Source organism: Rhodococcus sp. KRD175 (assembly GCF_017168275.1).
Taxonomy (GTDB): domain Bacteria; phylum Actinomycetota; class Actinomycetes; order Mycobacteriales; family Mycobacteriaceae; genus Rhodococcoides; species Rhodococcoides fascians.
This window is the reverse complement of sequence record NZ_JABFAQ010000005.1, coordinates 326,538-382,790: the sequence shown is the minus strand read 5'-3', so window position 1 is coordinate 382,790 and position 56,253 is coordinate 326,538. Positions and strand designations below refer to the sequence as shown.

Genomic DNA, 56,253 nt, shown 5'->3' with positions numbered 1-56,253 from the left:
CCCCGTGTATTCGTCGGAGACGTCGTCAAGGCCGCCGGCATCGTTCGACTCGACACCGACACACTTGCCGTCACTCCCTTTGCGAAGGGACTCAGTGCTGCCAATGGACTCGCCGTTGCTGCGGACGGAACCGTCTACGCCACCAACGACTTCGGTGCGCTCATCGGCCGCATCAGCCCCGACGGTTCTGTCGACCCGAGCTGGGCGCGCTTGCCGAGCGCCAACGGCGCGGTGCTCGATGCCGCTGGGAAATATCTCTACGTCTCTCGGACGTTCGTGAACGCGGGCGTCAGTCGAATCCCGATTGCGAATCCGTCGGCACCGGAAGACCTGCTCGATCTGAAGGGGCTCGATTCGTTGGCTGCCCCGGACGGTCTCACTCTCGACGCCGCCGGCCGTCCAGTGGTGCCGCTCAATGCAGGCGGTTCCGTCGTCCGCATCGATGCACCGGGGGTCACCTGCGTGATCGGTACCGGTACTCGGTTGACCAGTGTCGTCTCCTACGGTCGCTCCGAGCAGGGCTTTTCGAGCGGAAGATTGTTCGGCGCAGGCTTCGACGGCGTGGTCCGCGAGATTCCGGGGGCCAAAGCCTAGGGTTGTCGCCGTGACGCTCGATTTGCATGCCGACCCGATAGACCTCACCGCAGCGCTGGTGGACATCCCCAGCGTCAGTGAGGACGAGGCGCGTATCGCCGACGAGGTGGAGCAAGCACTCCGCGAGCAGACCACTGGCTTCGAGATCATTCGCAGCGGCAACGCCGTCCTGGCGAGAACCAACCGCGGGCTGGGTTCACGGGTGATGCTCGCCGGTCATCTCGACACCGTGCCGATTGCCGACAACGTCCCGTCGAGGCGCGAGCACGAGAGCGCCGAGGGAGACATCCTGCACGGCTGCGGGACCGTCGACATGAAGTCGGGCGATGCGGTGTTTCTTCACCTCGCCGCAACGATCGACAACCCGGCACACGACCTGACTCTGGTGTTCTACGACTGCGAGGAGATTGCTGCCTCACGCAACGGTCTCGGTCGCATCGAGCGTGAGCTACCCGAATGGCTGAACGCCGATGTCGCGATTCTGGGCGAACCGTCCGGAGGGTTCATCGAAGCCGGTTGCCAAGGGACACTGCGTGTTCGGCTGACGGCGTCGGGAACCCGAGCGCACAGTGCCCGGTCCTGGCTGGGCGACAACGCTATTCACAAGTTCGGCGCGGTGCTCAATCGCCTGGCGGCCTACCACGCTCGCAGTGTCGATATCGATGGATGTGTGTATCGCGAAGGGCTGCAAGCTGTTCGGATCGCCGGCGGGGTGGCGGGCAACGTCGTCCCCGATGCCGCCGAGCTCGACGTCAATTTCCGCTTCGCGCCGGACCGCAGCGTCGACGAGGCCGTCGAGCATGTTCGTGAGGTGGTCGACGGACTCGATCTCGGGTTCGAGGTGACCGACTCGTCACCGGGTGCGCTGCCCGGGCTGAACCAGCCCGCTGCCGCTGCCCTCATCGAGGCAGCGGGAGGACAGTTCCGGGCCAAGTACGGCTGGACCGACGTCTCCCGGTTCTCCGCCCTCGGCATACCCGCGGTCAACTACGGACCGGGCGATCCCAACCTCGCCCACAAGCGCGACGAGCGCGTCCCGGTCGAACAGATCACCCACGTCACACAGGTTCTACGGAGCTACCTCTCCGCCGGATAGCCTGAACGCCATGAACAGCGTCGAGGGTCCCAGTGGTTTCGAACAGATCGGCAGCGAAAAGCCTGCCAAACACAAGGGATCCGTCGTACTTCGCCGCGGTCGAAACACCGAGACGTCCACGTCGGACCAACGATTGCTCGACGAACGCGGATCCGGCAATTGGATCCACTCGGACACCTGGCGCGTGCTGCGCATTCAGAGCGAATTCGTCGAAGGCTTCGGTGCTCTGGCCGAGGTGCCGCGAGCGGTGACGGTGTTCGGTTCGGCGCGCACACCCGTCGACCATCCCGAATACGAGCGGGCGCGTGAACTCGGAGCTGCTCTGGCACGCGAAGGCTTCGCCGTGATCACCGGCGGCGGTCCCGGTGTGATGGAGGGCGCGAACCGCGGCGCGAGCGAGGCCGACGGGTACTCCATCGGACTGGGCATCGAGCTGCCGTTCGAGCAGGGCCTCAACGACTGGGTCGATCTCGGTGTCAATTTTCGATACTTCTTCGTACGCAAGACCATGTTCGTCAAGTACTCCCAAGCGTTCGTGTGCCTGCCCGGAGGCTTCGGTACTCTCGACGAACTCTTCGAGGCGCTCACACTCGTGCAGACCGCGAAGGTCACACGATTCCCGATCGTGTTGCTGGGCAAGGACTTCTGGTCGGGATTGCTCGACTGGATCAAGACCACTCTCGTGAAAGAAGGCAAGGTGTCCGAGAAGGACCTCGACCTCATCCATTGCACCGACAGCGTCGACGAGGCCGTCCGCATCGTCCGGGAGGCCCAGCAGTGAGCGTGCAGCCGGTCGGCGTTTCGGGGATCAGCGTGTGTGTCTACTGCGCATCGGGACCGGTCGACGCGTCGTTCATCGATCTGGCGCGTGAGGTCGGTACCGAGATCGGTCGACGTGGTTGGCAGCTGGTATCGGGCGGCGGCAACGTCTCGATGATGGGCGCGGTGGCCGCGGCGACACGCGCAGCCGGAGGCAACACCGTCGGTGTCATCCCGAAAGCGCTCGTGCACCGCGAGGTCGCCGACGTCGATGCCGACGAGTTGATCGTCACCGACACGATGCGTGAGCGGAAGAAGATCATGGAGGACCGAGCCGACGCGTTCATCACGTTGCCCGGCGGCATCGGAACGCTCGAAGAACTCTTCGAGACGTGGACGGCCGGCTATCTGGGCATGCACAGCAAGCCGATGGTGATGCTCGATCCGTTCGGGCACTTCGACGGCCTGATGCAGTGGATCGACGGTCTGAGATCCACCGGGTTCGTGCAGCAACGAGCCCTCGACGCGCTCGTGCGCACCACTTCTGTCGACGAGGCCCTGGACGTGTGCGGCGCGTTGTGAAAGTTCACTAACCGAGCCCGCCTGACGAAGTGCTGGAAGTTGTTACTCTCTAGTAGGGTTAGTTATCTCACATCGTCTCAAAGGGGAGCTCATGGCTGTCGATGCCCGTCAGAAAATCGGAGTGACCGACCTCGCGGTCGCGTTGCCGAAAATGGTGACGGAGGTGCCGAGCCTGCTCAAGGGGCTGGCGGGCTTCACCCGCAAGCCCGACCACAAGGTCTCCATCGGACTGATTTTCCAGGACGCGGCAGCCAAGAACAGCACTCGACCGTTCGTCCGTTTCGAGGGTGAGTCGATCTCCTACAAGGACGCGAACGCGCTGGTCAATCAGTACGCCGCAGTGTTCACCGACCGGGGTGTCGTACGCGGCGACGTCGTCGGTGTGCTGAGCAAGAACCGCCCCGAGGCGCTGTTCGCGGCGCTGGCTGCCGTGAAGCTCGGTGCCACCGCAGGCATGCTCAACTACAACCAGCGCGGCGACGTGCTCGAGCACAGCCTCGGAATTCTCGAAGCGAAGGTGCTGGTCCTCGACGAGAACGCGCAGGAAGCGCTGGATTCTCTGGACAGCGAGCCCAAGGTCGGGTCGGTGTTGCCGCTGAAGGAGCTCGGCGAGCTGGCCGCGAAGGCGTCGACGGCCAACCCGTCGGTCACCGCGGAGATCCAGGCCAAGGAGAAGGCGTTCTACATCTTCACCTCGGGAACGACGGGCATGCCCAAGGCCAGCCTGATGAGCCACTTCCGTTGGCTCAAGTCGATGTCGGGCCTGGGCAACATGGGCGTGCGACTGCGCGGCGACGACGTCATCTACTGCTGCCTTCCGCTTTATCACAACAACGCGCTGACGGTGACGCTGTCCTCGGTGCTCGCCGGCGGCGCGACGATGGCCATCGGTAAGCAGTTCTCGGTGAGCAACTTCTGGGAAGACATTCGCGTCAACAAGGCCACGGCGTTCACCTACATCGGTGAGCTCTGCCGGTACCTGCTCACGCAGCCGAAGAAGGATTCCGACCGGGACAACTCGGTCAAGCTGATCGTCGGCAACGGACTGCGACCGGAGATCTGGGAGGAGTTCACCGAGCGTTTCGGTATCTCCCGCGTCGCGGAGTTCTACGGTGCCAGCGAATGCAACATCGCCTTCATCAACGCACTGAACATGAAGAAGACTGCCGGAATCTGCCCGTTGCCGTATGCCGTGGTGCAGTACGACGAAGAGTCGGGCAAGGCCAAGCGCGGCCACGACGGCAAGCTCCGCAAGGTCGGCAACGGTGAAGTGGGCCTGCTGCTGTCCAAGATCACCGACCGGGCTCCGTTCGACGGGTATTCCGACGACAAGGCCACCGAGAAGAAGATGGTGCGCGACGGGTTCAAGGACGGTGACGCGTGGTTCGACACCGGCGACCTCGTTCGCAAGCAGGGCTGGATGCACGTCGCCTTCGTCGACCGGCTCGGAGACACGTTCCGGTGGAAGGGCGAGAACGTCGCCACGACCCAGGTCGAGGGTGCACTCGGTAGCCACCCGGCAGTGGACGGGGCCGTCGTCTACGGCGTCGATATCGAGGGTGCCGACGGCAAGGCCGGTATGGCTGCGGTGACACTGCGCGACGGTGAGTCCTTCGACGGTAAGTCGTTCGCCGAGCACCTCTACGGCAAGCTGCCGACCTACGCGGTGCCGCTGTTCGTACGCATCGTCGACAGCCTCGAGCAAACCTCGACGTTCAAGAGCCAGAAGGTCGCTCTACGCAAGCTGGGGTTCCAGGAAGACGGTGACAGCGAACTCCACGTGCTGCGCGGCAAGTCCGGTGGCTACGAGAAGTTCTACGACGGCTACGTCGACGAGGTTGCCGCCGGCAAGGCCCCTATGGGGTAACCAGCAAGCTCGAGGCGAGGGTGGCCTCGAGCCATCGTGCGTAGCGGTCGGTCGTCCAGCCCGACCGCTCGCACAACATTCGGTGCATTTCGGGGCTGGTCAGGGCCCAGATGGTGGTTCCTGCCGTTTCGAGGTCAACGGCCAGATCTCCACGTGCCCCGATCCACTCGGCGATCTGCATCATCGCCGATCTGCGTTGTCGGTCCTGGATATCGCGTCGTAGTGCTGCGATGTCCTCGTCGACGGCAGCCGCGCTGAGCAAGATGTCGTCGACCGCTCTGATTCGCGCGACCTGTTCGGCGATTCCTGACGCGAACATGCGGAGCTGCGTGCGTTGATCGAGTTCGTCGCGCACGGCCGATGCTGATGAGCGCTGCATGATCGGCGTCGGGTCGGTGTCTCCGCCGATGTCCAGATCCACCATTTCTCTGAGCAGCGTGCGCTTGTTCTTGAAGACGTGGAAGACGGTGTCCGCCGAGACACCTGCCGCGGCGGCGATCGACGGGACCGAGGTTGTGCCGTATCCGTGGGCGAGGAAGAGTCCGCGCGCGGCCTCGATGATGCGGAGTCGGGTGCCTTCGGCCTGCTGTTGCCGCACGGCGGAGTTGTAGGTCCTCTTGACGTTTTCGGTCATCGGGTCGAGTATATGCATATTGATCCGAGTGCCACTTGAACGAATTGGGGCGTCATGGATATCCAACAGGCGAAAGATCGAGTGGGACGGGTCTTCGAGGACGGATTCGGGCGGGGTGATCTCTCGACGGTGGATGCAGCACTCGCGCCGAGCGCTGTCGACCGGCACGCTTTCGGACAGGACGAACCGGATATGGCGGCACACCTCAAAGGCGCGATCGCGATGTTCCGTTCTGCGATGCCGGACCTGCGCGTGACGATCGGTGATCTCTTCGGGGAAGGAGACCGCATCGCCGCGCGGGTCGAGATGGAGGGAACCCACACGGGCTCGCCTCTGTTCGGCGTGCCATCCTCGGGGCTGCCCGTTGCGCTCGAACAGTTCCACGTCATCGAGCTCGACGCCGACGGACGTGGTGCCCGGCACTGGGCGAATGTGGGTGCCGACACCATCGCGCTCGGGCACCTCCGCCGAAATGCCACTATGGATGAATGAGCACTCTGTGCGGTAAGCCGGTCGCCGACGATCGAGCTCTGGTCATGGCGATCGTCAATCGCACCCCCGACTCGTTCTACGACGGGGGCGCGAATTTCTCCGACGATGCAGCGATGGCGTCCGTGCACAGGGCTGTTGCCGAGGGTGCCGACATGGTCGATATCGGCGGCGTCAAAGCAGGCCCCGGTGATCTCGTCGACGCGGCGGAGGAGATCCGCCGCGTCGTGCCGTTCGTCGAAGCGATCCGGGGTGCGTATCCGGATCTGCTGATCAGTGTCGATACCTGGCGTAGCGAGGTTGCTCGCCTGGCCTGCGGTGTGGGAGCCGATCTGATCAACGACACCTGGGCCGGAGCCGATCCCGAGTTGGTGCGCGTCGCCGCTGCCGAGGGAGTCGGGATCGTCTGCTCGCACACCGGCGGTGCCGTTCCGCGGACCCGTCCGCACCGGGTTCGGTACACCGACGTCGTGGCCGATGTGGTCGCGGAAGTCACCGCAGCTGCCGACAATGCCGTCGCGGAGGGGGTGAAGAAAGATTCGATTCTGATCGATCCGACCCACGATTTCGGGAAAAACACCTATCACGGGCTCGAGTTGTTGCGTCGCGTGGACGTTCTTGTAAACACCGGGTGGCCTGTGCTCATGGCGCTGAGCAACAAGGACTTCGTAGGCGAGACTCTAGGGGTAGAGCTCGCCGACCGGTTGGAGGGAACATTGGCAGCGACAGCATTGGCCGCAGCAGGCGGAGCCCGGATGTTCCGGGTGCACGAGGTTGCGTCGACCAGAAGAGTCGTCGACATGGTGGCAGCGATCCAGGGACGACGAACCCCGGCGCGGACGGTCAGGGGGCTGGCATGACACTGGCCGATCGAACGGACGTGACCCGAATGTGGTCCGAGACCAACAGCTGGGACACCCCCGAATGGACCATCGCCGAGCTCGAGGCCGCCAAGGCGGGCCGCACGGTGTCCGTGGTGCTTCCGGCGCTGAACGAGGAACAGACGGTGGCTGCCGTCATCGACACCATCCACCCGTTGCTCGGTGGCCTCGTCGACGAACTGATCGTGCTCGACTCGGGCTCGACCGACGAGACGGCAGTGCGCGCGAAAGCGGCCGGTGCCCGTGTCATCAGTCGAGAGGAGGCAGTACCGGGGCTCGATCCGGTACCGGGCAAGGGCGAGGTGCTGTGGCGATCGGTCGCGGCGTCGACGGGTGATCTCATCGCCTTCGTCGATTCCGATCTGATCAATCCCGACCCCGCGTTCGTGCCGAAACTGCTGGGACCACTGCTGATGGGCGACGGCATTCATCTCGTCAAGGGTTACTACCGACGTCCACTTCGCGTCAGTGGCACCGAGGACGCCAACGGCGGTGGACGCGTCACCGAGTTGGTGGCTCGACCCTTGCTCGCGGCGCTGCGCCCGGAGTTGACCGGCGTGATTCAGCCGCTGGGCGGGGAGTACGCGGGCACTCGTGAGTTGTTGTCGGCGGTGCCCTTCGCGCCCGGTTACGGGGTGGAGATCGGCCTGCTTCTCGACACGTACGACCGGCTCGGTCTGCAGGCCATCGGACAGGTGAACCTGGGAGTGCGAAAGCATCGCAATCGGCCGCTGGTCGAACTCGGGGCGATGAGTCGGCAGATCGTCGGAACGATGCTCAACCGGTGCGGCATGGTCGATTCCGGTGCCGGACTGATGCAGTTCCGCGTGGCAGGGGATTCGTTCGAGCCGTTCTCGACCGAAGTGTCGTTGGCCGATCGACCGGCGATGAACTCGCTGATCTGACCGACCACCAGGTGCGTCCGGCCGACGTGTCGGACAGCCGTGACAAGATCGTGGCATGTTGACGCTGTTGATCTACATCATCGTCATTGCAGTCGTCGCTGCGGCGTTGTTCTTCATCGCCGCAGCGGTGTTCGGTCGCGGTGAAGAGCTGGGGCCGTTGCCCGAGGGAACCACCGCAACAGTGCTGCCGGCCGAAGGAGTCACTGGTGCCGATGTGCGCGCGTTGAAGTTCCAGCAGACGTTGCGGGGTTACAAGCCCAGCGAAGTCGACTGGGCTCTCGAGCGCCTGGGCGGCGAGATAGACATGCTGCGGTCACGGCTGTCCGCGGCGCAGGAGTCAGGTTCTCGATCCCCGCTGTCGGGGCAGCCCGGCAGTGCGGGCTTCACGGATAGTTCTGGCCTCACCGACAGTGCCGGCCTCACGGATAGTTCGGGCGTCACAGGCACGGTCGAGTCGGACGAACGGTGAGCGCAGTCGCGGGGCCGGACGGCAAGCTGCGCTGCCCGTGGGGTGCCACCGACGACGAGCTGTATCGCACCTATCACGACACGGAGTGGGGGCAGCCGCTGCACGGCCGCAATGAGCTCTACGAGCGCCTGTGTCTGGAAGCGTTTCAGTCGGGCCTGGCGTGGATCACGATCCTGCGCAAGCGGGAAAGCTTCCGCACTGCTTTCGCCGGATTCGATCCCGACGCAGTGGCCCGCTTCGACGACGCCGATGTGGAGCGATTGATGAGCGACGCGTCGATCGTGCGGAATCGGCTCAAGATCGAGGCGGCGGTGAGCAACGCTCGCGCGATCGTCGACCTCGACGACACCGATCTCGACACTCTGCTGTGGTCTTTCGCGCCGGAGCCCAGGTCACAGCGGCTCACGGAGTTCACCGACGTGCCCGCGTCGACACCCGAATCGACGGCGTTGGCCAAAGAGCTCAAACGCCGCGGGCTACGGTTCGTCGGTCCGACTACCGCCTACGCATTGATGCAGGCCACCGGAATGGTCGACGATCACCTGTCGAGGTGTTGGGTGCAGGTCACGAATACCGACTCAGGTTCCCCCCATCGACGGCGATAGGGAAGAATGGCACAGGACACTCCGTCGCCCCGCGACGAATTTATCTTTTAGGCCGAGGCGCCGAGCAGGTGGGCGCAGATCTGGAGGGAGCAGAGGATGGCGGCGATGAAGCCCCGGACCGGGGACGGTCCCCTCGAAGCAACCAAAGAGGGACGAGGAATCGTCATGCGTGTCCCGCTCGAGGGGGGCGGCCGTTTGGTCGTCGAATTGACCCCCGACGAGGCCGCGGCACTCGGTGACGAACTGAAGGGCGTCACCGGCTGATCGCCACGTCGATCGATCATCGCTCAGCCCCGCTCGCCGCACCGGCCAGCGGGGCTTTGTGTTGTCATCAGCGGTGTTGTGATCGGCAGGTCGTTTCCGGGGGAGTGCCGGAGAATCTGTCTCGATGTGAAAGAGGTGCTCGATGCTGACCGACGTCGTCGATCTGCTGGTCTGCCCACAGTGCCGCGTCCGTGAGGTCGAGTCGGGCCTGGGTCTCGGTGAGACCGATCGAAGTCTGTGGTGCGATCGTGGTCATTCGTTCGACGTGGCTCGGCAGGGGTACGTCAGCCTGTTGACAGGCGACGGCGGCAAGTTCGCCGGTGATTCGGCCGAGATGGTCACAGCCCGTGAGAAGTTCCTCGGTGGCGGTCATTTCGAGCCCATCGCGGCGGCGGTGTCGGCGGCTGTTCCGCCCGAGTCGGACGTGGTCCTCGATGTCGGGGTCGGCACCGGGTATTACCTCGCAGGTGTCCTGGACGCGCGTCCGGCCGCGCTGGGGGTCGGGGTGGACGTGTCCAAGTTCGCGGCGCGCCGAGCCGCGCGGTCGCATCCGCGGCTCGGGTGCGTCGTCGCGGACATCTGGAGCGGGCTACCGATTCGGGCGGGTGCCGTGTCTGCGGTGACGTGTGTGTTCTCGCCGCGCAACGCCGGTGAACTGCATCGAGTTCTCGGCGACGACGGCACGTTGGTGGTCGTCACGCCGACGTCGCGGCATCAGCGAGAACTGCGCGGGCCGCTGGGGCTGATCGGCGTCGAAGAGGACAAGACCCGTCGGCTCGGTGAGTCGTTGTCGGGTCTCTTCGAGTCGGTGGCCGAGACCCCGCTCGAGTACTCGATGATGCTCTCGCACAACGACATCGAGGAACTCATCGGTATGGGGCCGTCGATTCGGCACGGTGACCCCCACGCGCGGTCCGCGGCGTTGAAGGATTTGCCCGACACCGTCCCGGTCACCGCGTCGGTGACGGTGTCGACCTACCGAAAGATCTCTCAGCCCCGACGCGCCAGCGCGTCGTTGTAGACGGCGAGGGTCTGTTTCGCGATCGACGCCCACGAGAATTCGGCAACGGCCCGCTCGCGGCCGGCCTTCCCCATCGCCGTCGCCAGTGCGGGGTCGAGAGCGACCTCGTTGACGGTGTCGGCGAGGGTTCGCTCGAAGACGTCGGGCTCGTACGAGTTGTAGTGCACCAGCCGTCCGGTGCGGCCGTCGTCGACGACCTCGGGGATGCCGCCGACGTCCGACGCCACGACCGCGGTTTCGCAGGCCATTGCCTCCAGGTTGACGATGCCGAGTGGCTCGTACACCGATGGGCAGACGAATACCGCTGCGGCAGAGAGGATCTGGCGAATCTTGTCGGTGGGGAGCATGTCCTTGACCCAGAAGACCCCGCTGCGTTGCTCGGCCAATAACGCCACTGCGCGTTCGGTTTCTGCGGCGATCTCCGGAGTGTCGGGCGCGCCTGCGCACAGGACGAGCTGAATCGACGGATCGAAATGGTGTGCCGCGGCGATGAGGTGACCCACGCCCTTCTGCCGAGTGATGCGGCCGACGAACGCGACGATCGGCTTGTTGGGATCCACCCCGATCTCGTCGAGAGTCGACGTGCCGTGATCTGCGTACCACCGCTCGGTATCGATCCCGTTGCGCACCACGTGGACTCGACTCGGGTCGAGGCGCGGATAAGCGTCGAGCACGTCCTTGGCCATGCCCTCGCTGACGGCGATGACGGCGTCGGCGTATTCCACCGCGTTCTTCTCCGACCACGACGAGATGCGGTAACCGCCGCCCAGCTGTTCGGCCTTCCACGGCCGCCGGGGCTCGAGCGAGTGCGCGGTGAGGATGTGCGGAACGCCGTACAGCTCGGCGGCGAGGTGACCGGCGAGGCCGGTGTACCAGGTGTGCGAATGCACCACGTCCGCTCCCGCTGCCGCGTTGGCCATCCGCAGTTCCGCCGACAACGTCGTCAGTGCTGCGTTGGCTCCGGCGAGTGCAGGATCGGGATCGTGCACCTGTGCGGTGTCGCGCGGAGCTCCCATGCAGTGGATGTCCACCTCGCACAGCGACTTCAGCTGCGCAGTCAACTCCGTGACATGAACTCCTGCGCCACCGTAGATCTCCGGCGGGTATTCCTTGGTCATCATCGCTACTCGCACGTGAACGAACCTACATTCCCCGACAGTTGTGCGTGTACTGGTAGCAAGGTTCTCTCGGTGCGGATAGGTTGGGTGGGTGAGGACACAACCGCACGTACTAGGGATTGTGCTTGCCGGCGGAGAGGGTAAGCGCCTTTACCCGATGACCGCGGACCGAGCCAAGCCAGCCGTTCCCTTCGGGGGCGCCTACCGACTCATCGACTTCGTGCTGAGCAATCTCGTGAACGCCGGTTACCTCCGGCTCTGCGTGCTGACTCAGTACAAGTCCCATTCCCTGGACCGCCACATCTCGCAGACGTGGCGACTGTCCGGTTTCGCCGGGGAGTACATCACTCCGGTCCCGGCACAGCAGCGTCTCGGCCCCCGGTGGTACACCGGCAGCGCCGACGCCATCTTCCAGTCGCTGAACCTGGTGTACGACGAGGACCCCGAGTACATCGTGGTCTTCGGTGCCGACCACGTGTACCGAATGGATCCGGAGCAGATGGTGCAGCAGCACATCGACTCCGGCGCGGGCGTCACCGTCGCGGGTATCCGGGTTCCGCGCAGCGAGGCATTCGCGTTCGGCTGCATCGACTCGGACGAGAACGGCAAGATCACCCAGTTCCTGGAGAAGCCGGCGCAGCCGCCCGGGACTCCCGACGACCCGGACGTCACATACGCCTCGATGGGCAACTACGTGTTCACCACCAAGGTGCTCGTCGATGCCATCAAGGCGGACTCCGAGAACTCCGACTCCGACCACGACATGGGCGGCGACATCATCCCGGCGCTCGTCGAAGCAGGCGTGGCCTCGGTCTACGACTTCAACGACAACGTCGTTCCCGGTGCCACCGAACGCGATCGCGGCTACTGGCGAGACGTCGGCACCATCGACGCCTTCTACGACGCCCACATGGACCTCGTGTCGGTGCATCCCATCTTCAATCTCTACAACCGCCGCTGGCCCATCCGCGGATCGGCCGAGAATCTGCCGCCCGCCAAGTTCGTCCAGGGCGGCCTCGCTCAGGAATCCGTCGTCGGTGCCGGCTGCATTCTCAGCGCCGCGACCGTCCGTAACTCGGTACTGAGCTCGAACGTCATGATCGACAGCGGCGCAACCGTCGAAGGCAGCGTCCTGATGCCCGGTGTCCGGATCGGCAAGGGTGCCGTCGTTCGGCACGCGATCCTGGACAAGAACGTGGTCGTAGGTGACGGCGAAATCGTCGGAGTCGATCTCGAACGCGATCGCGAACGCTTCAACGTCAGCGCCGGGGGAGTCGTCTCCGTCGGTAAGGGCGTCTGGATTTAGAGCAGAGCCTGCGGCATGTGAGTGGAAATGCGTAGCCTGCTACGAATTTCCACTCACATGGTCACGCCCGCGACGCGCAGATCAACCCGTCGCCCAGAGGGAGCAGCACCGTCGTCAGGCGCTCGTCCTCGGCGATGGCACGCGCGGCCGATCGAACGGCCACCGCAGTCGCGTCGCGCTGAGTCGGGTCGGCAACCCGGCCACCCAGCAATGCGTTGTGCAGCACCAGAACTCCGCCGGGGCGTAGCAACCGCACACTCTCGGCGACGAAGTGCGGATGGTCCGCGGGGCTGGCGTCGATGAACACCAGATCGTAGGTGTCATCGGCCAATCGGGGGAGCACGTCCAACGCCCAGCCGTTGATCAGCCGAGTGCGGGACGGCGCGATTCCCCCTGCCCGGAATGCTTCTCGCGCTGCCCGCTGGTGTTCGGGCTCGGTGTCGATGGTGGTCAGCACACCGTCCGCTCGCATCCCGTCGAGCAACCACAGCCCGCTGATTCCCGCGCCCGTTCCGATTTCGACGACCGTCTTCGCGCCGAGCATCTGAGTGAAGATGCTCAGGATGGCACCGACGGACGGCGGCACCGGAGCCGCACCGAGGTCGACGGCTCGCTCTCTGGCTGCGATCAGAACCTCGTCCTCCTGAGCGGAGTCTTCGGCATAAGCGAGCATCTTCTCGGCGTTGGTCGGCACGTCCCGAGGTTATCGTGCCCGGGGCTCGATCTCACGCTCACATTCTCAGGTGGGCCTCAGGTGATTCATACCGGACCCACACGCGGGTCGGTCAGGCTATGGAGGAATCGCAGGTCCGTCTCGATTGCGAAGTGTGAGCTGGAACATCCGAGGGTAGTCGTCGGTTGCATCAGAAGGACGTACGCAGTCCTGAGCAGGAGGATCCAACTATTTACAAGATCAACGGCGATCGCGACATCGCTCGTCTACCCGAGTCCGTGCCCACCCCCGACGACCTCAGCGGCACCGCAGTGTTCGATGCGACCGGCGAGAACTCCACCATGCCGTCCTGGGACGAGCTCGTTCGCGAACACGGCGACCGCGTCTACCGACTCGCGTACCGCCTCTCCGGCAATGCCCAGGACGCCGAGGACCTGACTCAGGACACCTTCATCCGCGTGTTCCGCTCCCTGTCGAACTACCAGCCGGGAACGTTCGAGGGTTGGCTGCACCGCATCACGACCAACCTGTTCCTCGACATGGTTCGTCGCCGCAGCCGTATCCGCATGGAAGCACTGCCCGAGGACTACGACCGCGTTCCGTCGGACCGGCCCAACCCCGAGCAGATCTACCACGACGCTCGCCTCGACCCGGATCTGCAGTCTGCGCTCGATTCGCTGGCACCCGAGTTTCGCGCCGCAATCGTGTTGTGCGACATCGAAGGACTGTCGTACGAAGAGATCGGTGCGACACTGGGCGTCAAGCTCGGAACGGTTCGTAGTCGCATTCACCGTGGCCGTCACGCGCTACGGGAGTACCTTCGAGTGCACGGGAAGGTCGACTCGGGTCACGCAAGTGTCCACTAGCTACGAGGAGGGTTGGATGACGCAGGCACGCAAGCCTCGGCAATTCAGCTCCACCGAACATCTGGCCAGTGAAGCCGTCGCAGCCTACGTCGATGGTGAACTACGAATGCCCGCTCACCTCCGCGCCGCTCACCACCTCTCCGAATGCCCGGAATGCTCGGCCGAGGTCGAGGCGCAGCAGCAGGCTCGTCGTGCGCTCCGCGGAGCAGGCGAGATGTCGATGCCACATTCGCTCCTCGGTTTGCTGAGCCAGATTCCGTCCTGTGCAGGCGAAGACGGGCCCGCTCGATCCAAGCGGTCGTTCATGGCGTCCGTCGAGGCCGTGCGCCGTCGTCGACGCTGACCGCCGCGTTTTCTGCCCGACGAGTCCTCACCTGCATCGAGCTGCCCCGACCGCTCGAGTGATACTGAACTCTCACACCGACGTATGCGAGGGGTAACCGGACGCGTGACATCGAATTCGACCAGCACCGAGACCACAGGCACAGCAGACGAGGGTCCACGGTTGCCGCCGCGTCCGGTCCATCGACCCACCGTCGATCCGGTGTCGGCCTCGGTATTCGGACGTCCCGATGACGTCGGCGGTTCGTTCTCCCCACGTCGCCCCGACGAACAACTGCCTTCCCGGCTGTCGGTCCGGCCGCCGGACCCCGTCTTGGCCGAGGCCTTCGGACGTCCCGACGACGCCACCGAGTCATTACAGCGCGACCCCGACGCCGCCGACGAGTCCGACGCCGGCCCCCAGGTTCCGGCTGATCCGTGGCGTGATCCCGCGTCCCGAGTGTCGCTGGGCGGCGCGGCCCTCGACACCCCACCACCTCCTGTACTCCCTCCTGGAACCAAGCTCGGCGTGCGCGACGTCTTGTTCGGGCGATCGGTATCCGTGCGGGCGCTCGTCGTACTCGGTGTCCTTGCCCTCGTCATCGGCTTGGTCGGTGGACTGTTCGGCCGCCTGACCGCCGAAGTGACCGGCGCACTGACCAGCCAGAAAGTGACACTGACCCAGTCCAGTGGCGACGACGTCCCACGCGGCCAGATCAGCAAGGTGGCCGACGCGGTCCTGCCGTCGGTCGTCTCCATTCAGGTGACCCTCGGCGAGACCGGAGGCACCGGCTCGGGCGTCGTGATCGACGCCGACGAGGGCTACATCGTCACGAACAACCACGTGATCTCGCTCGCCGCATCCGACGAGGACAAGTCGACCCTCGAAGTCACCTTCTCCGACGGCACCAAAGTGCCCGGACGCATCGTCGGCCGCGACACCAAGACCGACCTCGCCGTACTCAAGACCGACGTCGGCAACCTCACCGAGGCTCAGCTCGGACGCTCCGACGACGTCCGCGTCGGCCAGGACGTCATCGCCGTCGGGTCACCGCTCGGTCTGAACAAGACGGTTACCTCGGGCATCGTCAGTGCTCTCGACCGCCCCGTCGCGCTGTCGGGGGAGGGCACCGACACCAACGCCGTCATCGACGCGGTTCAGACCGACGCAGCCATCAACCCGGGTAACTCCGGTGGCCCCCTCATCGACTTCGAAGGTCGCGTCATCGGCATCAACTCCGCCATCCGAAGCGAGAGCGGGGGATCGGTGGGACTGGGCTTCGCGATACCCGTCGACGAGGTCACCGAGGTGGCGCAGGCCCTGATTCGGGACGGCGTCATGCGGCACCCGGATTTCGGGATCAACGCGCGTTCGGTGATCAACGAAACCTCGGCCGGCGCAGAAGTCGCCAACGTCCGGGCCGGTGGGCCGGCCCAGCAAGCCGGAATCGTCGAAGGGGACGTCATCACCAAGGTCGGCGAACGCTCGGTGGGGGACGCAGACGAGCTCGTCGTCGCGGTGCAGGAAACCACGATCGGTCAGGCGGTGCCGGTGCAACTCGTCCGCTCCGGACGGCTGGTGGACCTGTCCGTCACGCCGGTTTCCGACTGACGACGTAGGCTGGCACCCGTGTTCGGCAACATCGGTTGGGGAGAGCTCGTCATTCTCCTCGTAGCAGCTCTGGTCATCCTCGGCCCGGATCGTCTCCCCGGTGCCATCAGCTGGGTGTCGAAATCCCTCCGCCAGGTCAAGGACTACGCCAACGGCGCGAGCCAACAACTCAAGGACGAGCTCGGCACCGACTTCGAGGACCTGCGTAAGCCCCTCGCCGACCTCAACCAACTCCGCGGTATGACACCCCGAGCCGTGATCACCAAACACCTGCTCGACGGCGACGACTCGGTCTTCAAGAACCCGCTGGACGACACCTTCAAAGGCAAGCCCTTCGACACCAAGCCCAAGAACATGGGCGGACCGACGCCGCAGAACGGCGTGTCCTCGGGCGGTGCGTCCGGGGGTGCCGTGTCGATGAGCAAGAACGAACCGAAACTCGCGGCGGGCGATACCCCGCCCATCGACGCGGACGCCACGTAGGCATAGCCCCAACCGGCCCGACGAACCACCCAGTCTGCAGGCTGCGCCCGCCCGACCGCTGCGCCCCCCGTCGGATGAATGTGGGATTCAGTCGCTCTGAGTGCAACAAAGGCGCATTGATCCGCGGCGGGGCGGGCGGCGGGAGCGGGCGGGCCAGTGGCTAGAGCACCTTGTTCAGGAAGTCCTGGGTACGTGGGTTCTGTGGATTCCCGAACAGCTCGTCGGGTGTTCCCTCTTCGACGATGACGCCCTCGGCCATGAAGATCACTCGATCCGCGACTTCGCGTGCGAAGCCCATTTCGTGGGTGACGACCACCATCGTCATGCCGCCCTTGGCGAGGTCGCGCAGTACCTGCAGAACTTCGCCGACCATTTCGGGGTCCAGGGCGCTGGTGGCTTCGTCGAACAGCATGATCGACGGGTTCATGGCCAGTGCTCGCGCGATGGCGACGCGCTGCTTCTGTCCACCGGATAGGTTGGCGGGCTTGTAGTCGGCCCGCTCGGACAGTCCTACCTGTTCGAGCAGCTGCAGGGCCGCGTCCTTGGCCTGCGACTTCGACATCTTCTTGGTTTCGACGGGTGCGAGCATGACGTTTTCGAGGGCTGTCATGTGTGGGAAGAGGTTGAAGTGTTGGAACACCATGCCGATGTTCTGGCGCACCTTGTCCAGGTCCACGTTCTTCGCCGTCAGGTCGGTGCCGTCGACGACGACCGATCCGGCGGTGATGTCCTCGAGCTTGTTCAGGCAGCGCAGGAACGTGCTCTTGCCGGATCCGGACGGCCCGATCACGCAGACCACTTCACCGTTGGCGATCTCGGCGTCGATGCCTTTGAGAACCGTGTTGTCGCCGAACGCCTTCTGGAGGGCCTTGATCGAGATCTTCGTTCCCGGACCCTTGTCGACCGGCAGGTCCTTGGTCAGTTCGGTGCTCATTTGTTGATCCTCTTCTCGAGCCGGTTCGACAGCTTGGTGAGAGCCATGATGATGATGAAGTACAGGACACCGACGATGAGCCACATGTTGAAGGACTCGAAGTTGCGCGCGATGATCAGTCGGCCGGTCTGGGTCAGTTCTGCCAGGCCGATGACCGAGAGCAGCGACGTGTCCTTGAGCGTGATGACGAACTGATTGATGTACGACGGGATCATCGTGCGAATTGCCTGTGGCATCACCACTTTTCGCATCGACTTGAGGTAGCTGATGCCGAGGCTGCGCGACGCCTCCATCTGGCCCTTGTCGACGGCGAGGATGCCGCCGCGGACGATCTCGGCCATGTACGCACCGGCGTTGAGCGACAGTGTGATGATGCCTGCGGTGAATGCCGACATCTGAAAGTTCAGTGCCGCGGGTACGCCGAAGTAGATGAAGAATGCCTGCACCAGAAGCGGTGTGCCGCGGAAGATGTCGACGTACGTGGTACCGATGCCGCGGAGCACGATGTTGGTCGAGACGCGGAACAGGCCGAAGATGCCGCCGAGTACCAACGCGATCGCGATGGAGATGACGGTCAGCACGATCGTCAGCCACAGACCCTTGAGCAGCAACTGCCAGCTGCTGGCGATCAGGCCGGGGATCGAGGTGTCGGCGGTGGACGCGTCGGCGTTGAGGTAGGTGTCGAGAATTTCGTCGTACTGGCCGTTGGCGCGCAGGTTTTCGAGGCCGGTGTTGAACTGGTCGAGCAACTGGGCGTTGGTGCCCTTGGCGACGGCGAATCCGTAACTGGCACCGGCTTCTTTCTCGGTGACCGTCTTGAAGCCGTTGCCCTGGGTGATGCCGTAGGCGAGCACCGGGTAGTCCTCGAAGGCTGCTGCGGAGTTTCCGGTACGCACTTCCTCGAACATGGTCGCGGAGTCGTCGAAGCTGCGGATGGTGAAGCCGTACTGATCGGCGATCGACGTCGCGAACGTCGCACCCTCGGTGCCGTTCTTGACCGCGACCGACTTACCGCGCAGGTCTTCGTAGCCCTTGATCTCGTCGTTCGAATCCAGAATTGCCATCTGGACGCCGGAATCGAAGTACGGATCGGAGAAGTCGAAGGTGGCCTTGCGCTCGTCGGTGATCGACATGCCGGCGATCATTCCGTTGAACTGGCCGCTGGTGACGCCCTGGAGTGCGGTGTCGAATCCGACCTGCTCGACGGTGTAGTCGAAGCCCTGGTCGACGGCGATGGCCGCGAGCAGGTCCATGTCGATTCCGACGAGTTTGCCTGTCTCGTCCTGGAATTCGAAGGGCGCGAACGTGGTGTCTGTCGCGATCGAGTAATTCTGGGCTGGCGGGGCAGGTTGTGCCGACGCCAGCGCGGGACCGAGTACGGATCCCAGCAGGGTCATCAGCAGTGCGATCAGTACCGGAACGACGACCGGCCTGACCCGATGCGGCTTCTTCATGAAGGCCACTCTCTATCGACAGTAGGATTGAAGGCAAATCATAAGGCTCCAACCCTGTTCCCCGCGTCGTTTGTCGGGTATAAGCGCCTGCCTTACAGTTTCCGAGTTGTGTCGATTCCCAGCGACATTCCCACCAGTCCGCGCTCGCGCACGGCAAGTTTTCCGGCGACCGCCTCGAGTGCTTGTGCCGCAGGCGAATTCGGGTGGCCCAATACGATCGGAGTGCCGGCGTCGCCGCCTTCACGGACGGCGGTGTCGAGCGGAATCTGGCCCAGCAGAGGCACCTTGGCACCCACGGCCTTGGTGAGGCGATCCGATACGTCCTGTCCGCCACCGGATCCGAAGATATCCATCCGGGTACCGTCGGGCAGCTCGAGCCATGACATGTTCTCCACGACGCCTGCAACGCGCTGACGCGTCTGCAGTGCGATCGCTCCGGCGCGCTCGGCGACCTCGGCAGCGGCTTGCTGCGGGGTGGTGACCACGAGGATCTCTGCGTTCGGAATCAGTTGTGCGACAGAGATTGCCACGTCGCCGGTGCCGGGCGGAAGGTCGAGGAGCAGCACGTCCAGGTCGCCCCAGAACACGTCGGCGAGGAATTGTTGCAAGGCCCGGTGCAGCATGGGTCCGCGCCAGACGACCGGGGTGTTGCCCTCGGTGAACTGAGCGATCGAGATGAACTTCACGCCGTGCGCCTGCGGCGGCATGATCATCTTCTCCACCTGCGTGGGTCGCGCGTCGTTGCCGAGCATGCGGGGAACGGAATGGCCGTAGATGTCGGCGTCGAGCACACCCACCGACAGGCCGCGGGCGGAAAGGGACGCGGCAAGGTTGACCGTCACGCTGGACTTGCCCACGCCGCCCTTGCCCGACGCCACCGCGTACACACGCGTCAGCGATCCGGGTTGCGCGAAGGGAATGACGGGCTCGGCGGAATCGCCGCGCAGGGACTTGCGCAGTGCGGTGCGTTGCTCGTCGTTCATCACGTCGAGTTCGACCGTCACGGTGCCGACTCCGGCGACGTCGGCGACGGCGTTCTTCACGCGATCGCTGATCTCGGTCTTCATCGGGCAACCGGAGGTCGTCAAGTAGATGCCGACGCCGACGGCTCCGTCGGCGGCGATGTCGATGCTCTTGACCATCCCGAGGTCGGTGATGGGTTTACGGATCTCGGGGTCGATGACCTTCGTCAGCGCGGTCCGAACGTCGGATTCGGTCAGTACAGCCATTGCTTCATGCTATGCGGTGCACCGAGTCCCGATGAACAGCAGGGCGGCTCGATCTAGTGCTGCGTTGAATTCAGTGAATCCGCGGGAGCTGGTCCGAGGACGGCACGATGCCGGTGGCGTAACCGGCCGACCATGCGAGCACGTTCGCCACGTAGGCCATCGAATTGTTGTAGCGCAGGATTGCTCGGGTGGTCGAGGCCAGGTCGCGGGCGTTGGTGCCGTCGTCGCACAGGTACATGCCGGTGGCCAGGGCCGCGTCGTACAGGTTCTGTGGGTCGGAGACTCCGTCGCCGTTGCCGTCGGCGTGGTAGAGGTTCCACGTAGAGGGCAGGAACTGCATCGGGCCGACTGCGCGGTCGTACTGGGTGTCGCCGTCGAGTGCGCCGCCGTCGGTGTCGCGAATCACCTGATTTCCGGCGAGGGTGCCGTTGAGAACCGGTCCGAGAATGGGCTCGTGCAGTTCGCCCGAGTCGTCGACCTTGCCGTTGTTGGCGTGGGTGGATTCGACGCGGCCGATGCCGGCGATGACGGTCCAGCTGATGCCGCAGCCGGGCTGCTGCTGGGCCAGGATGCGTTCGGCGTTCTTGTATGCAGAGACGTTGACGACCGGGATCGCGATGGGGCTGACCGCAAGGTCTGTCTGTTTTTTACTTTTAACGATCCCGGCGGAACGGCGCGCGGGGACCGGGGCGGGTGTCGGCAGCTCTGCCTGGGCCACCGGCTGCGCCTGCTGGTCCTGGGCGATCGGCTGCGGGGTCTCGACCACGGAGTTCGATTCCTGTGCGGCCGGGGCCGTCTTGGCGGTGACGAACGGGATGTATTCGGTGGCTCCGGCGCTGGTCGCGGCCGTGACGAGTCCTGCGGGGACGAGGCCTGCCAGAGCAATCACCGAGTTCCGTCGAACCTTGGAATTCGATGCTTTTCTGTGACGACCCACGCGCGCTGTACCTCCTGATTTCCCCGGATGATCTCCGGGGCCCGACCTGATGACCGGGATCGAGGGTACCTGATTCGAGACTGTTCCGTTATCGGGCCGTTACCAGGCGCGGAGGGGTGCGCGGTCTATTGCGGGTCGGTCTCGCCCGACGCGTCGTCGGCCAGGCGTGCGGCCGCTTTCTTGCGCGCCTTCTTCGGTGCGTTGGCGGGTTGACCCGTCGCTTGTTCCAGCAACGCCCTGATGTCGTCGAGTTCGCGGCGCAGATAGTCACGGGTGGCGACTTCACCGACGGCGATACGCAGAGCTGCGAGCTCCCGCGCGAGGAACTCGGTGTCGGCTTTGGTCTGCTGAGCCCGCGACCGATCCTCTTCGAGAGAGACGCGGTCGCGATCGTCCTGCCGATTCTGGGCGAGCAGGATCAACGGCGCGGCGTACGCGGCCTGCGTCGAGAAGGCGAGGTTGAGCAGGATGAAGGGATACGGGTCCCACTGCAGATTGACGGCCACGACGTTGAGGAAGATCCAGACGATGACGATGCCGGTCTGAATCGCCAGATAGCGTCCGGTGCCCAGGAACCTGGCGGCTTTCTCACCCGACTTGCCGAGATCGAAGTCGAAGTTGACGTTGAACAGCCGCGAACCGCGCGGCGTGTCCATTCTTTGGCGTGCTGTTTCTTTCACTGTCCGGCCACTTCCTGATCTCGCCAGTCCTCGGGCAGCAGGTGATCGAGGACGTCGTCCACGGTCACGGCCCCGACCAGGTGGTCCTCGTCGTCGACCACCGGGCCGCAGACGAGGTTGTACGTCGCGAAGTACCGCGTCACCGCGGTCAGGCTGTCCTCGGGGGACAGTCGCGGGAGTGCGCTGTCCACGACTCCGCCCACCAGGCTCGCCGGGGGTTCTCGCAACAGTTGCTGCAGGTGAACACAGCCCAGATATGGGCCGGTCGGTGTTGCGGTCGGCGGCCGCACCACGAACACCAGTGAGGCCAGCGCAGGCGTCAGGTCGGGGTTGCGTACCCGAGCGAGGGCCTCGGCCACCGTCGTCGACGCGGTGAGGATCACGGGCTCGGGCGTCATCAGACCGCCGGCGGTGTCGGGGGAGTGTTCGAGCAGGCGGCGGACCGGCGCGGAGTCCTCCGGATCCATCAGTCGCAGAAGCGATTCCGCTTCGGTCTCGGGTAGCTCGCCGAGGAGGTCGGCGGCGTCGTCGGGGTCCATGGCCTCGAGCACGTCGGCACCGCGGTCGACTCCGAGGTAGTGCATCAGCTCCACCTGATCGTCGTCGGGCAATTCCTGGACGACGTCGGCGAGGCGCTCGTCGTCGAGGGCCCGCGCCACCTCCATGCGGCGCTTGACGGGGAGCTCGCGCATCGCATTCGCCACGTCGGCGGCGCGCAGGTCCTCGAACTGCATCAGCAGCTGCGCCACACCCTGGTCGGGCATCGACAGTTCGTTCTGCGTGAGCCCCTGCACGTGCTGCCAGTCGACGACGTGGATGGCACCGCGTCGCGCAAGGCGTTGGCGCTGCTTACGCACCGCCACGCGTGCGACCTTCCAGTCTCGAGTTCGGGTGAGCTCGATGCCGAGATCGACGACGACGGAATCGGTGTCGTGCAATTCGTCGAGCTCGGGATCGTCGACGCGTACCTTGGAGTCGAGGATCTGCGCGAACACCAGAATCTCGTTCGCGCGCTGAGTGAATCGGCGCAGACTGACGTTTCCGGTGGTGAGCTGAACGGAGTTGGGCTCGATGCTGGTCACTCGCAGCATCGGGACGAAAATTCTTCGGCGCGTTGCCAATTCGACCACGAGTCCGAGGACTCGCGGCTGTGCCCTGCCTACGCGCATGGAGACCACCACGTCGCGCACTCGCCCGATCGATTCGCCGTCGGGGCCCAGGACGCCGAGGCCGGCGAGCCTGGCCGCGAATACCTTGCTCAGTGCTGCCATGATGGCAAGGTTAGAGGCTGGGCAATACAGCGGGTGAATCAGACAGGGGTAGTGCTTTCGATGGGTGCTTCGGGATTGCGTCGATCGGTACTGGCCGTTCCGGGCAGTTCGGACAAGATGATCGCCAAGGCCAAGGGCCTGCCTGCGGACGCGATCTTCCTCGATCTCGAGGATGCCGTCGCGCCGATCGCCAAGGTCGAGGCCCGCGCGCGCATCGTCGACGCGTTGAACTCCGATGGGTGGGGCGATCAGCTCAAGGTCGTGCGCGTGAACGACTGGACGACGCAGTGGACGTACGGCGACGTCATCGACGTCGTCTCCGGGGCGGGTGGCAATCTCGACGCCATCCTGTTGCCGAAGGTCGAGTGCGCGGCGCACGTGCAGGCATTGGATCTTCTTCTCACTCAACTCGAGAAGGAGCACGGTCTCGACGTCGGGGCCATCGGCATCGAGCCGCAGATCGAGAGCGCGCGCAGCCTGCGCAACATCGACGAGATCGCGACCGCGAGCCCCCGGGTGCAGACGTTGGTGTTCGGGCCGGCCGACCTGATGGCGAGCGTCAACATGCGCACCCTCGTCGTCGGGGAACAGCCGGTGGGATACGACACCGGCGACGCCTATCACCACATTCTGATGACGATCCTGCTGGCGGCTCGGACGCACGGATTGCAGGCGATCGACGGCCCGTACCTGCAGATTCGTGATCTCGACGCGTTTCGCCGGGCCGCGGGACGGACGGCCGGCCTCGGGTTCGACGGCAAGTGGGTGCTGCACCCGACGCAGATCGAGGCGGCCAACGAGATCTTCGCGCCACGACAGGACGATTACGACAAGGCCGAGATGATTCTCGACGCCTACGAGTTCCATACCTCGGCGGCGGGTGGCGCTCGCGGTGCGGTGATGCTCGGCGACGAGATGATCGACGAGGCGAGCCGCAAGATGGCGCTGGTCGTCTCGGCGAAGGGTCGCGCAGCCGGTCTGACGCGCACGACGACGTTCGAGCCGCCGATCTCCTGATCGAGGCGGTTGTCCGAGGGCCGAACAATGGGTGTGACGGTGCCGGAGCGGAGCCTGCAGAAGCGACCAGAAAAGTCCGTTTCGGGGCACAATGGAGTCATGACCAATCCCCTCTCACAGCCGGGCCGCCCAGGGCAGCGACTGCCGACGCCGCCGTCCGGTTGGCCCATCGGTTCCTACCCCACCTATGCCGAGGCGCAGCGCGCCGTCGATTTCCTCTCCGACGAGGAATTCTCGGTACAGGACGTCACCATCGTCGGCGTCGATCTGATGCAGGTCGAACGCGTCCTCGGCCGCCTCACCTGGCCCAAAGTTATTGGTGGAGGCATTGTTTCGGGAGCGTGGCTCGGGGTTTTCCTCGGCCTGGTCCTCGGCATCTTCAGCGAGAACATCTTCGGAGCTCTGCTCATCGGCGTCGGCGGCGGCATCATCTTCGGTTTGATCTCGGCGTCCATTCCGTACGCGGCCACCAAGGGACAGCGTGATTTCGCGTCGAGCATGCAGTTGGTCGCCGGACGCTACGACGTCATCTGCGAGCCCCGGACGGCAGAGAAAGCACGCGACCTGCTCGCCAAACTGTCGATTTGATCACAGCGGGTGGACGACCAGGCAACCGACAGGTAACGGAATAGCCCCAAATCGCCCTCGAGGCCAGTGAGTTCGGTTACGTTTCTCTCGTGCACGGCAGTGCCGACACAAGGGCTGCGCGAGTAACCGAACGTACGGAGGCGGGACAGTGCCGAGACATCGTGGTCGTAGGCGTGGAAAAGCAACGAGGATAGGGGTGTTGGCGGCAGCGGCTCTGGTGACGAGTCCGTTGCTCGCAGCGTGTGGTTCGTCGGACAGTTCGGTTCCGGTTCTGAGTTTCTACACTGCCGCAGACGGCGCAGAGCAGTACGCCGCTGCGGCACAGGTGTGTTCGGACGCCTCCAACGGCCGGTATCGAGTGGAGCAGCGGACACTGCCCAAAAGTGCCAACGATCAGCGCCTGCAGCTCGCGAGGCGTCTCGCCGGAAACGACAAGACGTTGGATCTGATGACGCTCGACGTGGTCTGGACCGCCGAATTCGCCGAGGCCGGATGGGCATTGCCCGTCCCCGACGACCTCTCGGCGAAGCTGCGCGACGGGTCCACCCTGGAAGGCCCGCTCGCCACCGCGGAATGGCAGGACCAGCTCTACGCCGTTCCGCTCAACTCCAACACCCAGTTGCTCTGGTACCGACCCGACGAGGTGCCGGGCGGCACCCCGCCGCAGACGTGGGATCAGCTGATCGACGTGGCCGAGGCCAACGCGGCCGCCGGTAAGCCCGCTCAGATCGGTGTGCAGGCCAAGCAGTACGAGGGCTTCATGGTCTGGTTCAATTCGCTGCTCGAGAGCGCGGGTGGGTCGGTGGTCGCCGAAGACGGAACGACGGTGACACTCAACGACACTCCCGAGCATCGCGCCGCCACCGAGAAGGCCCTCGAGATCATCAAGCGGGTGGCCACGGCCGACGGCCGCGATCCATCGGTCTCGCAGAGCGACGAGGCGACAGCTCGACTCGGCATGGAGTCGGGACGGATGGCCTTCCAGGTCAACTACCCGTTCGTGCTTCCCGGCCTGAAGGAGAACGCCGTCGCCGGGGCAGTGTCGTTCCTCGATCTGGCGAATGTGCCTGCCGATCAGCAGGATGCACGCATCGCCGAGGTCTTCCGCAGTGCTCCGTACCCCGAGGTGAACGCGGGGGAGCCCGCCAAGGTCACCATCGGCGGCTTCAACATCGGCGTCGCGAAGACCACTCAGCACGAGGACCTCGCCTGGGAAGCCGTCGAGTGCCTCACCAACCAGGAGAATCAGCGCAACAACGCCGTCAACGGCGGCGTGCCCCCGGTGCTGAAGTCGCTGTACTCCGATCCGGAGTTCCAGGCCGTCTATCCCGCATGGGAAGGGGTGCTCGGTTCCATCGAGTCCGCGGCAGTGCGGCCCGTTTCGCCTGCCTACCAGAGCATTTCGATTCTGTTGACCGATGCCCTCAACCCGCCGCAGAACATCGATCCGGTTGCCGACGTGGACAAGCTCGCAGAACTGGTCAGCAAGGCCGTCAATTCCGAAGGGTTGATTCCATGAGCGATCCCACCGAATCGCAGCCGCAGCCCGCCGATCGGCAGGCGGCTCTGAAGAACATCTCCGACGGTAAGAAAGCCGAACGACGCCTGGGATTGCTCCTCGTCGCACCCGCGGCGATCCTGATGCTCGCGGTCACCGGCTACCCGATCGTCTACGCCTTCTGGCTCAGTCTGCAGAAGTACAACCTCGCGTTCCCCGAGGATCGCCAATTCGTCGGCATCTCCAACTACGTGACCGTGCTGTCCGACGGCTACTGGTGGACGGCCTTCGGCGTCACCGCCGGCATCACGATCATCTCGGTGATCATCGAGTTCATCCTCGGTCTGGCAGTGGCTCTGGTCATGCACCGCACCATCTTCGGCCGCGGACTCGTCCGCACCGTGGTGCTCATTCCGTACGGCATCGTGACCGTCGCCGCCGCGTACAGCTGGTACTACGCCTGGACCCCGGGCACCGGTTATCTCGCCAACCTGTTGCCCGACGGCAGCGCGCCGCTCACCGAGCAGTTCCCGTCGCTCGCGATCGTGGTTCTGGCCGAGGTGTGGAAGACGACCCCGTTCATGGCTCTGCTGCTGCTGGCAGGCCTGGCTCTGGTGCCCGACGATCTGCTCAAGGCCGCCGAGGTGGACGGAGCGGGTGGCTGGACGCGGCTGATGCGGATCACCATTCCGTTGATGAAGCCGGCAATTCTCGTCGCGGTGCTCTTCCGCACGCTCGACGCGTTCCGCATCTTCGACAACATCTACGTCCTCACCCGAGGGAGCAACGAGACAGGATCGGTGTCGATTCTCGGTTACAACAACCTGTTCGGCGCGTTCAACCTCGGACTCGGGTCGGCGATCAGCATCCTGATCTTCTTCTGCGTCGCGATCATCGCGTTCGTGTTCATCAAGTTGTTCGGTGCCTCGGCACCGGGATCCGACGACGGAGGCCGCAAGTAATGACCACTGTTACGCCTCGCAAGAAGGTCGGTTGGACGGTCGTCAACGTCCTCGTCCTCCTCTACGCGCTCGTTCCGTTGGCGTGGATCATCAGCCTGTCGTTCAAATCGACGGCCACGATCGCCGACGGAAAGTTCATCCCGCAGTCGTTCACTCTGGAGAACTACAAGGGCATCTTCTCCACCAACCAGTTCACCTCGGCGCTGGTGAACTCCATCGGAATCGGGTTGATCACCACGGTGATCGCCGTCGTGATCGGCACCATGGCCGCGTATGCCGTTGCCCGGCTGGACTTTCCGGGCAAGAAGCTCCTGGTCGGTGCGGCTCTGCTGATCGCGATGTTCCCCCAGATCTCGCTGGTGACACCGCTGTTCGACATCTCGCGCTCGCTCGGTCTGTTCGACACCTGGCCGGGTCTGATCATCCCGTACATCACCTTCGCGTTGCCGTTGGCGATCTACACCCTCTCCGCGTTCTTCCGCGAGATCCCGTGGGAGCTGGAGAAGGCGGCGAAGATGGACGGAGCAACGCCTGCACAGGCTTTCCGCAAGGTCATCGCCCCGCTGGCAGCACCCGGCATCGTCACCGCGTCGATCCTGGTGTTCATCTTCGCCTGGAACGACCTCCTGCTCGCCATCTCGCTGACGGCGACGGAACGTTCGGTCACCGTCCCGGCGGCCATCTCGCAGTTCACCGGTAGCTCTCAGTTCGAGGAGCCCACGGGATCGATCGCGGCAGCCGCCGTCGTCATCACCATCCCGATCATCATTTTCGTGCTCTTCTTCCAACGACGTATCGTGGCGGGCTTGACGTCCGGCGCAGTGAAGGGATAACCGTCATGGCCGAAATCGTTCTCGACAAAGTCACCAAGCTCTACCCGGACGGCGCCGCTGCCGTCAGCGACGTCGACATCACCATCGCCGACGGCGAATTCATCATCCTCGTCGGACCGTCCGGCTGCGGAAAGTCCACCACGCTCAACATGATCGCCGGGCTGGAGGACATCTCGTCGGGTGAGCTGCGGATCGCGGGGGAGCGCGTCAACGAGAAGGCACCGAAGGATCGCGACATCGCGATGGTGTTCCAGTCCTACGCGCTGTACCCGCACATGACGGTCCGGCAGAACATCGCCTTCCCGCTGACGCTCGCCAAGCTCTCGAAGACCGAGATCAACGACAAGGTCGAAGAGGCTGCCAAGATCCTCGATCTCAGTCAGCACCTCGACCGGAAGCCCGCCAACCTCTCCGGTGGTCAGCGACAGCGAGTTGCGATGGGCCGCGCCATCGTTCGCACCCCCAAGGCCTTCCTGATGGACGAGCCGCTGTCCAACCTCGACGCCAAGCTGCGAGTCCAGACGCGCGCCGAGATCTCGCGGCTGCAGAAGCGTCTGGGCACCACCACCGTCTACGTCACGCACGATCAGACCGAGGCCATGACCCTCGGTGACCGCGTCGTGGTGTTGCGCGGTGGGCTCGTGCAGCAGATCGGTTCTCCGCAGGAGCTCTACGACAAGCCGCGAAACCTGTTCGTGGGCGGCTTCATAGGATCGCCCTCGATGAATTTCGTTCCGGGACAGCTCACCTCGAACGGAGTGTCCACGGCCCTCGGCGACATCGAGATCCCGCTCGAGCGAATGGACGCGATCAAGGCCAAGAACCCGGGCCGCGAGGTGGTCGTCGGTATCCGTCCCGAGCACTTCGAGGACGCGGCACTGATCGACGGCTACCAGAAGATGAGCGGTGCCACCTTCACCGCAACCGTCGACGTGCTCGAGTCCATGGGCAGCGACAAGTACGTCTACTTCACGCTGAAGGGTGCCAAGGTCGAGTCCAGCGAACTCCAGGAGCTGGCCGCCGATGCCGGCATCGCCGATCTCGGTGGCGCACAGGTGGTTGCGCGTCTGGCAGCCGAATCCAAGGCCGCCGAGGGTGGTCAGGTGGAACTGTGGTTCGACCCGGGCAAGATCTCGGTGTTCGACCAGGCGTCGGGTGCGAACCTGACGTTGTAGAGCGCTAAGCCCATGTGAGCGGAACTTCGTAGCCCACTACGAAGTTCCACTCACATGCCGCGGGCTCTACAGTGGCACGTTCGACGTGGTGTTCGGTTCGGACTCGGCGACCCGCACCGATTGCCGCGCTGCCGGGGTGCTTCTGATGGCCAGGGCTGCCGCAGCGACGACGGCGCAGGCCACGGCACCGGCGACGAAGGCTGCGGTGTACGCGCTCTCGCGGGCCACGTTTGTGCCGTCGATGGTGAACATCGCCAGCACGGTGGACAATGACGCACTCGCGATCGACGTGCCGACGGTGCGCACGATCGAGTTGACGCTGTTGGCCACGCCGGTGTCCGCTGCGCTGACCTCGGCCATGAGCAGGTTGGGCAGGGCCGCGAACGCGAGGCTGACGAACGTGTTGATGACGATGCCCGCGGTGATGAGCTGCCAGGTGTGATCGTGGGCCACCGCGACGAACGCAAATCCGAGAACGCCGATCACTGCGCCGCCGACGAGAACTCGGCGCGGCCCGAACGATCCGATGAGGCGACCGCTGATCACCGCGGCCACCACTCCTACCGCTGCACCGGGTAGCAGGTACACGACACTCGCTTCGAGAACGTTGGCGGTGAATCCGTAGCCGGCGACGGCACGTGGGGTCTGTACGAAGTAGGAGCAGGCCAGGAAGTTGGCGAACATTCCGACGCCGACGAACAGGGTGGCGACGTTGGTGGCAAGCAGTGGCCCGTGAGTGAGCATGCGGGGTGCGACGAGCGGGGCATCGATGCGTTTCTCGAAGATCCACCAGACGGTTCCCAGCAGCACGCCCGCGACAGCGCATCCGATGGTGGCCACCGAACCCCAGCCCCACGTGCGGCCCTGGGTGAGGGCCAGGAACAACAGCAGGAGTGTGCCCGCCAGCAGCACGGCACCCCACCAGTCGACCGACCCGCTGCCGCTACGCGGTCGGGCCGGGACACCGAACCACGCGATGCCGAGTGCAACCACGACGATGGCGACGGTGAGCCAGAAGACGCGGTGGTAGTCGGCGCCGTTGGCCGTGAGCAGCCCCGTCAGCACCAATCCGAATCCGCCGCCCACGCCGAGAGTGCCGGACAGGATCGACATCGAGCCGACGAGTGCGCGCGGTGGCATCTCGTCGCGCAACACCGCCAGGGCGATGGGGAACAGGGCGTACGAGACGCCCTGCAGAATGCGGCCGACCAGCAGCCAGGTCAGTGAATCGGTCAACGCTGCCAGCAGCGACCCGGCCAGCACGACGGTCAGGACGCCGATGAGCACGGGGCGTTTGCCGTGCAGGTCGGCGAGTCGGCCGATGACGGGGGTGGCGATGACCGCGGCCAACAGGTTCGCCGTCAGCACCCACCCGGCAGCGGTGGTGCTGACGCCCAGTTGGGTGCCGATGGTGCCCACGATGGGAACGACCATCGTCTGCAGGACGGCGAGGGTCATGACGATGAAACAGAGTCCTGGCAGCAGTGTGCGGCGGGTGGACATGGAAGAGCTACCTCGTTACCTATGACAACCGAAAATACGAACCGATCGAACTAAAATGTTGAACGCATCTAATTAATTATCGGGTACCGGTTTCCCCGGTGTGAGCCGAGGTGCCTCGGATGAGCTACTGGGCCCGGTTGGGCTTCCCCAGGGCCTTCTGCCGGAGTTCACTGACGATCTCGTCGTTCCAGACGTGCTCGCGCACCAACCGATAGCGCTCACGGCTCATCCACAGATAGGCCTCGGCATCGGTGCGGTCTTCGAGAATCTCGGCCGCCCGGACCATGCGGACCACCGGCAGGTACTCCTCACCGAACCAACGTCGCGCGACCGTTCCGCGGTCGACGAACTCCCCGAGTTCCTGCATCAGCCGAAATCCCCAGGCCTCCACCGACTCGCTCAGTTGCGCGTAATCGAACGGGTCGGTGACCTGTACCGCCTCGCGCGCGCGTCCCACCAGGGGCACCCGACTCAGGAAGATGCGGCGATGATCCTTGATCAACAGATCGCCGCGCCGGGTGATGCCCTCGGGAGAGATACGCGTGATGATCTCGGTGACGACGGCGTCGATCGTCGTGCGATGCATCGCGAACGCAATCGACACCCGATGATGCCCGTCGACGACGAAGTGCATGCCGCCGATGCGATACACCTGGATCGGCGGCATCGCTTCACCGCGGCGCTGCGCCGCCGCCAACCGCTGCCAGCGTTCCCTGATCCGCGCCGAGGTCGGCCTGAAGAATCTGTCGAAGTCCCGGGTGCGGTCGACGCTGCCGACGATGGTCTCGACGCGAATGACCTGCAGACCCAGGTGCCGTTCCCCGACCTTGCCGAGGGCAGCGACCACCTCGTCGAACGGCAGGATGGTGTTGACGTCGTCGGGTTGACGCCGCAGCCACCCGACGAGTCTCGCCACGTCGGCGCGTCGACGCTGGCGGGTGAAGTCGTTCTCCGCGTCGGCGGCCGGAAATCCGGTGTCACGTGCCATGTCTGCGCCTCACGATCCTCGGTGCTTCGACGTGCTGTCGCTGCCCACCCGGTTCGACGTCGAGCAGGGTGTATCCGACGGTGTTGATCACCGCCGCCCCGTGCAGGGCCAGATCGTCCGGGGTGTGGCCGTGTGGATGAATGTGGCCGTGCAACAACAACTGTGGGGAGAGTCGACGCGTCACCTCGTCCAGGCAGTCGAAGCCGACGTGTGCCGGGTCGGTGTCGTCGCCGACTCCGAGGGGTGGGCTGTGAGTGAGCAGAATGTCCACCGGCCGTACGTCCTTGCGGACGTTGCGATTCCACGCGAACGTTCGAGTGAGGGTGCGTGAGCGTCTGCGCTGCTGACGTTGCGTCCATTGATTGGGGCCGCCGTTGTAGCGGATCGACCCGCCGAGACCGGCGATACGCAGACCGGCAGCGGACACGATCCGCCGGTCGACGTTGATCGCACCCACCGGCCCCGGCCAGGTGGCAGGCAGCCCGGCGCGCATCCAGCCGGCCTTCCCGGCCGAATAACCCGTCAGGTCCGCGTCGTGATTGCCGGGCACGAACACGCACGGAGCGTTCAACGCATCGGTCAGGTACTCGAGGTAATCGAACGGAAGGTCACCCGCGCCGAGAATCAGATCGACGCCGAGCGACTTCACCTGCGGACTCCACAGAGATTCGATCGTTTCGTCGGACACAGCGAGAACGGATACCACGGGTACGACGGTACCCACCTCGTCCGCGGTGGCACCTCCGAACGGACTTCTCGGGCACCGGTGGTGTTGGATGGGTCTCGTGAGCGAGAGTGTCATTACCGCGGTACGCGCACATCTGCTGACCGAGATCGGCGACGACAACCCGTCGTCCGCGTCCGTGACGTTCCTCGGCCTGGAGTCACTGGACGTGCTGCGATTCGGAGCGGACTCCGAGGTGGTGCGGTACGTCAGCCTCGGCTGCTCGCGTCATCCCATGGCAGACCCGAACGACATGGTCGCCGATCCGTCCCGTGGCCCTCGCGCCGAACTGGTACTGACCCTTCGCGGTGGCGCAGGCGTGGCGTCGGGCGTCCACAAGAGCTTGGCCGTGCTCGCGGCCTCGCCCGCGGTGGAGGGCGTCGTGCTGGTGGAGGACGCCCTGCTCGATCTCGGTGAGCCGCTGTGGACAAATGCCCCGTTCACGGCCGTGCTGCTCGGGCCGAGCGACATCGCGGACCTGCCGCTGCCGGAGCCTTTCGATCCGGTTCATTTCTTCGCCGCGGTGCCGTTGACCGGAACCGAGGCCGCCTGGGTGCGGTTACGCGGGGCGGATGCGTTGCGCGAGGCCTGGAAGGAAGCGGGGATCGACGTTCGAGACCCCAACCGGTCCGCAGCCAGCCTCTGATCGGACTCCTACGCACAGGGTGTCGACTTCCGGTTGCTACCCGTTTCTGTCCCATTTCGTCCCTGGCTGTAGATCTCCGGCGCAGGATCTACAGCCAGTTGTTCTTGTGGAACGTTCGCCACAGACCGACGCACACGCAGGCGACGATCGCGACGATCGTGTGATACCCATAGGTCCAGTGCAGCTCGGGCATGTTGTCGAAGTTCATGCCGTAGATGCCGGCCACCATGGTCGGCACCGCCGCGATCGCCACCCAGGACGAGATCTTGCGCATGTCGAGGTTCTGCTGCATCGTCACCCGAGCCAGGGCGGCGTCGACGAGCGAGCTGAGTACCTCGTCGTATTCGGAGATACGTTCGGCGACAGTGGTGTGATGGTCCTGCACGTCGCGCAGGTACCGCCGGACGGACTTCGGAACACTGGGCTCCTGGACCAGCCGTGCGAGAGGCGTCGACAGCGGAGTCACCGACCGGCGTAGTTCCACGACCTCTCGCTTGAGCAGATAGATGTTCTCGATCGGCACGTGGTGATGCGGAGAGAACACCTCCTCCTCCATGCCGTCGACGTCCCTCTCGATCGAGTCGGTGACGGCCAGGTACTCGTCGACGACGTGGTCGGCCACCGCATGCAGCACCGCCGACGGGCCGAGCGCGAGCTGCTCCGGATTGTCCTCGAGGCGCTGGCGCACGCCGGCCAATCCGGAGTGTTCGCCGTGTCGGACGGTGATGACGAAATCTCGACCGACCATCACCATGATCTCGCCGCTCTCGACGATCTCGTTCGCCGTCGTCACCGATTCGTGTTCGACGTACTTGACCGTGCGTAGGACGAGGAATGCGACGTCGTCGTATCGCTCGAGCTTGGGCCGCTGATGCGCGTGCACGGTGTCCTCGACCATCAACTCGTGCAGGTCGTAACACTGAGCGATCGCGTTCATCTGACGGTCGTCCGGCGCATGCAGGCCCACCCAGACGAACCCCTCGCCGCGGGCTCGTACTTCGGCGATCGCGGACGTGTGAGTGAACCGGCCGGGTAGCCGGGAGCCGTCGACGTACACAGCGCAGTCGACGATGGCACGCGCCGTTGGCACCGGTATTCGTGGACTCGAATCGGGAACGGCCTTGTTTCCTCGTCGGTGCAGCGAGGGCAGTGAGGGACGCGGTGGAAGGGACGGCATGGCGGGCAATCGTACGCCAGGAAAACGACAGAACAGTGGGCCCGGAACATCACGGCGGTACGCCTGGGACACTGTTCTGGTGCTCATCGATCTCCACACCCACTCGACAGCGTCCGACGGTACCGACAGCCCGGCCGAGCTGGTTCGCGCTGCGTCGGCAGCGGGCCTGTCGGTGGTGGCGCTCACCGATCACGACACCACGGCCGGATGGGACGAGGCCGCTGCCGCATCGCCTGCCGGCCTGACGCTCGTGCGCGGCATGGAACTGTCGTGCACCGGTCGTGGGGAGGACGGCACGCCCGTCCCGGTGCACCTGCTGGCGTACCTGTTCGACCCCGAGAACGAGGCATTCGCCGCCGAGCGTGCACGACTGCGCGGTGAGCGGGTGACCCGGCTGCGGGCCATCGCTGAGAAAATGGCCGCGGACGGCCTGCCCATCGATCCCGACGCGGTTCTCGCCTCGGCCGGGGAGGCCGCCGGTCGTCCCCATCTGGGCCAGGCTCTGATCGAGGCCGGCTACGTCTCGGACATGGACGCGGCGTTCGCCGGTCCGCTGGCAACGGGTGGCAAGTATTACGTGGGCAAGGTCGACACTCCACTCGACGTCGCCGTCGAGATGATCGCCGCCGCAGGCGGCGTCAGCGTGCTCGCGCATGCCCGGGCCCGCAAGCGCGGACGCATCCTGGATCTGGACCACATCCGAGAACTCACCCCGCTCGGGCTCGGCGGTGTGGAAGTCCACCACATGGACCACTCGCCGGAGGACACCGTGGTGATGGCCGAGTTGGCCGCGGAGTTGGACCTCATCGTCACCGGGTCCTCGGATTATCACGGCACCAACAAGACCGTGAAGCTGGGCGAGTACACCACTGACCCGGAGCAGTACGACCGACTGATCGCGGCGGCCCGGTCATGAACTTCGACGTGACGCTGTACCTGACGGTTCTGATCACGCTGTTTGTGATCATGGATCCACCGGGCGCGATTCCGGTGTTCCTGTCCCTGGTGGGACGCAAGAGCAAGGAAGTGCGCAACAAGGCCGCATGGCAGGCACCCGCGGTCTCGCTCACCGTCATCTCGGTGTTCGCGATCGGCGGCCAGGCCATTCTGAGCTACCTGCACATCGGCATTCCGGCACTGCAGGGCGCGGGTGGACTTCTGCTCCTGCTCATCGCGCTGTCGTTGCTCACCGGTAAGGGCGCGGGCGGCGACGCGGCGGCCGAGGACGTCAACGTCGCACTCGTGCCGCTGGGAACGCCGTTGATGGCGGGCCCCGGAGCCATCGCCGCGGTGATCGTCTACGTCAGTCAGGCCGACGGCAACGCGAGCTCGTTGCTCGCAATCGCCTTGGGCATCATCACGATTCACGTCCTGTTCTTCGTGATTCTGCGCTTCTCCACCGTCCTTATCCGGCTGCTCGGCGAGGGCGGCATCTCGCTGCTGGCACGCATCGCAGGCCTGTTGCTCGCCGCCATCGCGGTGCAGTTGATCGCGGACTCCGTCCGCGGATTCGTGGCCGGAGCATGAGCGGGGCCGGAGCGGGTGCAGGGCTGCGCTTCCTGCGCGGTCTCAGCGGCATCGTCACCGCCGGACTGGTGGTGCTGGCGATCGGCGTCGGCGTCACCCAATATCTCGGTCAGTCCCGCGGCTACCCGGGACCGGGCGCGCTGTCGGTCACCGTGCACATCGTTGCCGCTGTCGTCGCCATCGTCGCGCAGCGCATTGCCGATCATCGACGCGGATTCGCCGCCTTCCTCGGAGCGATCGTGGTCTTCGTGGTCACCGGTCTCGTCCTGTGGACCCAATGGTGGCAGTAGTTCACGCTGGTTTCTGACTCTATGGTCAGTTCGGTGGGCGGTATGGCACACTTGGGCCGTTGCAGCGATGCGGCTACAGCCCATCGTTGACTGTGCAGGCACACCCGCCGCACGTGCGAGACACGCTTTTCGGCAGTCGGCAGCCAGTACTGGCGCCCTCCGGTAGTCCGCGACCCTTTCGAGCATCAATCACTTCGTAGACACGTGTTGCCTCGTCGAGGCCGACAGTGCGAGGAGCTTTCACCGTGACGGCAGTCGAAGACACCACAGGAACACCATCGGCAGTTGCGGCCGCGATCACCGACGACGAGATCTTCGCCGGGCATCTCGGCGGCAAGCTTTCGGTCCAGTTGGCCGCGCCGCTCGAGACCCAGCGCGATCTCTCGATCGCCTACACCCCGGGGGTCGCCCAGGTCAGCCGTGCCATCGCCGCCGACCCGGCACTGGCCAAGCGCTACACCTGGACCGACCGACTGGTCGCCGTCATCTCCGACGGTTCCGCGGTGCTCGGCCTGGGCGATATCGGTCCGCGCGCGTCGTTGCCGGTGATGGAGGGCAAGGCGGCGCTGTTCAAGAAGTTCGCCGGCCTCGATTCCATCCCGATCGTGCTCGATACCCACGATGTCGACGAGATCGTCGAGACGATCGTGCGGATGCGACACAGTTTCGGAGCCGTCAACCTCGAAGACATCTCCGCCCCGCGGTGTTTCGAGGTGGAACGACGCGTCGTCGAGGCACTGGACTGCCCCGTGATGCACGACGACCAACACGGCACGGCCATCGTCGTCCTTGCGGCGCTGACGGGTGCTGCACGGGTACAGGGCCGGGACCTGGCCGGGCTCCGAGTGGTCGTCTCGGGCGCAGGCGCTGCAGGCGTTGCGTGCGCGAACATGCTGCTCGCCGCCGGCATCTCCGACGTCGTGGTCCTCGACTCCAAGGGCGTCGTCTCGGCCGATCGCGGTGACCTCACCGGCGTCAAGGCCGACCTCGCTGCGCGAACCAACCCTCGTGGACTGAGCGGGGGACCGGGCGATGCGCTGGCCGGAGCCGACGTGTTCCTCGGACTGTCCGCAGGCAAGGTGGACGAGAACGTCATCGCCTCGATGGCCCCCGAGTCCATCGTGTTCGCGCTCTCGAACCCGGATCCGGAGATCCACCCCGAGGTGGCCAGGAAGTACGCGGCCATCGTCGCGACCGGACGCAGCGATTTCCCCAATCAGATCAACAACGTTCTGGCCTTCCCCGGTGTGTTCAAGGGCGCGCTCGACGCCGGCGCACGCCGCATCACCGAAGGCATGAAGCTCGCCGCTGCCGAGGCAATCCTCTCGGTTCTCGGCGACGAGTTGGCCGCGGACAGAATCGTCCCGAGCCCGCTCGATCCTCGCGTCGCCCCGGCCGTTGCGGACGCAGTTGCGGCAGCAGCGCGAGCCGAGGGCGTCGCGTAGGAAAACAGAAAAAGCACCCCGAACCCCGCCCTATCCGGGCCGGTGGTTCGGGGTGCTTTTAGTTTGCGTGAGTCGTCGTCAGACTTTTGCCAGTCCGGTCGGCATGCGCCGGAGGCGACCGGTTCCCGGCACCGACGTCCACACCGCTAGGGCGAGAAGGCCGTCGACGACGAGTGTGAGCAGCGCGACGAGGATCGCCCCGACCAGAACCCGGCCGTAGTCGTAGAGCGCGAGACCGTCGAAGATGTAGCGACCCAGCCCGCCCAGGTTGACGTACGCCGCAACGGTCGCGGTCGCGATGATCTGCAGGGTGGTGTTCCGTAGTCCGCCGAGGATCAGTGGCAGTGCATTGGGGATCTCTACCCGCAGCAGCACCTGTGATTCGGTCATTCCCATTGCCCGGGCGGCGTCGACCACGTGAGCATCGACGTTGGCTATTCCCGAGTAGGTGCCCGCCAGCAGCGGTGGTATCCCGAGCAGGACCAGCGCGATGATCGGCGGGATCAGACCCAACCCGATCACCAGGACCAGGAACACCAACACACCCAGAGTCGGCAGTGAGCGCAGAGCGTTGACCAGTCCGACGACCACCGCTTCGCCGCGGCGCAGGTGACCGATGATCAGTCCGATGGGAATCGCGACAGCGGCCGAAAGCACAACGGCCAACAGCGAATACCACATGTGCTCGAGCAGTCGAGCACCGATTCCCGTCGGCCCGGCCCAGTTGGCACCGTCGAGGATGTACGAGAACGCTTCGGAGAACAGATTCATGCGCGCGCCTTCCTCGTCGACGAGCTGCCCTGCCGGGTCCAGGGCGTGAGTCGACGGCCCACCAGGTACAGGGCGGCGTCGAAGATCAACGCCAAGAACACGATCGAGATGATGCCGGCGAAGATCTGATCGGGATAGTCACGTTGGTAGCCCTGGGTGAACAGCTGGCCGAGACCACCGATACCGATCACCGAACCCACCGAGACCAACGAGATGTTGGTGACCGTGACAACTCGAATATTGGCGATGAGCACCGGCAAGGACAGGGGTAGCTCGACGGTCACCGCCCGGCGTAACGACGAAAAGCCCATGGCCTGAGCCGAATCGACGACGGCGAACGGAACCGAATCGAGTGCCTCCGGAACCGCGCGAACGAGCAGGGCCGTGGAGTACACCGTCAGTGCGATCACCACGTTCAGCGGATCGAGCACGGGCAGTCCCACGACCGCAGGAATGGTGACGAACAGTGCCAGGGACGGCAACGTGAACGCAATGCTGGCCACCGTCAACGTGATTCGGCGGACCCACCGCGTGTTGCGAATCAGAGTGCCGACCGGAACGGCGATGAGCAGGCCGATGAGTAGAGGCACGAGCGAAAGATACAGATGTGTCTTCGTGTACCCCAGTACGACGCCGAAGTTGTCGAACAGCCAGGTCACTGTGCGTCGTTCCCGGCCGCGCCGAAGTGGTGGCGATTGCGCTCCTCGTCCTCCGACTTGCGCTGTACGGCCAGGTTTTCGAGAATCTCCGCACCGTCGACGCTGCCCACGGCGGCACCGGTCGAATCGACGGCGACGCCGATTCCCGACGGAGACGAGATCGCCGAGTCGAGCGCCTGCCGTAGATCGCCGCCCTCAAGGAACAGCGACCCACCGGCCGCGGTGCTCTCGTCCAGGCTGCCGCCGCCGCGTACCTTCTCGACGCCGGTGGCGTCGATCCAGCCGAGGGGACGACGCTGGGAGTCCACGACCAGAACCCACTGCCCTTGGTCGAGTCGCAGGGTGCTCATCTCGTCCTCGGTCGCGGTATGGATCGGATGCATCGTCACCGACTGCGCCGAGCGGAAAGACAGGCCTCGGTAGCCGCGGTCGCGGCCGACGAACGACGCCACGAACGACGTCGCCGGTGCCGCGAGCACGGTCTCGGGCTTGTCGTATTGCTGCAGACGACCCTGCGGTCCGAAGACCGCGATGTGGTCGCCCAGCCGCACGGCCTCGTCGATGTCGTGCGTGACGAACACGATCGTCTTCTTCAGATCGGCCTGCAGCCTCAGCATCTCGGTCTGCAGATCCTCACGCACCACCGGATCGACGGCGCTGAAGGGTTCGTCCATCAACAGAATCGGTGGGTCCGCGGCGAGCGCGCGGGCCACCCCGACGCGCTGTTGCTGCCCGCCGGACAGCTGTGCCGGGTAGCGGGACGCGAGAGCCGGATCCAGGCCCACTCGTTCCAGTACCTCGAGCGCCGCCTTGCGGGCCGCGCGCCGGGACTGACCGTTGAGGACCGGAACCGTCGCGACATTGTCGACGACGGAACGATGGGGCAGCAGCCCGGCACTCTGGATGACGTAGCCGATTCCCCGGCGCAGCTTCACCGCGTCGGTGTCGGCGATGTTGCGGCCGTCGACCGTGATGACGCCCGAGGTGGGAGCGATCATCCGGTTGATCATGCGCATCGACGTCGTCTTGCCGCAGCCGGACGGCCCCACGAACACGGTGAACGAGTGTGGCTGGATCACCAGGTCCAACGAGTCGACTGCCGTGGTGCCGTCCGGGTACGTCTTGGTGATGTTCTCGAAGGTGATCATCAGCTGACCGGCTGGTCCAGACCCTTGTCCTTGACCCACGCCGTTGCCGCCGCAGCCGGTTCGACCTTCTGGTCTCCGGACACCGAGGTGTTCAGTGCGATGAGCTCTTCGGTGGTGATCTGCGCCGAGACGGCGTCGAGAACCTGAGTGAGCTTGTCGGACTGCTTGGACGTCCGCAGCACCGGGATGACGTTCTGAGCGGCGAAATTGTTCTCCGGGTCTTCGAGAACCACGAGATCGTTCTGCGCGATGGCCGGCGAGGTGGTGAAGATGTCCGCCGCGACGACCTGGCCCGACACGAGTGCCTCGACCGTGGCCGGTCCGCCGCCGTCGGAGATGGGCACGTAGTTACCGGGGGAGATGTCCAGGCCGTACTTCGCTTTCAGGCCCGGCAGTCCGCCGACGCGCTCCTGGAATTCCGGCGTGCCTGCGAACGTCACCTCCGAGGAGAACGGTGCGAGATCCCCGACGGTCTTCAGATTGCGCTCGGTTGCGGTCGCGCGGGTGACGACGACGGCATCCTTGTCCTCGCCGGGTGCCTGGGCCGTCACCGCGAGGTCGTCGCCGAGTGCAGCGGGCAGTGCCGCCAGCACGTCCTCGGACGAGGTGGCCGTGGCAGATTCGTCCAAGTACTGGAGCAGGTTGCCCGTGTAATCGGGGATCAGGTCGATCGAGCCGTCGCGGACGGCGGGAATGTACGCCTCGCGGCTACCGATGTTCAGCTTGGTGCTCACCTCGAAACCGTTGGCGCGCAATGCTTCTGCGTAAATGTTCGCGACGGTCTCGGACTCCGGGAAGTTGGCCGAGCCGACGATGATCGAGTTCGTGTCGTCGTTGCTCTCGCCGCCTCCGCTCGAGAGCGGATCCGAATTTCCGCCGCAGGCGGTCAGTGCGGTGACCGACAGGGCGAGCGCGGCAACGGCCGCCACTGCCTTCGGGGCGGAGAACGCGCGCGTGATTCGGGAGGTGGTCATGGTGTCCTTCCATCGGTTCGGGCACAGACGAAGCCCCAACTCCGACAGGTGCCGCCCGATCACCGGGGACACCGCCGAACCAGGACTCGGGCTGCTCGGGATGGTAGTCGACGTCGCCGTGCCCATAAGGTTGGTTCGAACTACCCTCTCGTTCGCATCTGTGCCCCGCGGTCGGGATCGGTAAACCCCACGGGCAGTGAACAGGAGAAAATGAGAGTGCGTTCGTCGATTCTGGCAGCGGCCCTCGCGGTCACTATTGCAGGTTCCGTCGGTGGGTGCAGTGCGGCCGACCGGGCCGAACCCGGGCACGTGCCCGTCGTCGTCGGAGCCGGGAATTCCGACCTCTCCCGGTTGCTCGCACAGATCTACGCAGGAGGACTCCGGTCGACGGGAGCCGAGGTCTCCGTCGCCGAGAACCTGGGGGATCGGACGGCGTACCTCGCGGCGCTGGACCGCGGCGAGGTATCGATGATTCCCGACCTGACCGGGGACCTGTTGCGCACCTTCGACACCCTGGCCGGGGCAACCGAAGCAGAGGACGTGTTCACCGAACTGAACCGATCGCTGCCCGCCGGACTGTCGGTGGGAGACTACGCAACTGCCGAGGATCGATTGGCTCTTGCTCTCGCTCCAGACGCGATCTTGGACGAGGGCGCGACGGTGACCGAATTTCTTCGTCGGGACGACGTGACAGTCGGAACGGTCGAGGGGGAGGTCGATCCGATGGACGTGAGGATGGAGGGTGTGGGCAGTCCCAGCTTCACCGGGGCCCGTTTCTCCGAGTTCATGGTGTACCCGGATGCGCAGTTCGCCGTCGACGACCTGAATTCCGGTGCGGTGGATGCTCTCGCGATTCGGACGGCGTCGTTCGGTCCGCTGGCCAAGGATCTGACGACTCTGCCCGACGACGATCATGTGTATCCGGCGCAGAACGTCGTTCCGCTGTACCGCACCGGTGTGCTGGACGAGAGTGCGGTGAAGTCGTTCTCGGTGGTGGCGGGGGAGCTGACGACAGCGGACCTCGCCGACATGATCGGCGAGGTCCGCGGCGGTGCTGCGTCAGGCGATGTCGCCGGCCGCTGGCTCGGCGAGCACAGCCTCTGACACGTCGGACTTCTGCTCTGCTCTGAGCTTGCGGCCCAGATAGGAACCCATGTGCTGGACGGCTTCGGCTGCTTCCCGCAGGATCGACGCCTGCAGATGCGCCACGTGCCAGAGTTTCTTGTACTCGATGTACTCGAGTTCGACGCCGGACAGGCGCAGCTTGTCCGCGAACGCGGTGATCTGTGGATAGAGCACCTCGTCCGTCCCGACGTGCATGACGACCGGAGGCAGCTCGTCGAGGTTGCCCTGGAGCGGCGCGAAGCCTTGATCCAGCGGGTCGCCCGCCCCGAGATACGCGTCGGCCGAGGAGTTCGACCACCCGGTGTTGACGACCAGGTCGCGCGGTTTGACCGCGTCGCGTGCGCCCGGATCGACCCACGGTGAGATCAATCCGAGTGCTGCCGGCCTCGCGCCGTCGTCCACCAGCCGTCTCGTCGTCGCGACGGTCAGTCCGCCGCCGGCCGAATCACCGGCGATGGCGATGCGATCCGGGGTGAAGCCGTGCGAACGCACGAGTTCACGGAACGCCGCCACGGCGTCGTCGAGCGCGGCCGGGTACGGGTTCTCCGGGGCGAGGCGGTAGTCGAGTACGTACACGGCGCTGGCCGACTCTCGGGCCAGATGGGCGGCGAGCGATCGGTGGGTGTTGATCGAACCGATCGTGAACGCGCCCCCGTGGAGGTACAGGATCGCGGTGTCGCGTTCGGTGGCTCCGACGGTGATGCGCTCGGCCCGCCTGCCCGCAAGCGTCAGTTTCTGCGCGACGGTCCCGTGCGGGAGCGTCTGCACGGGAGCCGCGGCCTCGAGGACCGCCCGCTGCGCCCGGAAGGACAGACGCGGATTCAGCGCGAGGCGGTAGAAGGGCTTGAGCGCCGCCGCAACGATCGGCAGAGGAACGTAGAAGGCTTTCACGACGCGACCCGCCTACTTCTTCGACCGTGGCATGGCACGCTTGGACACCGCAGCGATCAGACCCTGGTACCGCGAGCCGGTGATGCGTTGCAGCAGATCGAGCGCGATGGCGTCGGAACCGATGAGCACGCGACCCCGGCCTTTCTCGACGCCCTTGAGAATGGTCTTGGCCGCGTCGATCGGGGTGGTCTTCGCCAACTTGCTGTCGAAGAATTTCGCCACGTCGGCCTGGTCGAAATTCTCGGCGACGGTGGCATTGCGGGCGATGGCAGTCTTGATGCCGCCGGGGTGCACCACGGTCACCTTCACCGGAGCCTTCGCGATCAACATCTCCATGCGCAGCGACTCGCTGAATCCGCGGACGGCGAACTTCGCAGCGTTGTACGCGGACTGGGACGGCATCGCCAACAGGCCGAACAGGCTGGAGATGTTGACGATGTGGCCGTCACCGGAGGCCTTGATGTGCGGCAGAAATGCCTTGGTGCCGTTGACGACGCCCCAGAAATCGACGTCGACGATGCGCTCGATGTCCTTGAACGAGGACTTCTCCACGTCACCGTGGTAGGCGATGCCCGCGTTGTTGTAGATCTGGTTGACCTTGCCGAAATGCGCGACGACGGCCTCGGCATAGTCCAGCACGGTCTCGCGCTGCGAGACGTCGAGGAAATCGGACTTCACCTCGGCACCGAGTGCTTCGACGCGGCGCACCGTCTCGTCGAGTCCGGCAGTGTCGACGTCGGACAGTGCGAGCTTGGCTCCGCGTCCGGCCAGCTCGAGGGCCAGGGCCCGGCCGATTCCCGAACCCGCGCCGGTGACGACGGCCACCTTGCCTGTGAATGTGCTCATCGTGCGGACACCTTGTCTGTGTTGTTGCCGGCGGCCGTGCTCGCCGACGCGGAGGTCAGATCTGCGGTTGCGACGCTACGGTACGCATCGAGATCGAAATGCTTGGTCTGACGACGGAACTCGAACGTGAACCCGGGCCACAGGGTGGTGTTGTTTCCGTGCTTGTCCAGATACCAGCTGGCGCAGCCACCGTTCATCCAGACGCTCTTGGCGAGCTGGTCCTGCAGAGTCACGTTGTACTCGTCCTGCACGTCCTTGCGCACTTCGATGGTCCCGATGTCGTGCTTGTCGATGGTGTTCAAGGCGTCGACCAGGTAGTTGATCTGCGACTCGATCATGAAGACCATCGAGGTGTGCCCGAGGCCGGTGTTGGGGCCGACGAGGAAGAACATGTTCGGGAAGTTCGCCACCGCGGCGCCCTTGTAGCCCTGCTGTCCGCCGTCGTCGAACGTCTGCGCCAGCGTCCGGCCGTCCTTGCCGACGATGGCCTGGTAGGCAGGCGAATCGGTGACGTGGAAGCCGGTGGCGACGACGAGTGCGTCGATCGGGCGCTCGGTGCCGTCTTTGGTGACGATCGATCCCGTGCGGATCTCGGCGATGCCGTCGGTCACGAGGTCGACGTTGCTCTGCGCGAGAGCCGGGTAGTACGCGTTGGAGATCAACATGCGCTTGCATCCGATGCGGAAGTTCGGGGTCACCTTCGCGCGCAGTGCCTTGTCCTTGATCTGCGTGCGCAGATGATTCTCGGACGCCCACTGCAGCGGCTTCATGAACGCGGGGTTCTTCGCCAGTCCGACGACCTGGGTCTCACGCATCGCGTAGATGCCGGCGCGGGCGAGGCGCTGGAAGCCGGGCACGTGCTTGAAAGCGAAGCGCTCGAGCTTGGTGTACGGGCGATCGGCGCGAGGGAGGATCCACGGCGCGGTGCGCTGGTAGACGTCGAGGTGCTCGACCTGGCCTGCGATGGCGGGAACGATCTGGATCGCCGACGCGCCGGTCCCGATGACGGCGACGCGCTTACCGGCGAGCGAGACGTCGTGGTTCCACTGAGCGGAGTGGAAGACGTCGCCCTCGAAGTCGTGAATTCCCTTGATGTCGGGCAGGTTCGGCTCACACAGTGCGCCGACGGCCGAGACGACGATCTTGGCGGTGTAGTTGCCGGTGGTCGTCTCGACGTCCCAGCGGCTGGTGGAGGCGTTCCATCGCGCCGACGTCACGTCCGTGCCGAAGACGTGCTTGTCCATGACGCCGTACTTGCGCGCAACTCCGGCGATGTACTTCTGGATCTCGGGCTGGGTGGAGAACGAACGAGTCCACTCCGGGTTCAGCGCGAACGAGTACGAGTACAGGTGCGAGGGCACGTCGCAGGCTGCACCGGGGTAGGTGTTGTCGCGCCAGGTACCGCCCACATCGTGGCCGCGTTCGACGACGACGAAGTTCTTCTTGCCTGCCTTGGTCAGCTTGATCGCCGCTCCGAGCCCGGCGAAACCACTGCCGATGATCAGCGTATCGACGTGACGCGGCGACGTTGCGCGGTCCGAAGTATCTGTTACGGGAAGACTCATGTAGAGCAGACTAGAAGCTTACTGAGTGTGAGTCAATAGTTATTGACTACTATTCAATAGGATGATTGCATGGCGGATGTGAACCGCGCTGGAGTATCGACGACGAAAAGGACCAGACTCAGTCCGCAGCAACGACGAGCGCAGCTGATCGAGCTCGGCACCGAGATGCTCGCCGATCGGCCACTCGAACAGATCTCCGTCGAGGACATCGCCGATCAGGCCGGAGTCTCCCGAGGTCTACTGTTCCACTACTTCGCGTCCAAGCAGGACTTTCACCTCGAAATAGTCCGCGAGGCGTCGCGGTCGATGATCGAACGGACTGCACCCGACCCCGACCTCGAACCCTTCGAGATTCTGCGCGACTCCATCGCCAACTACGTCGATTACGTCAGCGAGAAACGCGACACCTTCATCTCCCTGCTCCGCGGCACGGCAAGCGGAGACCCCCAGATGCGCGAGGTGTTCGAGCAGACCCGCACCACCATGGCCGATCGCACTCTCGTCCAACTCGCTCAACTCGACGTCGATGTCACCCCCACCATCGACCTCGCCGTCCGCGGGTGGATCGCCTTCGTCGAAGAAGCCACCATCACCTGGCTCAGAAATCCACAGATCACCCGCGACGAGTTGATCGACCTGAACGTCAACGCCCTACCTGCTGTCGCCCTGGCCCCGGGCATGATCTCCGCGCTGCTGGGAGCCGACGCCGGCGCCTGAGCCCCGCCCTAGTGTGCGTCCCCCCGGTTCGGGGTCCTCCCCGGTTGGACGTCCTCCCCGGTTGCAGGTCCTCCCCAGTTGGGATCAATGTCCCTTTGTTGCAGTCTGACCGACTGAATCCCGCATTCATCCGAAGTGCGGCCGAGGCCACAGCCGAATGAATGCGGCTTTGTTGCAGTCTGACCGACTGAATCCCACATTGATCCCAACCCGGGTGCGCCCAGAAACGACGAAAGCGGCCCACCCCCGAAGGAGTGGGCCGCTTGTCGCTGTCGGAGATCTAGTCTTCGCCGACCTTGTCGAAGGCCTCGTCGATGATTTCGAGTTGCTCGACGGCGTGCACCTTGCTCGATCCCGAGGACGGTGCGGACATGGCGCGACGGGAAATGCGCTTGATGCCGACCAGCTTTTCGGGCATGAGTTCGGGCAGTGCGAGACCGAAGAACGGCCAGGCACCCTGGTTCGCAGGCTCTTCCTGAACCCAGCGGAATTCCGTTGCGTTCGGGTAGCTCTCGAGTGCTTCCCGGATTCGACGCGTCGGCACGGGGTAGAGCTGCTCGATTCGGACGATGGCGACGTCGTCGCGGTTGTCCTTCTGCTTGCGAGCGAGGAGCTCGTAGTAGAGCTTGCCGCTGACCATCAGCACGCGCTTGACCTTGCTGCGGTCGCCGGTGCCGGTGTCGTAGGTGGGCTCGTCGAACACCGAGTGGAACTTGCCGTCGGTGAAGTCCTCGATGTTGCTCACTGCTGCCTTGTTGCGCAGCATCGACTTCGGGGTGAAGACGATCAGCGGGCGACGGATTCCGTCACGCGCATGCCTACGCAGCAGGTGGAAGTAGTTCGCGGGGGTCGAGGGGAGTGCGACGGTCATCGATCCTTCGGCGCACAGCGTCAGGAAGCGTTCGATGCGTCCGGACGTGTGGTCCGGGCCCTGACCCTCGTGGCCGTGCGGGAGCAGCAGCACGACGTCGGAGAGCTGTCCCCACTTGGCTTCACCGGACGAGATGAACTCGTCGATGATGGACTGGGCACCGTTGACGAAGTCGCCGAACTGCGCTTCCCACATCACCAGTGCGTCCGGGTTGCCCACGGAGTAGCCGTACTCGAAGCCGACGGCCGCGAACTCGCTCAGCGCGGAGTCGTAGACCATGAACTTGCCGGGGTTGTCGCTGCCGATGTTCTGCAGCGGCGTGTACTCGGAACCGGTCTTGCGGTCGATGATCACCGAGTGCCGCTGCGTGAACGTGCCGCGGCGGGTGTCCTGGCCCGAGAAACGAATGTTGCGTCCCTCGTCCACGAGCGAGCCGAGTGCGAGCAGTTCGCCGAAGGCCCAGTCGACCTTGCCCTCGTACGCCATTTCCCGACGCTTCTCGAGCACCGGCTTGACGCGGGGGTGCACATTGAATCCCTCGGGGATGTCGAGGTGCGCATCACCGATGCGGTGCAGGACGGCCTTGTCGACGGCGGTGGTGAGCTTGGTCGGCAACTGCTGGTCGAGTTCGACCGATTCGCTGGGCTCCGGGGTGTACTTCTCGAGTTCGCGTACCTCGTTGAAGACGCGTTCGAGCTGCCCCTGGTAGTCGCGGAGCGCGTCCTCGGCTTCCTTGAGCGAGATGTCGCCACGGCCGATGAGCGATTCGGTGTAGCTCTTGCGGACGCTGCGCTTGGTGTCGATCACGTCGTACATCGCCGGCTGGGTCATCGATGGGTCGTCGCCCTCGTTGTGTCCGCGACGGCGGTAGCAGATCATGTCGATGACGACGTCCTTGTGGAACTTCTGACGGAAGTCCACTGCCAGCTGAGCCACCCAGGCACATGCCTCGGGGTCGTCGCCGTTGACGTGGAAGATCGGCGCGGCGATCATCTTGGCCACGTCGGTGCAGTACTCGGACGAGCGCGAGAACTCCGGCGAGGTGGTGAAGCCGACCTGGTTGTTGACGACGATGTGCACGGTTCCGCCGGTGCGGTAGCCACGCAGATCGGACAGGTTCAGCGTTTCCGCGACGACGCCTTGGCCTGCGAAGGCCGCGTCGCCGTGCAGCATCAGCGGCAGCACGGAGTAACCGCCCTGGCCGGTGCCCTTGTCCAGCAGGTCCTGCTTGGCCCGGACGAGGCCTTCGAGAACGGGGTCGACGGCTTCGAGGTGCGAGGGGTTCGCCGTGAGCGAGACCTTGATGTCGTTGTCGCCGAACATCTGGATGTACGTGCCCTCGGCACCGAGGTGGTACTTCACGTCACCGGAGCCGTGTGCGGCAGCCGGGTTCATGTTGCCCTCGAACTCGGTGAAGATCTTCGAGTACGGCTTGCCGACGATGTTGGCTAGCACGTTCAGGCGACCGCGGTGCGGCATGCCGATGACGACCTCGTCGAGGGCGTACTCGGCGCTCTGGTCGATGACGGAGTCCATCATCGGGATGACCGACTCGGCACCTTCGAGCGAGAAGCGCTTCTGTCCGACGTACTTGGTCTGCAGGAACGTCTCGAAGGCCTCGGCTGCGTTGAGCTTGCTGAGGATGTACTTCTGTTGCGCCACAGTCGGTTTGACGTGCTTGGCTTCGACGCGTTCCTGCAGCCACGAGACCTGCTCGGTCTCGAGGATGTGGGTGTACTCGACGCCGACGTGGCGGCAGTACGAGTCGCGCAGGACGCTGAGCACGTCGCGCAGCTTCATCTTGTCCTTGCCGTGGAATCCGCCGACCTTGAACTCGCGGTCGAGATCCCACAGCGTCAGGTCGTGGCTGATCACGTCGAGGTCCGGATGCATCCGGAACTTGTCCTTGGTGAACTGCAACGGGTCGGTGTCGGCCATCAGGTGACCGCGGTTGCGGTACGCCGCGATGAGCTCGAGCACGCGGGTGTTCTTGTCGACGGTGCCCTCGGGCAGATCCTTGCGCCAGCGGATCGGCTCGTACGGGATCTTGAGCGAATGGAACAGCTCGTCGTAGAACTCATCGCTGATCAGCAGATTGTGGATCGTCTTGAGGAAGTCGCCCGACTCCGCACCCTGAATGATGCGGTGGTCGTACGTCGAGGTCAGCGTCATGAGCTTGCCGACGCCGAACTCGGCGAGACGCTCGTCGCTGGCACCCTGGAACTCCGCCGGGTACTCCATGGCACCGGCACCGATGATGGCACCCTGGCCGTTCATCAGGCGCGGGACGGAGTGGACGGTGCCGATTCCGCCGGGGTTGGTCAGCGAGATCGTGACGCCCTGGAAGTCCTCGCCGGTGAGCTTGCCGTCGCGGGCGCGCCGGACGATGTCCTCGTACGCGTTGTAGAACTGCGTGAACGTGAAGTCCTGCGTGTTCTTGATGGCCGCGACGACGAGGGAACGATTGCCGTCCTTGCCGGGAAGATCGATCGCCAGACCGAGGTTGATCGACGCCGGAGTGACGGCATTGGGCTTGCCGTCGACCTCGGCGAAGTGGCGGTTCATGTTCGGGAACGCCTTGACGGCCTGCACGATGGCGTAGCCGAGCAGGTGCGTGAACGAGATCTTGCCGCCGCGGGTACGCGCGAGGTGGTTGTTGATGACGAGGCGATTGTCGACCATGAGCTTGGCCGGGATGGCTCGCACGCTGGTAGCTGTCGGAATCTGCAGCGAAGCGGACATGTTCTTGGCAACCGCTGCAGCTGCGCCGCGCAGAATCTTGCTCGACTCTTCACCGAATTCGGCAGCGGCGGGCTTGGCCGGGGCTGCCTTCTTCTCGGCCGGCTTGGCCGGGGCCGACTTCGCCGGAGCAGGCTTGGTTTCAGCAGCCTTGGGAGCTGCGGCCTTCGCGGGGGCTTCGGTCTTCTTGGGAGCTTCGGTCTTCTTGGGAGCTTCGTTCTTCGGGGCTTCGGTCTTCGCGGCCGAGGCGGCGGGCTTCGCAGGAGGCGCGGGTGCTGCGGGAGGAGCGGACTTGGCCGAGCTGCCGTTCGAGGCCGAGCCGTTGGAACCGGACTTACCGTTGGAGATGGGGTTCTCGTCGATCACGGCTTCGGGGTCGTAATCGGTGAGGAACTCGTGCCAGCTCGCGTCGACGGAGGACGGGTCCTGCTTGAACCGCTGGTACATCTCGTCGACCAGCCATTGATTTTGTCCGAATTGGGTAGTAGAGCTGCTGCTCACGGCAGTAGTTCGCCTCGTTTCTGTCTTCGTTCCCGATCAGCGCGCGTACGACTCCAGGCTAGACCTCCGGTCGAGATCGCGTGCGTCCGGGACGTAGCTGTGATATGTACTCACCGGTAACCATCGGCCTCGTTGTCGATGACCCCGTTGACTATCGAATTATTCCCCCGGTTCGTTTCGGCTGCAGCCCACAATGTGGCGTAGAAGCCGTCCCGTTTGCGAAGTTCGGAATGTCGTCCGACTTCCACGATACGACCACCGTCGACGACCACGATCAAATCCGCTCGTGCGGCGGTGGCCAATCGGTGCGCGACGACCACTGCGGTGCGGGTTCGCGCAACGGCGTTGCTGGCTTCGAGGACCTTGCGTTCGGTGGCCGGATCGAGGGTCGCGGTCGCTTCGTCGAGCAGGAGTAGATCGGGATCCACCAGTTCGGCGCGGGCCAGCGCGATCAGCTGTCGCTGGCCGGCCGACAACCCTTGGCCGCGTTCTCCGACAGGTTGCTGCATACCGCCGCGAAGTGCAGCGATGGTGTCGAGGGCTCCGACCGAGCGTGCCGCGTTCTCGATGTCGGCCCTGCTGGCGTCGGGCCTGCCGTACGCGATGTTCGACGCGATGGTTCCGGTGAACAGGTGGGCTTCCTGCGGTACGACGCCCAGCCGGTGGCGGTAGTCCGACAACCGGTAGTCGCGAAGGTCGTGGCCACCCACGCGTACCGATCCCGAGGTCGGGTCGTAGAACCGAGCGAGCAGCTTCACGACGGTGGATTTGCCTGCTCCGGTGCGACCGACCAATGCGACGGTGGTGCCGGCCGGGATGCTGAGAGATACCTCACTGAGCGCGTCGGAGTGAGCTCCGGCATACCGAAAGCTGACGTCGACGAGGTCGATGTCGGCGTGCAGGCGATCGCCGACGACTGCACCGGACCCGGTCGCTGTCGCTGTTTCGATCGAACTCGTCGTGCGTAGGAGGTCTCCGATTCGGCCGACGCCGACGCGGGCCTGCTGGTAGCCGTCGAATACTTGCGAGAGTTGCTGGATCGGGCCGAAGAGGAGTCCGAGGTACAACACGAACGCCACCAGGGTGCCCGCGGTGGCGGTGCCCGTGGCGATCTGATGCGCACCGACGAAGACGACGACGGCCAGCGCGACATCCGAGAGCAGCGTGATGAACGGGAAGAACACCGAGATCGCGGTCTGCGATCGCATGCGGCTCGCTCGGTAGCGGTTGCTGCGTTCGGCGAAGCGGGAGGCTGCGTACTCCTCACGTCGGTATGCCTGCGCTGCGCGCAGTCCGGTGACGTTCTCCTGGAAATCGGCGTTGACGATGGAGATGCGTTCGCGCGAGGTCGAGTACGCAGCCGAGGAGATGCGTCGGAAGACGACGGTTGCGACGGCGAGCGGCGGCACGACCGCCAGGGCGACCAGCCCGAGTGTCGTATCCGTGACGAGCAGCGCGATCGCGATGCCGACGACGGTCAGCACGCTGACCACGGCCGTGGACGCGCCGGTCTGGATGAACGACGACAGCGCATCGACGTCGGTGGTCATTCGCGTCATGATGCGCCCGGACAGCTCGCGCTCGTAGTAGTCCAGCCCGAGTCTCTGAATGTGCGCGTAGCTGCGTACTCGCAATCCGAACAGCACCCGCTCGCCGGCTCGTGCGGTGAGCACGGTCGTCGCGCAGACCACGAACCAGCTGGCAGCAGCCAGGGCGACGCCTATCGACGTTGCGATCCATAGGGTGTCGGAGTCCCCGCGGGCCACGCCGCTGTCCACCGCGTACCGGACGAGTGAAGGGAAGGCGATGGAGGCGATCGAGTCGAGCGCCAGCAGCACCACGACACCTGCCAGCAGCAGCCGGACAGGACTCAGCAGTCGTGAGAGCCGGAATTCCGGGTCGGGTCGACGCAACTGTTGTCCCGATCCGCCTGGTTCCTCCGTTGCCGGTGGCAGGGCTGCCACCGCGTCGGAGATGGCCTGCGTCGGTGCCAACGAGCCGAATGCGCCGGCCATCGCTGCGCCGTGGGTGCCTCCGCCTCCGGCACCTGCGGGCGGCATCGCGCCACCGGGGTTCGATGCGGCTTCCAGAGCATCGTCCGGCCAGAGCATCGCCGCCGACGGTTCCGTGCGCGGTTCCGGTGCGGCGTCGCTGTGTTCGTTCTCGTCTCCGCCGGCGAGGAGAGCGCGGAACAGTGGGCAGCGCTCGTCGAGTTCGTCGACTGTGCCGGTGTCGATGATGCGTCCACCGTCGAGGACGGCTACTCGGTCGGCCAACGTCAGTGTCGATCGGCGGTGTGCGAGGACGAGGGTCGCCCGGGTACGCACGCCGCGCAGTGCGTCGAAGATGGCGGCCTCGGTCTCGGCGTCGACGGCGGAGGTGGCGTCGTCGAGGACGAGAATCCGCGGCTCGACCAACAGGGCGCGAACCAGGGCGATGCGTTGGCGTTGCCCGCCCGAGAGGGTGAGGCCGCGTTCGCCGACGAGACTGTCGTAGCCATCGGGCAGAGCGTCGATGAAGGTCGAGGCCTGAGCCAGCCGAGCCGCGTGTTCGATCTCCTCCGCGCTTGCCTCGGGCCTGCCGAGCGCGATGTTGGCGGCGATGGTGTCGGAGAACAGAAACGGCTCGTCGAAGACCAACGACACCGCTTCGCGCAGTGACGCGGAATCCAGGTCGTCGATGTCGATGGACGTGTCCCCGGAGGTCACCGCGATCCGGCCGCGAGTAGGGCGATAGAAGCGGGGGAGCAGCAGGGAGAGCGCGGTCTTTCCCGAGCCCGCGTGTCCCACGACGGCCACCGTCTCCCCGGGGGCGATGCTCAGGTCGAGGTCGCTGAGAACGTTGCGCTCTGCCTCGAATCCGAACGTGACGCCGGTGAGGTGGAGGCCGAGGGGGCCGTCGGGCAGTGCGATGGGGTGCGCCGGTTCCGGTGCGGTCGGCTCGGTGTCGACCACTTCGTAGACGCGCTCGACGGCCGCGCGGGAGAGCTGCGCCATGATCACCACCGACGACACGGTTCGGGTGACGGCCGACAGCGTGGCCACGTAGGTGGCGAAGGCGAGGAAGGTGCCGATGGTGATGTGGCCGTGCAGTGCCAACCAGCCGCCGAGAGCGATGACGCCGACCAGTCCGAGCTGAGGAATGGTTGCCATGGTCGGTGCGAACCGTGAATTGATGCGGGCCGAGCGCATACGTTCGGCGAACAGCCTGCGCCCGAGAGCTTCGATGCGATCCACCGCACGCGCTTCCTGCCCGAAGCCCTTGACCACCCGGACTCCGGTGACGGTCTCCTCCACGTGCTGGGCCAGATCGGCGGCGCGCTGTTGTGCTGACCAGGTGGCAGCGAAGAGGGTGGGTCGCATCCGGTAGACGACGACGCTGACCGCGGGAACGATGACGACCGCGACAAGGGTGAGCAGCGGTGAGAGGTAGGCCATCACGACCAGGGCCAGGACGAACTGCAGAATTGCCCCGGCCGACAGCGGCACCATGGCGAGCAGACCCTGCACCAACTGCAGGTCGGTGATCGATCTCGACACGACCTGGCCGGTTCGGATTTCGTCCTGCTTGCGACCGTCGAGTCGCTGCAGCGACGCCAGCAGGTCCATCCGCAGATCGTGTTGGACATCGATCGACAGGCGCCCGGCGAGCATGCGCCGACCGAACTGGCAGGCGAACCGGAGAGCACCCAGCAGTGCGATGGCTATCGCGACTCCGGCGATCACGTCGTTCTTGCCTGCGCTGGCGTCGTCGATCGCGAGGCGCGTCAGCAGCGGAAACGAGATGTCGATGAGCGCGGCGATCATCGTCACGCCCAGTGCGCCGAGTGCCGTCCGCCGGTGCAACATGCACTGCGCGAGCAGACGTCTGATCCAGCCACGCCGTGTGATCGACGACGCGGTGATCGACGACGCGGTGGTCGGCCGGGAGTCGGTGGGTACGCCGGACGAGCCGGGGGCGGTTTCCAGCAGACGGGTACTGCCCGTATTGCTGCCCGACGCTGCTCGATCCTTCACGTATTCGCTGTGTGCCATCGATTCACACGGTAGACCCGGCTACCGACAGCAGGATCGGGCGAACATCCCCACCGATGCGGTGGTCAGTCGATGTCCCGGGTACGGGCGAGGAACCAACCGCCACCGGTGAGGATCACGGCCCACAGGGCAAGTCCGAGCGGAGCCCACGGCCACGACGCGAGGTCGCCCGCATCGTCCAATTGTGTCGCGGCCATCGTCGGCAATGTCAGGTTCGACGGCAGCGCGGTTGCCACCGGTCCGAAACCGACTCCGAACAGAATCAGGGACAGCAGTCCTTCACCGAACGGCAGCCAGGCGACGAGCACGATGGCGGCCCAGGTCGGGGATTTGAGCAGCAACCCCAGCCCGGCTCCGATGAGCGACCACAGCACCACGGCGAGCAAGCACGACGCGACGACGCCGATGAAAGCGCCGTCGAGGACGATTGTTCGTTGGCTGAAGATCAGCAGACACACCAGGCTCGCCAGGAGCACGACGAGGCCGTACCCCAGGCCGAACAGGGCGGTGACGATGAGTTTGGCGGCAACGACGCCGTCCCTGCCGCGGGCCGTCAGGAAGCTGGTGGTGATGGTCTTGTGTCGAAACTCGGTTCCGGCGTTGACCGCGCCGAAGATGCCGGCGAACAGGATGGCGGCACCCGCGGCGACGTACAGGCCGATGGAGGCGACACCGCCGGCGATCTGAAGATCTTCCTCGAACTCGCCCAGCTGGTTCGCGATCACCGAGGTGATGACGGACGCGAACACGCCGACAACGATCGGTGCGATCGCCAGCGCCCACCAGAACTTCAGTGTGGTGACCTTGCGGATCTCGGATGTCAACAGCGCGTTCATCGCGAACCCCCGTTCCAGTTCTGCGGTGGTCCGTAGTTCTGTGGCGGCGGTGAGTACCCCTGGTTGTATCCAGGCGGCGGCCCGTATCCCGGAGGCGGTCCGTATGCAGTGGGTTGGACGGGTGCTGCGGTGTACTGACCGGCGGTCATGGAGAGGAACACCTGCTCGAGGTCGACGTGTTCGCTGGTGGTGCCGAAGACCGTGACCCCACCGTCGGCCGCGATGCGCGTGACGGTGGCAGCGTCGGCACCTGCGACGCCGATGCGTCCGTCGGGCAGCAGTTGGGTGTCGGTGAGTCCGGTGGACGCCAATGCCAGGGCTAGTTTCGCCGGGTCGGACGCGGCGACGAGCACGCGGCTCGGGCGGGTGGATCGCAGCTGAGCGATGGATCCCTGGTACATCAGGGTGCCGGCGCTGACGATGACGAGAGTGTCGACGGTCTGCTCGATCTCGCGCAGAATGTGGCTCGATACCAGGACGGTTCTCCCCGATGCCGCGAACGCTTTGAGGAAGTCTCGAAGCCAGGCGATCCCCTCGGGATCGAGGCCGTTCGCGGGTTCGTCGAGTACGAGGATCTCGGGATCGCCGAGTAGAGCTGTTGCCAACGTCAATCGCTGACGCATGCCGAGAGAGAACCCGCCTGCTGCGCGGTGCGCGGCGTCGCCCAGACCGACGAGGTTCAGGACGTCGAGGGCGCGGCTGTCGGGTACCCCGATCGCCGCGGTGTAGATCTTCAGGTGGTGCTCGGCGCTGCGTTTGGGGTGCAGACTCAGCGAGTCGAGAACGGCCCCGACGGTACGGGCCGGATGGGTCGCCGTACGAAACGGAACGCCGTTGACGAGGCCGACGCCCGAGGTCGGGGCGACGAGGCCGAGCAGCATCCGCAGTGTCGTGGACTTGCCGGAGCCGTTCGGCCCGAGAAATCCGGTGACGGTTCCGCGTGGAACGACGAAGCTCAGGTCCGAGACCGCGCGAACGGTACCGAATTGTTTCGTCAGAGCCTGCGCTTCCAGCGCCGGAGCCGAGTAGCTGGTCATCGTGCGGTGTCCCCCTGGCCGTCGGTGCACCTCGTGTGCCGGTTGCTTTGCGGCAACCGGTACACGAGGTTACGGGGTGGGACCGACGGGCGGGATGACCCGGTTTCAGCGATGCA

General features: G+C 65.0%; 54 protein-coding genes (1 of these 54 cut by a window edge). 30 read left to right on the top strand and 24 right to left on the bottom strand.

All coding sequences use genetic code 11. From position 1 onward, the window contains the following. The 5 genes from J1M81_RS09945 to J1M81_RS09925 all read left to right on the top strand — a co-directional run. Positions 1 to 594, top strand: partial view of an SMP-30/gluconolactonase/LRE family protein gene (locus J1M81_RS09945; protein ID WP_366237711.1) — the 3' portion only. 327 nt of this gene lie to the left of the window's left edge; only the last 594 of its 921 coding nucleotides appear in the window; its start codon lies off the left edge, out of view; the stop codon is at positions 592 to 594. A 10-nt stretch (positions 595 to 604) separates the two neighbouring features. Then, a complete protein-coding gene (gene dapE, locus J1M81_RS09940; RefSeq protein WP_032365377.1) occupies positions 605 to 1,690 on the top strand; it encodes a succinyl-diaminopimelate desuccinylase in 1,086 nt (361 codons plus the stop codon). A 10-nt stretch (positions 1,691 to 1,700) separates the two neighbouring features. Beyond that, on the top strand, positions 1,701 to 2,471 hold the full coding sequence (locus tag J1M81_RS09935; RefSeq protein ID WP_051365252.1) for a TIGR00730 family Rossman fold protein: 771 nt from the start codon (positions 1,701 to 1,703) through the stop codon (positions 2,469 to 2,471). After that, positions 2,468 to 3,031 carry a TIGR00730 family Rossman fold protein gene (locus J1M81_RS09930; RefSeq protein ID WP_283348153.1) on the top strand — a complete coding sequence of 188 codons (564 nt, stop codon included), beginning with the start codon at positions 2,468 to 2,470 and terminating at the stop codon, positions 3,029 to 3,031. Before J1M81_RS09935 ends, J1M81_RS09930 begins: the two co-directional genes overlap by 4 nt. A 91-nt stretch (positions 3,032 to 3,122) precedes the next feature. Beyond that, on the top strand, positions 3,123 to 4,898 hold the full coding sequence (locus tag J1M81_RS09925) for a long-chain-acyl-CoA synthetase (protein ID WP_032400861.1): 1,776 nt from the start codon (positions 3,123 to 3,125) through the stop codon (positions 4,896 to 4,898). Here the strand turns inward: J1M81_RS09925 and J1M81_RS09920 are convergent. Further along, on the bottom strand, positions 4,888 to 5,532 hold the full coding sequence (locus J1M81_RS09920; protein WP_051365251.1) for a TetR/AcrR family transcriptional regulator: 645 nt from the start codon (positions 5,530 to 5,532) through the stop codon (positions 4,888 to 4,890). The two genes, J1M81_RS09925 and J1M81_RS09920, sit on opposite strands and share 11 nt — an antisense overlap. Before the next feature lie 54 nt (positions 5,533 to 5,586). On the opposite strand from J1M81_RS09920, the gene J1M81_RS09915 reads away from it, so the two are divergent. The 7 genes from J1M81_RS09915 to J1M81_RS09885 all read left to right on the top strand — a co-directional run bounded on the left by J1M81_RS09915 (position 5,587) and on the right by J1M81_RS09885 (position 10,166). Further along, on the top strand, positions 5,587 to 6,024 hold the full coding sequence (locus tag J1M81_RS09915) for an ester cyclase (protein ID WP_032375485.1): 438 nt from the start codon (positions 5,587 to 5,589) through the stop codon (positions 6,022 to 6,024). Continuing rightward, a complete protein-coding gene (folP, locus tag J1M81_RS09910; RefSeq protein ID WP_032375486.1) occupies positions 6,021 to 6,881 on the top strand; it encodes a dihydropteroate synthase in 861 nt (286 codons plus the stop codon). Before J1M81_RS09915 ends, folP begins: the two co-directional genes overlap by 4 nt. Beyond that, positions 6,878 to 7,807, top strand: coding sequence for a glucosyl-3-phosphoglycerate synthase (locus tag J1M81_RS09905; RefSeq protein ID WP_032386312.1), 930 nt, complete (start codon positions 6,878 to 6,880; stop codon positions 7,805 to 7,807). The genes folP and J1M81_RS09905 overlap by 4 nt, the downstream gene beginning before the upstream one ends. 55 nt (positions 7,808 to 7,862) lie before the next feature. Continuing rightward, a complete protein-coding gene (locus J1M81_RS09900; RefSeq protein ID WP_052055088.1) occupies positions 7,863 to 8,276 on the top strand; it encodes a DivIVA domain-containing protein in 414 nt (137 codons plus the stop codon). Next, complete coding sequence (locus tag J1M81_RS09895; RefSeq protein ID WP_032383847.1) at positions 8,273 to 8,881, top strand: DNA-3-methyladenine glycosylase I; 609 nt, start codon at positions 8,273 to 8,275, stop codon at positions 8,879 to 8,881. The genes J1M81_RS09900 and J1M81_RS09895 overlap by 4 nt, the downstream gene beginning before the upstream one ends. Before the next feature lie 96 nt (positions 8,882 to 8,977). After that, positions 8,978 to 9,145, top strand: coding sequence for a DUF3117 domain-containing protein (locus J1M81_RS09890; protein WP_008714277.1), 168 nt, complete (start codon positions 8,978 to 8,980; stop codon positions 9,143 to 9,145). Between the two features lie 142 nt (positions 9,146 to 9,287). Next, entirely contained in the window at positions 9,288 to 10,166 is an 879-nt protein-coding gene (locus J1M81_RS09885; protein ID WP_032400860.1) for a putative RNA methyltransferase, read from the top strand. Here the strand turns inward: J1M81_RS09885 and glgA are convergent. Then, a complete protein-coding gene (gene glgA, locus J1M81_RS09880; RefSeq protein WP_206497984.1) occupies positions 10,136 to 11,299 on the bottom strand; it encodes a glycogen synthase in 1,164 nt (387 codons plus the stop codon). The genes J1M81_RS09885 and glgA overlap by 31 nt on opposite strands. A gap of 76 nt (positions 11,300 to 11,375) precedes the next feature. On the opposite strand from glgA, the gene glgC reads away from it, so the two are divergent. Further along, a complete protein-coding gene (glgC, locus tag J1M81_RS09875) occupies positions 11,376 to 12,590 on the top strand; it encodes a glucose-1-phosphate adenylyltransferase (RefSeq protein ID WP_027498053.1) in 1,215 nt (404 codons plus the stop codon). Positions 12,591 to 12,651: 61 nt separating this feature from the next. Here glgC and J1M81_RS09870 read toward each other — a convergent pair whose 3' ends face one another. Continuing rightward, positions 12,652 to 13,263 (bottom strand): O-methyltransferase, encoded by a 612-nt coding sequence (locus tag J1M81_RS09870; protein WP_032365496.1) that lies wholly within the window; start codon positions 13,261 to 13,263, stop codon positions 12,652 to 12,654. 239 nt (positions 13,264 to 13,502) lie between these two features. Between J1M81_RS09870 and sigE the strand changes: the two genes are divergently transcribed. From sigE to tatB, 4 genes are all read left to right on the top strand, one after another. Then, on the top strand, positions 13,503 to 14,129 hold the full coding sequence (gene sigE, locus J1M81_RS09865; RefSeq protein ID WP_045840779.1) for an RNA polymerase sigma factor SigE: 627 nt from the start codon (positions 13,503 to 13,505) through the stop codon (positions 14,127 to 14,129). Between the two features lie 16 nt (positions 14,130 to 14,145). Continuing rightward, positions 14,146 to 14,472 (top strand): hypothetical protein, encoded by a 327-nt coding sequence (locus J1M81_RS09860; RefSeq protein WP_032365497.1) that lies wholly within the window; start codon positions 14,146 to 14,148, stop codon positions 14,470 to 14,472. 84 nt (positions 14,473 to 14,556) lie between these two features. Continuing rightward, positions 14,557 to 16,062, top strand: a complete 1,506-nt coding sequence (locus J1M81_RS09855; protein ID WP_032401310.1) for a S1C family serine protease — start codon at positions 14,557 to 14,559, stop codon at positions 16,060 to 16,062. Positions 16,063 to 16,080: 18 nt separating this feature from the next. Then, positions 16,081 to 16,545 (top strand): Sec-independent protein translocase protein TatB, encoded by a 465-nt coding sequence (tatB, locus tag J1M81_RS09850; protein ID WP_032390319.1) that lies wholly within the window; start codon positions 16,081 to 16,083, stop codon positions 16,543 to 16,545. 160 nt (positions 16,546 to 16,705) lie between these two features. Here the strand turns inward: tatB and J1M81_RS09845 are convergent, their stop codons facing one another. The 6 genes from J1M81_RS09845 to J1M81_RS09820 form a co-directional block, all read right to left on the bottom strand. Beyond that, complete coding sequence (locus tag J1M81_RS09845) at positions 16,706 to 17,479, bottom strand: amino acid ABC transporter ATP-binding protein (RefSeq protein WP_045840754.1); 774 nt, start codon at positions 17,477 to 17,479, stop codon at positions 16,706 to 16,708. Further along, complete coding sequence (locus J1M81_RS09840) at positions 17,476 to 18,933, bottom strand: amino acid ABC transporter substrate-binding protein/permease (RefSeq protein ID WP_027498046.1); 1,458 nt, start codon at positions 18,931 to 18,933, stop codon at positions 17,476 to 17,478. Before J1M81_RS09840 ends, J1M81_RS09845 begins: the two co-directional genes overlap by 4 nt. Positions 18,934 to 19,025: 92 nt before the next feature. Next, the gene (locus J1M81_RS09835; protein WP_032375491.1) at positions 19,026 to 20,162 is read right to left on the bottom strand and encodes an Mrp/NBP35 family ATP-binding protein; all 1,137 of its coding nucleotides are present in this window, start codon (positions 20,160 to 20,162) and stop codon (positions 19,026 to 19,028) included. A 70-nt stretch (positions 20,163 to 20,232) separates the two neighbouring features. Beyond that, on the bottom strand, positions 20,233 to 21,099 hold the full coding sequence (locus J1M81_RS09830) for a murein transglycosylase (protein WP_206497983.1): 867 nt from the start codon (positions 21,097 to 21,099) through the stop codon (positions 20,233 to 20,235). 125 nt (positions 21,100 to 21,224) lie between these two features. Next, positions 21,225 to 21,755 (bottom strand): DUF1003 domain-containing protein, encoded by a 531-nt coding sequence (locus J1M81_RS09825; RefSeq protein WP_045840756.1) that lies wholly within the window; start codon positions 21,753 to 21,755, stop codon positions 21,225 to 21,227. 20 nt (positions 21,756 to 21,775) lie between these two features. Next, positions 21,776 to 23,050 (bottom strand): magnesium transporter MgtE N-terminal domain-containing protein, encoded by a 1,275-nt coding sequence (locus tag J1M81_RS09820; RefSeq protein ID WP_027498042.1) that lies wholly within the window; start codon positions 23,048 to 23,050, stop codon positions 21,776 to 21,778. 60 nt (positions 23,051 to 23,110) lie between these two features. Here J1M81_RS09820 and J1M81_RS09815 point away from each other — a divergent pair, with 60 nt between their 5' ends. The 6 genes from J1M81_RS09815 (at position 23,111) to J1M81_RS09790 (ending at position 29,123) form a co-directional block, all read left to right on the top strand. Beyond that, a complete protein-coding gene (locus J1M81_RS09815) occupies positions 23,111 to 24,067 on the top strand; it encodes a CoA ester lyase (protein ID WP_032375492.1) in 957 nt (318 codons plus the stop codon). 99 nt (positions 24,068 to 24,166) lie between these two features. Then, entirely contained in the window at positions 24,167 to 24,655 is a 489-nt protein-coding gene (locus tag J1M81_RS09810; RefSeq protein ID WP_206497982.1) for a general stress protein, read from the top strand. A gap of 196 nt (positions 24,656 to 24,851) precedes the next feature. Continuing rightward, entirely contained in the window at positions 24,852 to 26,174 is a 1,323-nt protein-coding gene (locus J1M81_RS09805) for an ABC transporter substrate-binding protein (RefSeq protein ID WP_027498039.1), read from the top strand. Continuing rightward, positions 26,171 to 27,115: a carbohydrate ABC transporter permease gene (locus J1M81_RS09800; protein ID WP_027498038.1), complete on the top strand. Its 945-nt coding sequence runs from the start codon at positions 26,171 to 26,173 to the stop codon at positions 27,113 to 27,115. The genes J1M81_RS09805 and J1M81_RS09800 overlap by 4 nt, the downstream gene beginning before the upstream one ends. After that, positions 27,115 to 27,948, top strand: a complete 834-nt coding sequence (locus tag J1M81_RS09795; protein WP_027498037.1) for a carbohydrate ABC transporter permease — start codon at positions 27,115 to 27,117, stop codon at positions 27,946 to 27,948. Before J1M81_RS09800 ends, J1M81_RS09795 begins: the two co-directional genes overlap by 1 nt. Positions 27,949 to 27,953: 5 nt before the next feature. After that, positions 27,954 to 29,123, top strand: coding sequence for an ABC transporter ATP-binding protein (locus J1M81_RS09790; protein ID WP_032375493.1), 1,170 nt, complete (start codon positions 27,954 to 27,956; stop codon positions 29,121 to 29,123). A gap of 66 nt (positions 29,124 to 29,189) precedes the next feature. Here J1M81_RS09790 and J1M81_RS09785 read toward each other — a convergent pair whose 3' ends face one another. The 3 genes from J1M81_RS09785 to J1M81_RS09775 all read right to left on the bottom strand — a co-directional run bounded on the left by J1M81_RS09785 (position 29,190) and on the right by J1M81_RS09775 (position 32,320). Then, entirely contained in the window at positions 29,190 to 30,626 is a 1,437-nt protein-coding gene (locus J1M81_RS09785; RefSeq protein WP_051365247.1) for an MFS transporter, read from the bottom strand. 124 nt (positions 30,627 to 30,750) lie between these two features. After that, on the bottom strand, positions 30,751 to 31,614 hold the full coding sequence (locus J1M81_RS09780) for a hypothetical protein (protein ID WP_032371672.1): 864 nt from the start codon (positions 31,612 to 31,614) through the stop codon (positions 30,751 to 30,753). Beyond that, positions 31,604 to 32,320 (bottom strand): metallophosphoesterase, encoded by a 717-nt coding sequence (locus J1M81_RS09775; protein WP_027498034.1) that lies wholly within the window; start codon positions 32,318 to 32,320, stop codon positions 31,604 to 31,606. The genes J1M81_RS09780 and J1M81_RS09775 overlap by 11 nt, the downstream gene beginning before the upstream one ends. 70 nt (positions 32,321 to 32,390) lie before the next feature. Here J1M81_RS09775 and J1M81_RS09770 point away from each other — a divergent pair, with 70 nt between their 5' ends. Then, entirely contained in the window at positions 32,391 to 32,984 is a 594-nt protein-coding gene (locus J1M81_RS09770) for a suppressor of fused domain protein (protein ID WP_176458017.1), read from the top strand. A gap of 88 nt (positions 32,985 to 33,072) precedes the next feature. Here J1M81_RS09770 and J1M81_RS09765 read toward each other — a convergent pair whose 3' ends face one another. Then, positions 33,073 to 34,161 (bottom strand): magnesium and cobalt transport protein CorA, encoded by a 1,089-nt coding sequence (locus J1M81_RS09765; RefSeq protein WP_027498032.1) that lies wholly within the window; start codon positions 34,159 to 34,161, stop codon positions 33,073 to 33,075. A gap of 79 nt (positions 34,162 to 34,240) precedes the next feature. Here J1M81_RS09765 and J1M81_RS09760 point away from each other — a divergent pair, with 79 nt between their 5' ends. From J1M81_RS09760 to J1M81_RS09745, 4 genes are all read left to right on the top strand, one after another. Further along, positions 34,241 to 35,077 (top strand): PHP domain-containing protein, encoded by an 837-nt coding sequence (locus J1M81_RS09760; RefSeq protein ID WP_032375495.1) that lies wholly within the window; start codon positions 34,241 to 34,243, stop codon positions 35,075 to 35,077. Continuing rightward, positions 35,074 to 35,688, top strand: a complete 615-nt coding sequence (locus J1M81_RS09755; RefSeq protein WP_027498030.1) for a MarC family protein — start codon at positions 35,074 to 35,076, stop codon at positions 35,686 to 35,688. The genes J1M81_RS09760 and J1M81_RS09755 overlap by 4 nt, the downstream gene beginning before the upstream one ends. Then, the gene (locus tag J1M81_RS09750; protein WP_045840758.1) at positions 35,685 to 35,978 is read left to right on the top strand and encodes a hypothetical protein; all 294 of its coding nucleotides are present in this window, start codon (positions 35,685 to 35,687) and stop codon (positions 35,976 to 35,978) included. Before J1M81_RS09755 ends, J1M81_RS09750 begins: the two co-directional genes overlap by 4 nt. 245 nt (positions 35,979 to 36,223) lie before the next feature. Further along, complete coding sequence (locus tag J1M81_RS09745; protein ID WP_032375496.1) at positions 36,224 to 37,423, top strand: NADP-dependent malic enzyme; 1,200 nt, start codon at positions 36,224 to 36,226, stop codon at positions 37,421 to 37,423. Between the two features lie 78 nt (positions 37,424 to 37,501). Here J1M81_RS09745 and J1M81_RS09740 read toward each other — a convergent pair whose 3' ends face one another. Genes J1M81_RS09740 through J1M81_RS09725 form a run of 4 tightly spaced genes read right to left on the bottom strand, consistent with a single transcriptional unit; the run spans position 37,502 to position 40,975 of the window. Continuing rightward, positions 37,502 to 38,194: an ABC transporter permease gene (locus J1M81_RS09740; RefSeq protein WP_027498027.1), complete on the bottom strand. Its 693-nt coding sequence runs from the start codon at positions 38,192 to 38,194 to the stop codon at positions 37,502 to 37,504. Continuing rightward, positions 38,191 to 38,853 carry an ABC transporter permease gene (locus J1M81_RS09735; RefSeq protein WP_032365390.1) on the bottom strand — a complete coding sequence of 221 codons (663 nt, stop codon included), beginning with the start codon at positions 38,851 to 38,853 and terminating at the stop codon, positions 38,191 to 38,193. The genes J1M81_RS09740 and J1M81_RS09735 overlap by 4 nt, the downstream gene beginning before the upstream one ends. After that, the gene (locus tag J1M81_RS09730) at positions 38,850 to 40,001 is read right to left on the bottom strand and encodes an ABC transporter ATP-binding protein (protein WP_032390505.1); all 1,152 of its coding nucleotides are present in this window, start codon (positions 39,999 to 40,001) and stop codon (positions 38,850 to 38,852) included. The genes J1M81_RS09735 and J1M81_RS09730 overlap by 4 nt, the downstream gene beginning before the upstream one ends. Continuing rightward, the gene (locus J1M81_RS09725) at positions 40,001 to 40,975 is read right to left on the bottom strand and encodes an ABC transporter substrate-binding protein (protein ID WP_032371945.1); all 975 of its coding nucleotides are present in this window, start codon (positions 40,973 to 40,975) and stop codon (positions 40,001 to 40,003) included. Before J1M81_RS09725 ends, J1M81_RS09730 begins: the two co-directional genes overlap by 1 nt. Before the next feature lie 210 nt (positions 40,976 to 41,185). Between J1M81_RS09725 and J1M81_RS09720 the strand changes: the two genes are divergently transcribed. After that, positions 41,186 to 42,079: a glycine betaine ABC transporter substrate-binding protein gene (locus tag J1M81_RS09720; protein ID WP_206497981.1), complete on the top strand. Its 894-nt coding sequence runs from the start codon at positions 41,186 to 41,188 to the stop codon at positions 42,077 to 42,079. On the opposite strand, the gene J1M81_RS09715 is transcribed toward J1M81_RS09720, so the two are convergent. From J1M81_RS09715 to J1M81_RS09705, 3 genes are read right to left on the bottom strand one after another with little or no spacing between them, the layout of a single operon-like run. After that, positions 42,035 to 42,991, bottom strand: coding sequence for an alpha/beta hydrolase (locus J1M81_RS09715; RefSeq protein ID WP_032375498.1), 957 nt, complete (start codon positions 42,989 to 42,991; stop codon positions 42,035 to 42,037). The two genes, J1M81_RS09720 and J1M81_RS09715, sit on opposite strands and share 45 nt — an antisense overlap. A gap of 12 nt (positions 42,992 to 43,003) precedes the next feature. Beyond that, entirely contained in the window at positions 43,004 to 43,837 is an 834-nt protein-coding gene (locus J1M81_RS09710; RefSeq protein WP_032365394.1) for an SDR family oxidoreductase, read from the bottom strand. Beyond that, positions 43,834 to 45,402, bottom strand: coding sequence for an NAD(P)/FAD-dependent oxidoreductase (locus J1M81_RS09705; protein ID WP_032375499.1), 1,569 nt, complete (start codon positions 45,400 to 45,402; stop codon positions 43,834 to 43,836). Before J1M81_RS09705 ends, J1M81_RS09710 begins: the two co-directional genes overlap by 4 nt. A gap of 69 nt (positions 45,403 to 45,471) precedes the next feature. Here J1M81_RS09705 and J1M81_RS09700 point away from each other — a divergent pair, with 69 nt between their 5' ends. Continuing rightward, positions 45,472 to 46,119, top strand: a complete 648-nt coding sequence (locus tag J1M81_RS09700) for a TetR/AcrR family transcriptional regulator (protein ID WP_032375500.1) — start codon at positions 45,472 to 45,474, stop codon at positions 46,117 to 46,119. Between the two features lie 280 nt (positions 46,120 to 46,399). Here the strand turns inward: J1M81_RS09700 and J1M81_RS09695 are convergent, their stop codons facing one another. The 4 genes from J1M81_RS09695 to J1M81_RS09680 all read right to left on the bottom strand — a co-directional run bounded on the left by J1M81_RS09695 (position 46,400) and on the right by J1M81_RS09680 (position 56,137). Further along, on the bottom strand, positions 46,400 to 50,230 hold the full coding sequence (locus J1M81_RS09695; protein ID WP_206497980.1) for a multifunctional oxoglutarate decarboxylase/oxoglutarate dehydrogenase thiamine pyrophosphate-binding subunit/dihydrolipoyllysine-residue succinyltransferase subunit: 3,831 nt from the start codon (positions 50,228 to 50,230) through the stop codon (positions 46,400 to 46,402). 110 nt (positions 50,231 to 50,340) lie between these two features. Beyond that, the gene (locus tag J1M81_RS09690) at positions 50,341 to 54,078 is read right to left on the bottom strand and encodes an ABC transporter ATP-binding protein (protein ID WP_241257892.1); all 3,738 of its coding nucleotides are present in this window, start codon (positions 54,076 to 54,078) and stop codon (positions 50,341 to 50,343) included. 251 nt (positions 54,079 to 54,329) lie between these two features. Continuing rightward, the gene (locus tag J1M81_RS09685) at positions 54,330 to 55,100 is read right to left on the bottom strand and encodes an ABC transporter permease (RefSeq protein WP_032365398.1); all 771 of its coding nucleotides are present in this window, start codon (positions 55,098 to 55,100) and stop codon (positions 54,330 to 54,332) included. After that, positions 55,097 to 56,137 (bottom strand): ATP-binding cassette domain-containing protein, encoded by a 1,041-nt coding sequence (locus J1M81_RS09680; RefSeq protein ID WP_032375502.1) that lies wholly within the window; start codon positions 56,135 to 56,137, stop codon positions 55,097 to 55,099. Before J1M81_RS09680 ends, J1M81_RS09685 begins: the two co-directional genes overlap by 4 nt. Between the last annotated feature and the right edge of the window lie 116 nt (positions 56,138 to 56,253).

Bases quoted from the DNA above. Each gene is read 5' to 3' on its own strand.
- J1M81_RS09920 (WP_051365251.1), bottom strand. From the start codon at position 5,532: ATGACCGAAAACGTCAAGAGGACCTACAACTCCGCCGTGCGGCAACAG.
- J1M81_RS09870 (WP_032365496.1), bottom strand. From the start codon at position 13,263: ATGCTCGCTTATGCCGAAGACTCCGCTCAGGAGGACGAGGTTCTGATC.
- J1M81_RS09810 (WP_206497982.1), top strand. From the start codon at position 24,167: ATGACCAATCCCCTCTCACAGCCGGGCCGCCCAGGGCAGCGACTGCCG.
- J1M81_RS09680 (WP_032375502.1), bottom strand. From the start codon at position 56,137: ATGACCAGCTACTCGGCTCCGGCGCTGGAAGCGCAGGCTCTGACGAAA.
- J1M81_RS09900 (WP_052055088.1), top strand. From the start codon at position 7,863: ATGTTGACGCTGTTGATCTACATCATCGTCATTGCAGTCGTCGCTGCG.
- J1M81_RS09740 (WP_027498027.1), bottom strand. From the start codon at position 38,194: ATGAATCTGTTCTCCGAAGCGTTCTCGTACATCCTCGACGGTGCCAAC.
- J1M81_RS09755 (WP_027498030.1), top strand. From the start codon at position 35,074: ATGAACTTCGACGTGACGCTGTACCTGACGGTTCTGATCACGCTGTTT.
- J1M81_RS09730 (WP_032390505.1), bottom strand. From the start codon at position 40,001: ATGATCACCTTCGAGAACATCACCAAGACGTACCCGGACGGCACCACG.
- J1M81_RS09770 (WP_176458017.1), top strand. From the start codon at position 32,391: ATGGGTCTCGTGAGCGAGAGTGTCATTACCGCGGTACGCGCACATCTG.
- J1M81_RS09820 (WP_027498042.1), bottom strand. From the start codon at position 23,050: ATGGCAGCACTGAGCAAGGTATTCGCGGCCAGGCTCGCCGGCCTCGGC.
- J1M81_RS09915 (WP_032375485.1), top strand. From the start codon at position 5,587: ATGGATATCCAACAGGCGAAAGATCGAGTGGGACGGGTCTTCGAGGAC.
- J1M81_RS09690 (WP_241257892.1), bottom strand. From the start codon at position 54,078: ATGTTGCACCGGCGGACGGCACTCGGCGCACTGGGCGTGACGATGATC.
- J1M81_RS09780 (WP_032371672.1), bottom strand. From the start codon at position 31,614: ATGGCACGTGACACCGGATTTCCGGCCGCCGACGCGGAGAACGACTTC.
- J1M81_RS09825 (WP_045840756.1), bottom strand. From the start codon at position 21,755: ATGGACACGCCGCGCGGTTCGCGGCTGTTCAACGTCAACTTCGACTTC.
- J1M81_RS09785 (WP_051365247.1), bottom strand. From the start codon at position 30,626: ATGTCCACCCGCCGCACACTGCTGCCAGGACTCTGTTTCATCGTCATG.
- J1M81_RS09845 (WP_045840754.1), bottom strand. From the start codon at position 17,479: ATGAGCACCGAACTGACCAAGGACCTGCCGGTCGACAAGGGTCCGGGA.
- J1M81_RS09705 (WP_032375499.1), bottom strand. From the start codon at position 45,402: ATGAGTCTTCCCGTAACAGATACTTCGGACCGCGCAACGTCGCCGCGT.
- J1M81_RS09725 (WP_032371945.1), bottom strand. From the start codon at position 40,975: ATGACCACCTCCCGAATCACGCGCGCGTTCTCCGCCCCGAAGGCAGTG.
- J1M81_RS09835 (WP_032375491.1), bottom strand. From the start codon at position 20,162: ATGGCTGTACTGACCGAATCCGACGTTCGGACCGCGCTGACGAAGGTC.
- J1M81_RS09890 (WP_008714277.1), top strand. From the start codon at position 8,978: ATGGCGGCGATGAAGCCCCGGACCGGGGACGGTCCCCTCGAAGCAACC.
- J1M81_RS09855 (WP_032401310.1), top strand. From the start codon at position 14,557: ATGCGAGGGGTAACCGGACGCGTGACATCGAATTCGACCAGCACCGAG.
- J1M81_RS09790 (WP_032375493.1), top strand. From the start codon at position 27,954: ATGGCCGAAATCGTTCTCGACAAAGTCACCAAGCTCTACCCGGACGGC.
- J1M81_RS09860 (WP_032365497.1), top strand. From the start codon at position 14,146: ATGACGCAGGCACGCAAGCCTCGGCAATTCAGCTCCACCGAACATCTG.
- J1M81_RS09750 (WP_045840758.1), top strand. From the start codon at position 35,685: ATGAGCGGGGCCGGAGCGGGTGCAGGGCTGCGCTTCCTGCGCGGTCTC.
- J1M81_RS09840 (WP_027498046.1), bottom strand. From the start codon at position 18,933: ATGAAGAAGCCGCATCGGGTCAGGCCGGTCGTCGTTCCGGTACTGATC.
- J1M81_RS09815 (WP_032375492.1), top strand. From the start codon at position 23,111: ATGGGTGCTTCGGGATTGCGTCGATCGGTACTGGCCGTTCCGGGCAGT.
- J1M81_RS09800 (WP_027498038.1), top strand. From the start codon at position 26,171: ATGAGCGATCCCACCGAATCGCAGCCGCAGCCCGCCGATCGGCAGGCG.
- J1M81_RS09795 (WP_027498037.1), top strand. From the start codon at position 27,115: ATGACCACTGTTACGCCTCGCAAGAAGGTCGGTTGGACGGTCGTCAAC.
- J1M81_RS09700 (WP_032375500.1), top strand. From the start codon at position 45,472: ATGGCGGATGTGAACCGCGCTGGAGTATCGACGACGAAAAGGACCAGA.
- J1M81_RS09885 (WP_032400860.1), top strand. From the start codon at position 9,288: ATGCTGACCGACGTCGTCGATCTGCTGGTCTGCCCACAGTGCCGCGTC.
- J1M81_RS09720 (WP_206497981.1), top strand. From the start codon at position 41,186: ATGAGAGTGCGTTCGTCGATTCTGGCAGCGGCCCTCGCGGTCACTATT.
- J1M81_RS09685 (WP_032365398.1), bottom strand. From the start codon at position 55,100: ATGAACGCGCTGTTGACATCCGAGATCCGCAAGGTCACCACACTGAAG.
- J1M81_RS09710 (WP_032365394.1), bottom strand. From the start codon at position 43,837: ATGAGCACATTCACAGGCAAGGTGGCCGTCGTCACCGGCGCGGGTTCG.
- J1M81_RS09765 (WP_027498032.1), bottom strand. From the start codon at position 34,161: ATGCCGTCCCTTCCACCGCGTCCCTCACTGCCCTCGCTGCACCGACGA.
- J1M81_RS09925 (WP_032400861.1), top strand. From the start codon at position 3,123: ATGGCTGTCGATGCCCGTCAGAAAATCGGAGTGACCGACCTCGCGGTC.
- folP (WP_032375486.1), top strand. From the start codon at position 6,021: ATGAGCACTCTGTGCGGTAAGCCGGTCGCCGACGATCGAGCTCTGGTC.
- J1M81_RS09905 (WP_032386312.1), top strand. From the start codon at position 6,878: ATGACACTGGCCGATCGAACGGACGTGACCCGAATGTGGTCCGAGACC.
- J1M81_RS09935 (WP_051365252.1), top strand. From the start codon at position 1,701: ATGAACAGCGTCGAGGGTCCCAGTGGTTTCGAACAGATCGGCAGCGAA.